This is a genomic window from Novosphingobium sp. FKTRR1 (assembly GCF_020404405.1).
Classification (GTDB): domain Bacteria; phylum Pseudomonadota; class Alphaproteobacteria; order Sphingomonadales; family Sphingomonadaceae; genus Novosphingobium.
Map to the genome: position 1 here is coordinate 12,501 of NZ_JAIZDA010000018.1, position 55,668 is coordinate 68,168.

General features: G+C 66.6%; 55 protein-coding genes (2 of these 55 running past the window's edge). 24 read left to right on the top strand and 31 right to left on the bottom strand.

Annotated features, from left to right (window positions below; all coding sequences use genetic code 11):
• From LDN95_RS16000 to LDN95_RS16020, 5 genes are all read left to right on the top strand, one after another.
• Positions 1–764: the 3' portion of a glycosyltransferase gene (locus tag LDN95_RS16000; RefSeq protein ID WP_226018589.1), read on the top strand. It extends 247 nt beyond the left edge of the window; 764 of the gene's 1,011 nt are visible here — the last part of the coding sequence; the start codon falls outside the window, past its left edge; it ends in the stop codon at positions 762–764.
• An 11-nt stretch (positions 765–775) separates the two neighbouring features.
• On the top strand, positions 776–2,293 hold the full coding sequence (locus tag LDN95_RS16005) for an oligosaccharide flippase family protein (RefSeq protein WP_226018590.1): 1,518 nt from the start codon (positions 776–778) through the stop codon (positions 2,291–2,293).
• Positions 2,290–3,468, top strand: coding sequence for a glycosyltransferase family 92 protein (locus LDN95_RS16010; protein ID WP_226018591.1), 1,179 nt, complete (start codon positions 2,290–2,292; stop codon positions 3,466–3,468). Before LDN95_RS16005 ends, LDN95_RS16010 begins: the two co-directional genes overlap by 4 nt.
• Positions 3,469–3,536: 68 nt before the next feature.
• Positions 3,537–4,454: a retroviral-like aspartic protease family protein gene (locus LDN95_RS16015; RefSeq protein ID WP_226018592.1), complete on the top strand. Its 918-nt coding sequence runs from the start codon at positions 3,537–3,539 to the stop codon at positions 4,452–4,454.
• A gap of 72 nt (positions 4,455–4,526) precedes the next feature.
• Positions 4,527–6,347, top strand: coding sequence for an ABC transporter ATP-binding protein/permease (locus LDN95_RS16020; protein ID WP_226018593.1), 1,821 nt, complete (start codon positions 4,527–4,529; stop codon positions 6,345–6,347).
• A 4-nt stretch (positions 6,348–6,351) separates the two neighbouring features.
• Here LDN95_RS16020 and LDN95_RS16025 read toward each other — a convergent pair whose 3' ends face one another.
• From LDN95_RS16025 to LDN95_RS16045, 5 genes are all read right to left on the bottom strand, one after another.
• On the bottom strand, positions 6,352–6,555 hold the full coding sequence (locus LDN95_RS16025) for a DUF1737 domain-containing protein (RefSeq protein ID WP_226018594.1): 204 nt from the start codon (positions 6,553–6,555) through the stop codon (positions 6,352–6,354).
• Between the two features lie 84 nt (positions 6,556–6,639).
• On the bottom strand, positions 6,640–7,392 hold the full coding sequence (locus LDN95_RS16030) for a hypothetical protein (RefSeq protein WP_226018595.1): 753 nt from the start codon (positions 7,390–7,392) through the stop codon (positions 6,640–6,642).
• 627 nt (positions 7,393–8,019) lie between these two features.
• On the bottom strand, positions 8,020–9,324 hold the full coding sequence (hslU, locus tag LDN95_RS16035) for an ATP-dependent protease ATPase subunit HslU (RefSeq protein ID WP_226018596.1): 1,305 nt from the start codon (positions 9,322–9,324) through the stop codon (positions 8,020–8,022).
• Positions 9,325–9,328: 4 nt separating this feature from the next.
• A complete protein-coding gene (hslV, locus tag LDN95_RS16040; protein ID WP_305082587.1) occupies positions 9,329–9,898 on the bottom strand; it encodes an ATP-dependent protease subunit HslV in 570 nt (189 codons plus the stop codon).
• Between the two features lie 52 nt (positions 9,899–9,950).
• Positions 9,951–10,457, bottom strand: coding sequence for an outer membrane protein assembly factor BamE (locus LDN95_RS16045; protein ID WP_226018597.1), 507 nt, complete (start codon positions 10,455–10,457; stop codon positions 9,951–9,953).
• Between the two features lie 215 nt (positions 10,458–10,672).
• Here LDN95_RS16045 and LDN95_RS16050 point away from each other — a divergent pair, with 215 nt between their 5' ends.
• Genes LDN95_RS16050 through LDN95_RS16060 form a run of 3 tightly spaced genes read left to right on the top strand, consistent with a single transcriptional unit; the run spans position 10,673 to position 13,283 of the window.
• Entirely contained in the window at positions 10,673–11,188 is a 516-nt protein-coding gene (locus tag LDN95_RS16050) for a ubiquinol-cytochrome C chaperone family protein (RefSeq protein ID WP_226018598.1), read from the top strand.
• Positions 11,185–11,817: a DUF177 domain-containing protein gene (locus LDN95_RS16055; protein WP_226018599.1), complete on the top strand. Its 633-nt coding sequence runs from the start codon at positions 11,185–11,187 to the stop codon at positions 11,815–11,817. Before LDN95_RS16050 ends, LDN95_RS16055 begins: the two co-directional genes overlap by 4 nt.
• A gap of 8 nt (positions 11,818–11,825) precedes the next feature.
• Complete coding sequence (locus tag LDN95_RS16060) at positions 11,826–13,283, top strand: MATE family efflux transporter (RefSeq protein ID WP_226018600.1); 1,458 nt, start codon at positions 11,826–11,828, stop codon at positions 13,281–13,283.
• On the opposite strand, the gene LDN95_RS16065 is transcribed toward LDN95_RS16060, so the two are convergent.
• The 4 genes from LDN95_RS16065 to LDN95_RS16080 all read right to left on the bottom strand — a co-directional run bounded on the left by LDN95_RS16065 (position 13,280) and on the right by LDN95_RS16080 (position 17,685).
• Complete coding sequence (locus LDN95_RS16065; RefSeq protein ID WP_226018601.1) at positions 13,280–15,019, bottom strand: ATP-binding protein; 1,740 nt, start codon at positions 15,017–15,019, stop codon at positions 13,280–13,282. The two genes, LDN95_RS16060 and LDN95_RS16065, sit on opposite strands and share 4 nt — an antisense overlap.
• Before the next feature lie 115 nt (positions 15,020–15,134).
• A complete protein-coding gene (locus tag LDN95_RS16070) occupies positions 15,135–15,854 on the bottom strand; it encodes a TIGR02186 family protein (protein ID WP_226018672.1) in 720 nt (239 codons plus the stop codon).
• A gap of 122 nt (positions 15,855–15,976) precedes the next feature.
• Positions 15,977–16,891, bottom strand: coding sequence for a sulfite exporter TauE/SafE family protein (locus tag LDN95_RS16075; RefSeq protein WP_226018602.1), 915 nt, complete (start codon positions 16,889–16,891; stop codon positions 15,977–15,979).
• Positions 16,892–16,959: 68 nt separating this feature from the next.
• Positions 16,960–17,685 carry a hypothetical protein gene (locus LDN95_RS16080; protein WP_226018603.1) on the bottom strand — a complete coding sequence of 242 codons (726 nt, stop codon included), beginning with the start codon at positions 17,683–17,685 and terminating at the stop codon, positions 16,960–16,962.
• Positions 17,686–18,087: 402 nt separating this feature from the next.
• On the opposite strand from LDN95_RS16080, the gene LDN95_RS16085 reads away from it, so the two are divergent.
• On the top strand, positions 18,088–18,282 hold the full coding sequence (locus LDN95_RS16085) for a hypothetical protein (RefSeq protein ID WP_226018604.1): 195 nt from the start codon (positions 18,088–18,090) through the stop codon (positions 18,280–18,282).
• On the opposite strand, the gene LDN95_RS16090 is transcribed toward LDN95_RS16085, so the two are convergent.
• The gene (locus LDN95_RS16090; protein ID WP_226018673.1) at positions 18,246–19,631 is read right to left on the bottom strand and encodes a glycosyl transferase family protein; all 1,386 of its coding nucleotides are present in this window, start codon (positions 19,629–19,631) and stop codon (positions 18,246–18,248) included. The two genes, LDN95_RS16085 and LDN95_RS16090, sit on opposite strands and share 37 nt — an antisense overlap.
• 105 nt (positions 19,632–19,736) lie before the next feature.
• On the opposite strand from LDN95_RS16090, the gene nhaA reads away from it, so the two are divergent.
• Together nhaA and LDN95_RS16100 are read left to right on the top strand one after the other, a co-directional pair.
• Positions 19,737–20,927, top strand: coding sequence for a Na+/H+ antiporter NhaA (gene nhaA, locus LDN95_RS16095; RefSeq protein ID WP_226018605.1), 1,191 nt, complete (start codon positions 19,737–19,739; stop codon positions 20,925–20,927).
• Between the two features lie 109 nt (positions 20,928–21,036).
• The gene (locus LDN95_RS16100) at positions 21,037–21,492 is read left to right on the top strand and encodes a Dps family protein (RefSeq protein ID WP_226018606.1); all 456 of its coding nucleotides are present in this window, start codon (positions 21,037–21,039) and stop codon (positions 21,490–21,492) included.
• A 9-nt stretch (positions 21,493–21,501) separates the two neighbouring features.
• Here LDN95_RS16100 and gspM read toward each other — a convergent pair whose 3' ends face one another.
• The 8 genes from gspM to LDN95_RS16140 all read right to left on the bottom strand — a co-directional run bounded on the left by gspM (position 21,502) and on the right by LDN95_RS16140 (position 29,675).
• A complete protein-coding gene (gspM, locus tag LDN95_RS16105) occupies positions 21,502–22,014 on the bottom strand; it encodes a type II secretion system protein GspM (RefSeq protein ID WP_226018607.1) in 513 nt (170 codons plus the stop codon).
• Positions 22,011–23,135, bottom strand: a complete 1,125-nt coding sequence (gene gspL, locus LDN95_RS16110) for a type II secretion system protein GspL (RefSeq protein WP_226018608.1) — start codon at positions 23,133–23,135, stop codon at positions 22,011–22,013. Before gspL ends, gspM begins: the two co-directional genes overlap by 4 nt.
• On the bottom strand, positions 23,119–23,574 hold the full coding sequence (gene gspG, locus LDN95_RS16115) for a type II secretion system major pseudopilin GspG (RefSeq protein WP_226018609.1): 456 nt from the start codon (positions 23,572–23,574) through the stop codon (positions 23,119–23,121). Before gspG ends, gspL begins: the two co-directional genes overlap by 17 nt.
• Positions 23,575–23,579: 5 nt before the next feature.
• Entirely contained in the window at positions 23,580–24,824 is a 1,245-nt protein-coding gene (locus tag LDN95_RS16120; protein WP_226018610.1) for a type II secretion system F family protein, read from the bottom strand.
• Positions 24,824–26,287, bottom strand: a complete 1,464-nt coding sequence (locus tag LDN95_RS16125) for a GspE/PulE family protein (RefSeq protein ID WP_226018611.1) — start codon at positions 26,285–26,287, stop codon at positions 24,824–24,826. Before LDN95_RS16125 ends, LDN95_RS16120 begins: the two co-directional genes overlap by 1 nt.
• 4 nt (positions 26,288–26,291) lie before the next feature.
• Complete coding sequence (gene gspD, locus LDN95_RS16130; protein ID WP_226018612.1) at positions 26,292–28,529, bottom strand: type II secretion system secretin GspD; 2,238 nt, start codon at positions 28,527–28,529, stop codon at positions 26,292–26,294.
• Positions 28,526–29,122, bottom strand: a complete 597-nt coding sequence (locus tag LDN95_RS16135; protein WP_226018613.1) for a type II secretion system protein N — start codon at positions 29,120–29,122, stop codon at positions 28,526–28,528. Before LDN95_RS16135 ends, gspD begins: the two co-directional genes overlap by 4 nt.
• Before the next feature lie 79 nt (positions 29,123–29,201).
• On the bottom strand, positions 29,202–29,675 hold the full coding sequence (locus LDN95_RS16140; RefSeq protein WP_226018614.1) for a hypothetical protein: 474 nt from the start codon (positions 29,673–29,675) through the stop codon (positions 29,202–29,204).
• Positions 29,676–29,828: 153 nt separating this feature from the next.
• Here LDN95_RS16140 and LDN95_RS16145 point away from each other — a divergent pair, with 153 nt between their 5' ends.
• On the top strand, positions 29,829–30,332 hold the full coding sequence (locus tag LDN95_RS16145) for an NUDIX domain-containing protein (RefSeq protein WP_226018615.1): 504 nt from the start codon (positions 29,829–29,831) through the stop codon (positions 30,330–30,332).
• On the opposite strand, the gene dinB is transcribed toward LDN95_RS16145, so the two are convergent.
• Complete coding sequence (dinB, locus tag LDN95_RS16150; protein WP_226018616.1) at positions 30,318–31,457, bottom strand: DNA polymerase IV; 1,140 nt, start codon at positions 31,455–31,457, stop codon at positions 30,318–30,320. The two genes, LDN95_RS16145 and dinB, sit on opposite strands and share 15 nt — an antisense overlap.
• Positions 31,458–31,532: 75 nt before the next feature.
• Here dinB and LDN95_RS16155 point away from each other — a divergent pair, with 75 nt between their 5' ends.
• Entirely contained in the window at positions 31,533–32,795 is a 1,263-nt protein-coding gene (locus LDN95_RS16155) for a multidrug effflux MFS transporter (RefSeq protein WP_226018617.1), read from the top strand.
• Positions 32,796–32,858: 63 nt separating this feature from the next.
• On the opposite strand, the gene LDN95_RS16160 is transcribed toward LDN95_RS16155, so the two are convergent.
• From LDN95_RS16160 to apaG, 3 genes are all read right to left on the bottom strand, one after another.
• The gene (locus LDN95_RS16160) at positions 32,859–34,835 is read right to left on the bottom strand and encodes a bifunctional diguanylate cyclase/phosphodiesterase (RefSeq protein WP_226018618.1); all 1,977 of its coding nucleotides are present in this window, start codon (positions 34,833–34,835) and stop codon (positions 32,859–32,861) included.
• A gap of 68 nt (positions 34,836–34,903) precedes the next feature.
• A complete protein-coding gene (locus tag LDN95_RS16165) occupies positions 34,904–35,746 on the bottom strand; it encodes a LysR family transcriptional regulator (protein ID WP_226018619.1) in 843 nt (280 codons plus the stop codon).
• Positions 35,747–35,841: 95 nt separating this feature from the next.
• Positions 35,842–36,240 (bottom strand): Co2+/Mg2+ efflux protein ApaG, encoded by a 399-nt coding sequence (apaG, locus tag LDN95_RS16170; RefSeq protein ID WP_226018620.1) that lies wholly within the window; start codon positions 36,238–36,240, stop codon positions 35,842–35,844.
• A gap of 137 nt (positions 36,241–36,377) precedes the next feature.
• Here apaG and LDN95_RS16175 point away from each other — a divergent pair, with 137 nt between their 5' ends.
• From LDN95_RS16175 to LDN95_RS16185, 3 genes are read left to right on the top strand one after another with little or no spacing between them, the layout of a single operon-like run.
• Positions 36,378–36,986 (top strand): DNA repair protein RecO, encoded by a 609-nt coding sequence (locus tag LDN95_RS16175; protein WP_226018674.1) that lies wholly within the window; start codon positions 36,378–36,380, stop codon positions 36,984–36,986.
• Between the two features lie 28 nt (positions 36,987–37,014).
• On the top strand, positions 37,015–38,070 hold the full coding sequence (gene leuB, locus LDN95_RS16180) for a 3-isopropylmalate dehydrogenase (protein ID WP_226018621.1): 1,056 nt from the start codon (positions 37,015–37,017) through the stop codon (positions 38,068–38,070).
• 11 nt (positions 38,071–38,081) lie between these two features.
• Positions 38,082–39,206, top strand: coding sequence for a glycosyltransferase family 2 protein (locus tag LDN95_RS16185; protein ID WP_226018622.1), 1,125 nt, complete (start codon positions 38,082–38,084; stop codon positions 39,204–39,206).
• A 29-nt stretch (positions 39,207–39,235) separates the two neighbouring features.
• Here LDN95_RS16185 and LDN95_RS16190 read toward each other — a convergent pair whose 3' ends face one another.
• Complete coding sequence (locus LDN95_RS16190) at positions 39,236–40,660, bottom strand: glycosyltransferase family 39 protein (protein WP_226018623.1); 1,425 nt, start codon at positions 40,658–40,660, stop codon at positions 39,236–39,238.
• On the opposite strand from LDN95_RS16190, the gene LDN95_RS16195 reads away from it, so the two are divergent.
• The gene (locus LDN95_RS16195) at positions 40,659–41,867 is read left to right on the top strand and encodes a PLP-dependent aspartate aminotransferase family protein (RefSeq protein WP_226018624.1); all 1,209 of its coding nucleotides are present in this window, start codon (positions 40,659–40,661) and stop codon (positions 41,865–41,867) included. The genes LDN95_RS16190 and LDN95_RS16195 overlap by 2 nt on opposite strands.
• Positions 41,868–41,874: 7 nt before the next feature.
• Here the strand turns inward: LDN95_RS16195 and LDN95_RS16200 are convergent, their stop codons facing one another.
• From LDN95_RS16200 to LDN95_RS16215, 4 genes are all read right to left on the bottom strand, one after another.
• Positions 41,875–42,114 carry a hypothetical protein gene (locus tag LDN95_RS16200; protein WP_226018625.1) on the bottom strand — a complete coding sequence of 80 codons (240 nt, stop codon included), beginning with the start codon at positions 42,112–42,114 and terminating at the stop codon, positions 41,875–41,877.
• A gap of 84 nt (positions 42,115–42,198) precedes the next feature.
• Complete coding sequence (locus LDN95_RS16205) at positions 42,199–42,483, bottom strand: accessory factor UbiK family protein (RefSeq protein WP_226018626.1); 285 nt, start codon at positions 42,481–42,483, stop codon at positions 42,199–42,201.
• Between the two features lie 103 nt (positions 42,484–42,586).
• Positions 42,587–43,141, bottom strand: a complete 555-nt coding sequence (locus tag LDN95_RS16210; protein WP_226018627.1) for a TspO/MBR family protein — start codon at positions 43,139–43,141, stop codon at positions 42,587–42,589.
• A 120-nt stretch (positions 43,142–43,261) separates the two neighbouring features.
• Positions 43,262–44,029, bottom strand: coding sequence for a TlyA family RNA methyltransferase (locus LDN95_RS16215; protein WP_226018628.1), 768 nt, complete (start codon positions 44,027–44,029; stop codon positions 43,262–43,264).
• A 25-nt stretch (positions 44,030–44,054) separates the two neighbouring features.
• Here LDN95_RS16215 and LDN95_RS16220 point away from each other — a divergent pair, with 25 nt between their 5' ends.
• Positions 44,055–44,735: a hypothetical protein gene (locus tag LDN95_RS16220; protein ID WP_226018629.1), complete on the top strand. Its 681-nt coding sequence runs from the start codon at positions 44,055–44,057 to the stop codon at positions 44,733–44,735.
• 661 nt (positions 44,736–45,396) lie between these two features.
• A complete protein-coding gene (locus LDN95_RS16225; RefSeq protein WP_226018630.1) occupies positions 45,397–46,494 on the top strand; it encodes a branched-chain amino acid aminotransferase in 1,098 nt (365 codons plus the stop codon).
• A 56-nt stretch (positions 46,495–46,550) separates the two neighbouring features.
• On the opposite strand, the gene LDN95_RS16230 is transcribed toward LDN95_RS16225, so the two are convergent.
• The 3 genes from LDN95_RS16230 to LDN95_RS16240 form a co-directional block, all read right to left on the bottom strand.
• Positions 46,551–48,827 carry a glycosyltransferase family 4 protein gene (locus tag LDN95_RS16230; protein WP_226018631.1) on the bottom strand — a complete coding sequence of 759 codons (2,277 nt, stop codon included), beginning with the start codon at positions 48,825–48,827 and terminating at the stop codon, positions 46,551–46,553.
• A gap of 9 nt (positions 48,828–48,836) precedes the next feature.
• On the bottom strand, positions 48,837–48,974 hold the full coding sequence (locus tag LDN95_RS16235; protein ID WP_226018632.1) for a hypothetical protein: 138 nt from the start codon (positions 48,972–48,974) through the stop codon (positions 48,837–48,839).
• A 275-nt stretch (positions 48,975–49,249) separates the two neighbouring features.
• A complete protein-coding gene (locus LDN95_RS16240) occupies positions 49,250–50,062 on the bottom strand; it encodes a transglutaminase family protein (protein ID WP_226018633.1) in 813 nt (270 codons plus the stop codon).
• Positions 50,063–50,321: 259 nt separating this feature from the next.
• Here LDN95_RS16240 and LDN95_RS16245 point away from each other — a divergent pair, with 259 nt between their 5' ends.
• From LDN95_RS16245 to LDN95_RS16265, 5 genes are read left to right on the top strand one after another with little or no spacing between them, the layout of a single operon-like run.
• On the top strand, positions 50,322–50,699 hold the full coding sequence (locus LDN95_RS16245; protein ID WP_226018634.1) for a helix-turn-helix transcriptional regulator: 378 nt from the start codon (positions 50,322–50,324) through the stop codon (positions 50,697–50,699).
• Entirely contained in the window at positions 50,696–51,181 is a 486-nt protein-coding gene (locus LDN95_RS16250) for an ArsI/CadI family heavy metal resistance metalloenzyme (protein WP_226018635.1), read from the top strand. The genes LDN95_RS16245 and LDN95_RS16250 overlap by 4 nt, the downstream gene beginning before the upstream one ends.
• A 15-nt stretch (positions 51,182–51,196) precedes the next feature.
• Complete coding sequence (gene arsC, locus LDN95_RS16255; RefSeq protein WP_226018636.1) at positions 51,197–51,631, top strand: arsenate reductase (glutaredoxin); 435 nt, start codon at positions 51,197–51,199, stop codon at positions 51,629–51,631.
• A gap of 13 nt (positions 51,632–51,644) precedes the next feature.
• Entirely contained in the window at positions 51,645–52,178 is a 534-nt protein-coding gene (locus LDN95_RS16260) for an arsenate reductase ArsC (RefSeq protein WP_226018637.1), read from the top strand.
• A complete protein-coding gene (locus LDN95_RS16265; RefSeq protein ID WP_226018638.1) occupies positions 52,175–52,852 on the top strand; it encodes an MIP/aquaporin family protein in 678 nt (225 codons plus the stop codon). Before LDN95_RS16260 ends, LDN95_RS16265 begins: the two co-directional genes overlap by 4 nt.
• Before the next feature lie 33 nt (positions 52,853–52,885).
• On the opposite strand, the gene LDN95_RS16270 is transcribed toward LDN95_RS16265, so the two are convergent.
• Positions 52,886–55,668 carry the 3' end of an MBG domain-containing protein gene (locus tag LDN95_RS16270; protein ID WP_226018639.1) on the bottom strand. 4,729 nt of this gene lie beyond the right edge of the window, so only the last 2,783 of its 7,512 coding nucleotides appear in the window; the start codon falls outside the window, past its right edge; it ends in the stop codon at positions 52,886–52,888.

The window sequence follows — 55,668 nt, forward strand, 5'->3', positions numbered from 1 at the left end:
ACGCGCGGGCGCCGCTGGTGGCGCGGATGGATGCCGACGACATCTGCCTGCCCGAACGATTCGCGCGCCAGCATGCGCTGCTGCTGGCGCATGAGGACATCGGCGTGGTGGGCACATGGACCGACGACATCGACGAAAACGGCGGCCCCTACCGTGTCACCGCCCCCGACCATCCGGTTTCCCACGAGCAGTTCCTGCAGGCGATCGAGGATGCCCTGCCGCTGCTTTGTCATCCGGCCGTGATGTTCCGGCGCGACCTTGTGCTGGGCGTTGGCGGTTATCGTGCGGCTTTCCGCCATTGCGAGGATCTGGACCTCTGGCTTCGTCTGGCGACGGTAACCCGAATCGCCAATATCCCCGATCGTCTCCTGCGCTATCGCCATTATGGCGAGCAGGTATCGAGCCGCCACGCCACGCTGCAGCAAGTGGGCGCAGCGGTTGCCCGGCTTGCCTATGCCGAACGCCGCGCCGGACGGCCCGATCCGACCGCCGCGCTCGAGGCACTGCCGCCGATCGACCAGCTCGATGCCCTGTTCGGCCGTGAAGGCATGGCCCGCGCCGTGCGGGCGCGTGTGGCGCCGGGCCTGCTTTATTCGAAAGCGGCGCTGCGTGACGACGGGTTCGATATCCTGTGCGCCTATATCCGCGATGGCGGCCCCCGCGATGGGCTGTGGCGAACCGTGGGCCGGCTGTTCCTGTTCGGAGAGCCGACGCGGGCCCTGAGACTTGCCGCCACACTTGCCGCAACACGCATCGCGAACTGAACGGACGCATCATGGCGGCACCGCTGCATCCCGACACCGAACCATCCGAAGCCCGCGAGCCTGCCGCGATGAGTGTGCGCGGTGCCGCGGTGTGGGCGATGGCCGGGCAATACCTTTCGTTCGCGATCCAGTTTGCCGCGTCGGTCGTCATCAGTCGCTTTTACCTCGGCCCCAGCGAAGTGGGGTTGTTCTCGATCGCGCTGGCCGCGGCGCTGATCGTGGCCGTGCTGCAGGACTTTGGCCTGTCGCGCTATCTGTCAGGGCTGCCAAGGCTCGATGCCGACGAGATCGCGCGCGCAGGATCGGTCGGGCTGCTGTTTTCGCTGGTGATCGCGGTCATCGTCGCGGCGAGCAGCGTGCCGATGGCCCTGACCTATCACGAGCCGCGGCTGATCCCGATCCTGCTGGTCATTGCCGGCAGCTATCTGTTTGTGCCGCTGTCGGTTGTGCCGATGGCGCTGATGGCGCGCGCCATGCGCTTTCATGGCCACTTTGCGGTCAACGTGGGAGGCGCGCTGGCGCAGGCCGGGGTCGCGGTCGGCCTTGCCGCAGCGGGCTCGTCCTCGCTCGCGCTGGCGTGGGCCACCGTTGCCGCGGCCGCGACGCGCGGAATCATTGCACAAGTGCTCCGCCCCAGCCTGCCCCGGCGGCTGCGGCTCGACGGCTTGCGCACCTTGCTGGGCTTTGGCGCGCGCACCAGCGTGCTTTACCTGACCGGCGCGCTGGGCACCCGCACCCCCGACCTTGTCGTCGGCAAGGCGCTCGGCACGGGCGCGGTCGGGCTCTACAGTCGTGCGGTCAGCCTGTCGGACCAGTTTCGCATGCTCATCTCGGGCGCGATCGGCAGCGTGTTCTTTCCGGCCTTTGCCCGCATCCGCGACCGGGGCGAGCCGATGGGCCCGGCCTATCTGCGGGTCTGCGCAGGGTATTCGGGAGTGGTGTGGCCGGGCATGGCCGGGCTTGCGCTGGCGGCCGAACCACTGGTGCGGTTGCTTTATGGCCCTGCCTGGGCGCAAACGGCGCCGCTGCTGTCGATGATCGCGACGATGGAGGTGATGCTGGTCGCCTTGCCGCTGGTCAGCGACCTTCCGATCATCGCGGGCAAGCTGAACCAGTTGCTGGTGCGCAATGTCATCGACACGGTGCTGTCGATCGTGCTGCTGGCCATCGGCTGCCACTGGGGCGTCGAAGGAGCTGCCGCCTCACGCCTGATCTATGGCGTGGCCTGGTACTTGCTCTATTTCCGCTTCATGCAAAGGATCGTCGGCTTTGACGTTGCCAGCCTGATGGCGATCTATCTGCGCAGCGCGCTGGCCGCGGGCGCGGCGCTGGCACCATTGGCGCTGACGTACGCGTTCTGGGCCGGTCCGGCCACGATCGGGCTGCCCGCTTTGGGAGCATGCGTCGTGGCGGGCGGAGTGGCTTGGCTCGGGACGCTGGCAGTGGTGCGCCATCCGGTGCTGGATGAGCTTCTGGCGCTCGCACGGGCGCTGCCGTTTGCGCGGTTCCTGCCACTGGGCGCCGCATGAGCGTTCGCGCGATGGCCTTGCCCGAACCTGTCCTGTCCAGCGTATCGCTTGACCCCGCTGGCGTTTGGCGGCGCGAATCGCCGCGCCCCGCAGCACTGCGCAACGCCACCTATGACGCCCGATTCGACTGGCTGACCTTGTTCTACGACGTCTATCGCGTCGACCGGCACGTGGTGATGCAGGGGCCGCCGCTGCTCAACTTGTTCGAACCCTTGCGCGCCAGCACACTCTTGCGCGGCTCTTTCCGACCGGTGTTTCCCCGCGCGCGCCATGTCAGTCGCAACAAGCGCGGCGAGATCTGGCTGCGCAGCAATGCCGAGCAACTGCCCATCGACGGCCCGCTCGGCACTTTCACGCTGACCGTGCAGCCCAACCTGTCGGACGCATTTGCCGGGCGCCGGGTGCTGCTGACGCTGTCGCGCAACAATGCCCCGCGCTGGATCGAGGACTGGATCCGCTTCTATGCCGCAGAGCACGGCGCCGATGCGGTGCTGCTCTATGACAATGCCTCCGACGTCTATAGCGCCCAGGATCTGCAGGCGCAGCTACGGGCGGCCTTTCCGGCCATGCCCATCATCGTGGTGCCATGGCCGTTCCCCTATGGCCCGCAAGGCGGCGCGGCGGGAGCGGTCGATGGAGTGGAAGCGCCGTGGGATTCGGACTTCTGCCAGACCGGGACGCTGCAGCACGCACGCTTTCGGTTCCTGCTGAAGGCGCGCAGCGTGCTCAACGTCGATGTCGACGAACTGGTATTGTCCGATCAGGGGCGCTCGATCTTTGCCGCGACCGAGACGAGCCGCGCCGGGTTCATCAAGTTCCCCGGCCGATGGATCAGCGCGGCGACGACGGCTCCGCGCGATGCCGCCACCTGCCGCCATGCCGACTTCGTCCTGAGCGACCGGACGGTGAGCGCGGCCTGCCCGCCCAAGTGGTGCATCGTGCCATCGCTGCGCCACGCCCGGCGCCATAGCTGGTCGGTCCACAACGTGTTCAACGCGCCGCACAACCGCACCGTCAGCAGCGAATTCACCTTCCGCCACATGAAACCGATTTCCGATAGCTGGAAGGAAGACCGCGCACCGCATCCGGTCCAGGAAGCCGCCCGCTTCGTGCGCGACGAAGCGCTGGCCGCCGCCTTTGCCCGCACGGGGCTGGCCCGTTCGGGCGGCGACTGAAGCCGCTGCACAATCCGTTGGCTGCCCCGTCGATTCAGGCGTAGACTGTTCGGCAGGGAGAGAATGCCATGGTGCTGACCGCACTTGCAACCGCCGCGCTGCTTGCCAGCAGCATGCCCGTCGTCGCGACCCCACATGCCGCAACGGCTGAAACAGCGCCTGCCAGCAATGTCGATGTCGTGGGTATCGACCGCGACATGCACAACCGGATGACCGTGCCGGTGCGGATCGGCAAGCTGGGCCCGTTCGACTTCCTGATCGACACCGGAGCCGAGCGCACCGTGCTGGCGCGCAGCGTGGCGGTGAAGCTTGGCCTGTCGCCGACATCGCGCGGGACGCTGATCGGTGTGGCGGGCACGCAGGCAGTCGATCTGGTCGAGGTCGACGAGATCAATCTGGGCAAGCGCAGCTTCTACAGCCTGACCGCGCCGCTGCTGGAAGAAGAATGGCTTGGTGCCGACGGGATCATCGGTCTCGACAGCTTGCAGGGGCAGCGGGTCTTGCTCGATTTCAAGGCCGGGCGCATGGCCATCGGCAATGTGGCGGAGCTTGGCGGCACCCGCGGCTTTGAAATCGTGGTGCAGGCGCGGCGCCGGTCTGGCCAGTTGATCATGACCGACGCGCTGATCGACGGCGTACACACCGACATCATCATCGATACCGGGTCCGACACCTCGATCGGCAATCGCGCGCTGCAAAGGGCGTTGAGCCGCAGGCACAAGGTCGAAACCACGCAACTGCTGTCGGTCACCGGACAGACGATCACCGCCGATATCGGCATGGCGCGCGAATTGAAGCTGGGTCAGCTGACGGTCAACAACACCGCGCTGGCCTTTGCCGACGCTCCTCCGTTCGAACGGCTCGGGCTGGTCAAACGGCCGGCTTTGCTGCTTGGGATGACGCAGTTGCGGTTGTTCCAGCGCGTGGCCATCGACTTTGCCGCGCGGCGTGTCCTGTTCGACCTTCCCGCCGATGTGGTGCTCTAGGCCACCCAAACCCGCAAAATGGCCTGATTAGGGGGCTGGTATGGGCCCGTAAAACGCCTATCTCCACAGCCTATGCCGCCCGACACCGCCACCGACACGCGCGGCGCCCGCCATGATGGCTGGCGCACGCTGCAACGCTTCCTCCCGTATCTTTGGCCGCGCGACAATCCCGCGCTGCGCTGGCGCATCGTTGTCGCCAGCCTGCTGATCCTGTTGTCGACCGGCGTGCAGCTTGCCCTGCCCTACCCGCTGAAGTGGGCGGTCGACGCGATGAACGTCAGCGGCCCGCGCGCGCTGCAGTTCGTGCTGCTGACGGTGCTGGCCTATACGCTCGGCCGGTTTGGCGGGGTGATGTTCGACAACTTGCGCAACATCGTGTTCGAGCGCGTCGGGCAGGACGCGACCCGCGCGCTGGCGGAAAACGTGTTCGCCCGGCTGCACCGCCTGAGCATGCGCTTCCACCTTGCCCGCCGTACGGGCGAAGTGACCAAGGTGATCGAGCGCGGAACCAAGAGCATCGACACGATGCTCTACTTCATGCTGTTCAACATCGCGCCCACGCTGCTGCAACTGGTGGTGGTGGCGATCATCTTCCAGATCACGTTCGGCTGGGGACTTGTTGCGGCCACCGGGCTGGCCGTCGTCGCCTATATCTGGGTGACGCGCACGATCACCGAATGGCGCACCGCCTTGCGCGAAAAGATGAACCGGCTCGATGGGCAGGCGCTGTCGCGCGCGGTGGACTCGCTGCTCAACTACGAAACGGTCAAGTACTTCGGCGCCGAAGCGCGCGAGGAAGCGCGCTATGCACAGGCCACCCGCGCCTATGCCGATGCCGCGGTCAAGAGCGAGAACAGCCTCGGCCTGCTCAACATCGCGCAGGCGCTGGTGGTCAATCTGCTGATGGCCGGTGCCCTCGCCTATACCGTCTGGGGCTGGTGGAAGGGGCAATACACCGCCGGGCAACTGGTGTTCGTGCAGACCTATCTGACCCAGTTGTTCCGTCCGCTCGACATGCTGGGCATGGTCTATCGCACCATCCGGCAGGGCCTGATCGACATGGCCGAGATGTTCCGCCTGATCGACACCCCGGTCGAAGTGGCCGACGTGCCGGGCGCACCCGCGCTTGTCGTCCGCAATCCCTCGGTGACGTTCGACAACGTGGTGTTCGGTTACGACCCCGACCGCACGATCCTGCACGGACTGTCGTTCGAAGTGCCCGCCGGTAGCCGCGTCGCCATCGTCGGACCCAGCGGCGCGGGCAAAAGCACCATCGCGCGGCTGTTGTTCCGCTTCTATGATCCCACGGCGGGCCGCATCCTGATCGATGGACAGGACATCGCCAAAGTGACGCAGGCCAGCCTGCGCGCGGCCTTGGGCATCGTGCCGCAGGATTCGGTGCTGTTCAACGACACCATCGGCTACAACATCGCCTATGGCCGCGAAGGCGCAACGGCGCAGGACGTCGCCGCTGCCGCCAAGGGCGCCGCCATCGCCGAGTTCCTTGAACGCCTGCCCCACGGGCTCGACACCGAAGTGGGCGAGCGCGGGCTCAAGCTGTCGGGCGGCGAAAAGCAGCGCGTGGCGATCGCCCGCACGCTGGTCAAGAACCCGCCGATCGTGCTGTTCGACGAAGCCACCAGCGCGCTGGACACCCGCACCGAACAGGATATCCTGAACACGATGCGCGCCGTCGCCAGCCAGCGCACCACGCTGTCGATCGCGCACCGCCTGTCGACCATCGCGGATTCGGACATGATCCTGGTGATCGATCAGGGCCGTCTGGTCGAACAGGGCACCCACACCGACCTGCTGCGCCGCGACGGCCTCTACGCCGAAATGTGGGCGCGTCAGGCGGCGGAAGGGGAGGAATTGAGCGAGGCGGCGGAGTAGCGTTCTACTTCACCACATCCGCCGCGTGCCACACCACGGCCTGCGCCACCTTGATGCAGTCCATGCCGCCGTCATACGTGATCGAAGGCGAACCGTAGAGCCGCCAGCCTTGCGCCAGCGCCTCTGACACGCGGTCGCAAAAGGCGCGGTCGTCCTTGCCGGTGAGCAGGCGATAGATCGGGCGGTCATCGGGGGTCTGGTGGGTCATGGGGCCTGTCTATCGGCAAGGCGCGCCGCGATCCAGCGCCGTCAGCGCAATGTCAGGTCGGCCAAGCGCCAGACGAACGCGGGATCAGCCGGCCAGCAGGTGCCGCGCAAGCACGGCCCAGCCGGGCGTGAAATAGAGCGCGGCCGAACCGATCTGCGTGGCCACGATCAGCCCGGCGGCGGGGGCGAAGGCGGGGTGAAGGCGGCGGCGGGTGCCGATGTCATAGGCCGCCATGGCCACCAGCATCGCCCAGCATCCCGGATAGCGCAGCAGCATCTGGCCGGCCCAGCCCGGCCCCACCAGCTTGACCGTGTCCGGCCCCAGCCAGCGCGACCAACCGGTGTCGAGAACCGCGAACACCGCCAGCAACAGCAACCGCTTGTGCAAGGATGGCCGATCCGTGCGCACCAGCGCGATCGCGGTAAGGACCGTGAACGGGATCAGGTGACCAAGCTGAAACGCCATGAACGCCGGATTGAAAGTGGGCCGGGCGAGTCGCGCATGGTCGGCGGTCCACACCGTGGCGAACGCGCTGGCGATCACCAGCACCGCCAGCACGGCCCCGATCCGGCGCCCGTCGCGCCGGTGCTCGGCCAATTGGCCGCCGCGCACTTTCAAGGCCTGCCAACTGAGCAAGGTCATCCAGCCCACGGCCGAAGCCGCGTGGACATGTGCGGCCGGGACATAGCTGTGCCCTTCCACCCAGTTGCCCAACATGTCGGGGATGAAGCCCGCAAGCAGCATGAACCAGCACAACGCGATGGCAACGGCAACGGCGTCGCGATCGGCGGCATGGTGCTCACGGAAGGCGGAATCGTGCGGTATCCATTGGGTCATCGACGCATATTTAGGCATCGATTGCGCGCGAAATCCAGCGTGGATTGCACCGGCGGCGGCGCTCTGGCACCGCGCAAAAGCGAAGTTTGGCGTCCCCCTTGACAAAACGAACCATATCGGTTAAATAGCCGCCGTGACGGGCAGTCGGGGCGTAAGCGCTTCGCCCTTGCCTCCCGGCGCGCGGTCGGCGTTCCTCCCCGGACGGAGGCGTCCACCATTCGCGGCATGGACGACAGAACCGTTTACTTCTGTCGTGGGATCGGGCCCTCTGGCCCGAAGGCAACCGGCAAGAGTGCGAGCCCGCCCCGGTACCTCCATGCCCGTCAGGGTCGAGCAGCGATGGTTCCTCGATTGCGCCATCGTCGCCATTCGCAAACACCCGCGTCGAGAACCACACCCCCTGCGCCGACCGCACCCGTCCGCGCTTTTTCTCCACACCCGGCGTTACCCGGTTTCGCCAGCCGGTGCTGGCCCGTGCGCGGTTTTCGCGTGCGGGTTTTTTTGCGTCCGGAGGGGGCGGTTACCCCCACCCAACCCTCCCCCGAACGGGGAAGGGCTTTTTTGCTATGCTCCCCTCCCCGGTGGGGAGGGGTTTGGGGGTGGGGGTTCGGCGCTGCCTTGCGCGGATTACAGGATATACTTCGACAGATCCGCGTTCGCGGCAAGGCCCGAGAGCTTGTCCGAGACATAGGCGGCATCGACCGTCACCGTGCTGCCGACACGGTCTTCGGCTTCGAAGCTGATTTCCTCGAGCAGCTTTTCCATGACCGTCTGCAAGCGGCGCGCGCCGATGTTCTCGACCGTCTCGTTCACTTGCGCGGCGGTGCGGGCGATGGCGCGCACGGCCTCGGGCGTGAAGTCGAGCGTGACGCCTTCGGTGCCGAGCAGGGCGCGGTACTGTTCGACCAGATTGGCGCGCGTTTCCGAAAGGATGCGCACGAAGTCCTCTTCGGTCAGCGCCTGCAGTTCCACCCGGATCGGCAGGCGGCCCTGCAATTCGGGCAGCATGTCGCTGGGCTTGGCCACGTGGAAGGCGCCGCTGGCGATGAACAGCACATGGTCGGTCTTCATCGGCCCGTACTTGGTGGCGACGGTCGTCCCCTCGATCAGGGGCAGCAGGTCGCGCTGCACGCCTTCGCGGCTGACCGATCCACCGCGCACGTCGCTGACCGCGATCTTGTCGATCTCGTCGATGAACACGATGCCGTTGGATTCGGCGTTCTGCAGCGCCACGCGCGCGACATCGTCCTGATCCATCCGCTTTTCGGACTCTTCGTCGACCAGCTTGTCCCAGGCGTCGGCCACGCGCAGCTTGCGCCGCTTCAACGGGCGCTGGCCAAAGGCCTTGCCCATCATGTCCGACAGGTTGATCATGCCGATCCCCCCGCCCATGCCGGGGATCTCCATCGACGGCGATGCGGGCGCATCCTCCACCTCGATCTCGACCTCGACTTCGTTCATCGCGCCTTCGGTCAGACGCTGGCGGAAGCTTTCGCGGGTGGCCTCGCTCGCCCCGTCACCGACCAGCGCCTTGAGCAGGCGGTCCATCGCCGCCTTGCTGGCGGCTTCGCGCACGGCCTCGCGGCGGCGGTCCTTTTCCAGCCGGATCGCCTCTTCGGCCAGATCGCGGGCGATCTGTTCGACATCGCGGCCGACATAGCCGACCTCGGTGAACTTGGTCGCTTCCACCTTGACGAAGGGAGCGTCGGCCAGCTTGGCCAGACGGCGGCTGATCTCGGTCTTGCCGCAACCCGTCGGCCCGATCATCAGGATATTCTTCGGCGAAACCTCGTCGCGCAGGGCGGGGCTGAGCTTCTGGCGGCGCCAGCGGTTGCGCAAGGCCACGGCTACCGCGCGCTTGGCGTCGCCCTGTCCGATGATGTGCGCGTCCAGCGCGGCGACGATTGCCTTGGGGGTCAGGGAATCTTTCATGGTTTCAGAGACTTTCGACCGTCACGCGGTCATTGGTGTAAACGCAGATATCGGCGGCGACGGCCATGGCCTTGCGGGCGATGACTTCGGCATCGGCTTCGTAGTCGGAAATGGCGCGGGCAGCGGCGAGCGCATAGTTCCCGCCCGAGCCGATCGCGGTGATCACCGCTTCGCCGGCAGCTTCGGGTTCGAGCACATCGCCATTGCCGGTCAGCACCAGCAAAGCTTCGGCGTCGGCCACGATCATCAGCGCTTCGAGGTTGCGCAGATACTTGTCGGTGCGCCAGTCCTTGGCCAGTTCCACTGCCGCGCGCAGCAGTTGCCCGCGATGCTGTTCAAGCTTGCGCTCAAGCCGTTCGAACAGGGTGAAGGCGTCGGCGGTGGCGCCTGCGAACCCGGCGATGACCTTGCCATCCCCAAGGCGGCGGACCTTGCGCGCATTGGGCTTCATCACGGTGTTGCCCATGGAGACCTGACCGTCACCGGCGATGACGGTACGGCCGTTCTTGCGCACCCCGACGATGGTGGTGCCGTGCCACTGGATCAGGCCGTGGCTCGCCTTGCTGTCGTTCATGCCCCGGATATGGGAACCCCGGGACCGGGTTCAAGCGGTGGCGAAAGTCGCCTTAGCTGCCGTTGGGGCCACGACCGCCGGTCGGCGCCTGACCAGTCGCACCGGGGACTGCGCCAACCGTGCCGATGTTGCCGAACAGGTCTTCGAAGAAGCCGCGATGACGGCCAAGCGTGGGCGTGGCGTGGCCATCGGGACGCAGTTGCACGACGTTTTCAGCGCCGAACCGCTGCACGGTCGAAACATTGCCCGCAGCGTTGAAATTCACCCGCAGTACGGTTTGTGCGCTGGTGCGCGGGGTCGTGAATGGCCGCTGCTTGGTGTCGATCGACACGTAATAGGCGGTCGGGCTGCCGAACTGGCTCTTGATCGTCGGCTGGCCGAGCGCGCGCTCAACCGAGACGCGGTTGTCGACGCCCGGCTGCACCGAATCGGTCAGTGCCGGATCAATGAGATAGCCGCGATGATCGCGAATGCTGGCGCAACCGCCCGCCAACAACGCAAGGCCAAGCGCAGCGGTACCACGGACGACCATTCCAACCGGCAACCGACCCTTGCGCATTCACGACTCCGAATTCCTGTGCCGGCCGGATGGCGGCGTACATCAATGCCCGCGCGGACGTTTGCCTTCCGGGCGGGGCACCCTATATCGCCCCAGCCTTAGGGTTGAAAGCTCAAGTCCGCAATGGCGGGGTGTGCGTTCGATGCCGACCGGCGGTTTAATCGGTGGTGAACGGCTGCACTGGCTGTTCGGATCACACATGAAAGGTTCACGCGATGTCGCTGCTGTCCCGCCTGTTCGGACAAAAGCCCGATGACCGCGCCGCCGCGCGCCCGCTGTGGCATCGCGTGGTCGAGATCGCGCGCGAAAAGGAATGGTATCGCGATTGCGGCGTGGCCGATACGCTGGCCGGGCGCTTCGACGCGATCACGCTGATTCTGGCCATCGTGCTGCTGCGCATGGAGCGCGAGGAGACGCTGATCGCGCCGTCGGTGCGGCTGACCGAACTGTTCGTCGAGGACATGGAGGGCCAGTTGCGCGAAAGCGGTGTGGGCGACGTGGTGGTGAGCAAGCACATGGGCAAATTGATGAGCACTCTTGGCGGGCGACTGGGCGCCTATCGCACCGCGCTCGAATCGGGCGAGGCGGCGATGGCCGAGGCGGTAACGCGCAACGTGACCTTGCGCGAGGGCGCCGACCCGCTGCTGGTGGCGCGCCGCGCCCGGGCCTTTGCCGCCGGGCTGGCGCTGGTGCCGGGCTTCCGCGTGCTCGATGCGGACATCGGCAAATGAGCGCCGATCTGCCTGCCGGGGGCCATCCCGCCGGGTCTGCCCCAGCCGGGCCTTCCTCCGCCGGGTCTTCCCCCGCCGGTTCTGCCCCAGCCGGCTCTGCCCCAGCCGGCTCTGCCAGCGAGTTTTCGCGGATCATCGACGTGCGCTACATCAACGCCGCGCCGCTGGTGCTTGAGCCTGACGAGACCGAGCGACGCCGACTTGCCGGGCGCTTCGGCATCTCGGGCATCGATGCGATGCGCGCCGAACTGCGGCTTGAGCGCGAGCCCGAAGCGGTGACCGTGACCGGTCGGCTGACCGCGGCGATCGTGCAGGCCTGCGCGATCTCGGGCGAGGACTTTGCCGTGGCGATCGACGAGCCGGTGGCGCTGCGCTTCGTCCCCGATACGGGTGAGGCACCGGTTGCCCCCGACGAAGAGATCGAACTGACCGCCACCGCGTGCGACGAAATCCCCTATTCCGGCCCCGGCTTCGATCTGGGCGAAGCGATCGCGCAGACGCTGGCGCTGGCGATCGACCCGTTTGCCGAAGGGCCCGAAGCCGACCGCGCGCGCCGCGAATACGGGCTGGACGGAAGCGGTGGCGGCGGTGCCTTTGCCGCGCTTGCCGCGCTCAAGACGAAAGATTGACCCGCATTATGGCAACCGTGCCCGACCAGCCCGCCCGGCCAGCGCCGCCGCACGACCGTTCACGCGGGCGCGATCTGACCAAGGGTCCGATCTTGCGCACATTGCTGTTCTTTTCGGCGCCGACGCTGGCATCGAACATTCTCCAGTCGCTCAACGGCTCGGTCAATGCGGTGTGGGTCGGGCGCTTGCTCGGGCCCAGCGCGCTGGCCGCCACCGCCAACGCCAACGTGGTGATGTTTCTGGTGTTTGCGGCCGTGTTCGGCTTCGGCATGGCCGCCACCGTCAAAGTGGGACAGGCCTTCGGTGCGGGCAATGTCGATGCCGCGCGGCGCACGTTCGGCACCGCCGTGGGCTTCTGCATCGGCCTTTCGGCGCTGGTCGCAGGCGCTGGCTGGGTGTCCGCGCCACGCCTGCTGCACGCGATGTCGACGCCGGGCGAAGTGTTCGATCTGGCGCTGGCCTATCTGCGGGTGATCTTCATCGCCATGCCCGCCTCGATGCTGACGGTGATGATCGGCATGGGCCTGCGCGGCGCGGGCGATGCGCAGACCTCGCTGCGCTTCATGATCGTCTCGGTGCTGCTCGACGTTGCGCTCAACCCGCTGTTCATCGCCGGGATCGGGCCGTTTCCGCGAATGGGCATCGCCGGATCGGCGCTGGCCAGCGCGATCGCCTCGTACCTGTCGATGGCCGGGCTGCTGGTCTATGTCTACGCGCGCAACCTGCCGCTGCGGCTGCGCGGTGCGGAAGTGTCGTACCTGATCCCGGCGCGGTCCGAACTGCGTTACATCTTCACCAAGGGCCTGCCCATGGGAGCGCAGATGCTGATCATCTCGATGGCCGGGATCATCATGGTCGGCCTTGCCAACCGGCAGGGCGCCACTGCCAGCGCCGCCTATGGCGCCAGCCTGCAAGTGTGGAGCTATCTGCAGATGCCCGCGATGGCGATCTCCGCCGCGCTCAGCGCCATGGCCGCGCAAGCGATCGGCGCGCGCCTGCCCGAACGGCTGGGACGGATCACCCGCGCCGGGCTGATCCTGAACCTTTCGATCACCGGGCTGATGACGGTGCTGCTGCTGCTGTTCGACCGGCCGGTGCTGCAACTCTTCCTTGGCCCGCAAAGCCCGGCGGTCGATCTGGCGCGGCACATCCAGTTCCTGGCAAGCTGGAGCTTCGTGCTGTTCGGCATCACCATCGTGCTGTTCGGCACGATGCGCGCAGGCGGCGTGGTGCTGGCGCCGCTGGTGGTGCTGGCGATCGCGCTCTACCCGGTAAGGCTTGGGTTCTACGCGCTGCTGTTCCCGCACATCGGGGCGGACGCGCTGTGGCTGTCGTTCCCGGTCGGCTCGGTGGCGGCGGTGACGCTGGCGACCTTTGCCTACAGCCGCAAGGGCTGGCGGGAAAAGGCGCTGGCGGTTTCGCTGGTCCCGCGCGAAGCCGCGCTTGCCCCCGCCACGGCAGCCTAACTGCCCAGTCGGCTCTGCATCCGCCAGCGCTGCACCGTGCGCTGCACCGATTGCTCTTCGCCGCCACGCTGCGTCCACAGTTCGGAAAACAGCGGGTCGGCCGAAGCCGGACGCAGCCGCAGTTCAAGGTCATCGAACGTCACCCGGATCGGGATCGCCACGCCTTCGCCGCAGATGATCCCTTCGCGGTTTCGCAGCGCCGGGATCGAATCGATGAACCCGCGCGCGCCTTCGGGCATCGCCGCCTTGACGAACGCCTGATCGCGCTCGTTGTTCAGCCGCATCGCGATGATCGTGCCGACCTGACTGAGCACGCCTTCGGCAAGGTCGGACGGACGCTGCGTGATCAGGCCGAGCGAGACGCCGTATTTGCGCCCTTCCTTGGCGATGCGGCCCAGAATGCGCCCGACCGACGAGCCATCGGCATTGCGCTCGTTGGGCACATAGCGGTGGGCTTCCTCGCACACGAGCAGGATCGGCCGGGTCTGCTCATCGCGCGACCAGATGGCGTAATCGAACACCAGCCGCGACAGCACCGCGACCACGGTCGAGGTGATCTCGGACGGCACGCCCGACACGTCGATGATCGAGATCGGCTTGCCGTGCGCGGGCAGCCGGAAGATGCGGCCGATGAATTCGGCCATCGTGTCGCCAACCAGCAGCCCCGAGAACATGAACTGATAGCGCGGGTCGCTCTTGACCTCATCGATCTTGGTACGGATGCGCTGATAGGGGATCGAATTGGTGCCCTTGTCGAGTTTGCCCATCTCGTTCTGCAGGATCGTGACGAGGTCCGACAGCATGTAGGGCACGGGCGAATCGATGGTGATCTTGCCCAGCGATTCGGCCAGACGGCTTTTCTGCCGCGCCATCAGCAGGCAACGCGCCAGAATTGACGCGTCGATCGTGCGTTCGGGGCCCTGCACCGTCAGGAACACCTCGCAGTGCTCCTCGAAGTTCATCAGCCAGTACGGCATCTGCAAGTTGGTGACATCGATCAGGTTGCCGATGTCGCGGAACGCCGACAGATATTCGCCGTGCGGATCGACCATGACCACATGGCTTTCGGGCGCCGCATTGCAGATGCGGTGGAGGATCAGCGCGGCTGCGGTCGACTTGCCGGTGCCGGTCGAGCCGAGCAGCGCGAAATGCTTGCCCAGAAAGGGATCGACATAAAGCCCCGCCGCGATGTCGCGCGTGGGGTGGACCGTGCCGATGCGGACATTGGGGCGCCCGTCGCTGGCATAGATCTGCCGCAAATCAAGGCTGGTGGCAGGATAGATCGGCGATCCGGGGATCGGGTAACGGGTGACGCCGCGCCGAAATCCGGTGATGTTTCCGGTCAGGCGCTCCTCATCGCCTTCGCCAAGGAAATCGACTTGCGCGATGACGCCGCCCTGCCCGTCGGCCTGCTGGGCATGACGCTGCGTCCGCACGCTGGCGAGCAACCACGACCTGCCGACCCGGATCTTGATCTGGCTGCCGACCTGCCCGGAAATCGCCACCGATGGATCGGTGTCGGCCATGCATTCCTCAAGCCTGCGCAAGTCGAGCGCGATCGAACTGCCGCCACCGGCCACATCCATCACCCGGCCCAGCGGACGCAGGGCGTTGTCGGCGGCTGGGCGCGGGGGAGCCGCCCGCTGCAAGGCCGGAGCATCATCGGGCGAGGCGAACCCGTCCTCGCCGCCAAGTGGGCTCAGTGGCCTTGAGAAATCCTGGCTGCTCATGTCCATCGTGTACCCGCCTGCGCGACCCGCACCCGGCGGCCCCGGCAATCAGGGCTATCAAGCGATGGTTAAAAGCCTGATAATGGCCATGGAACGATGGTTCGAGAATGGCGGTGCGGGCTCAGATCAGGGCGAACAGCCGCCCGGCCAGCCAGCCCATGCCGACCGACACCAGCACCACGAAAATGCCGTAAAGCAGTCCGTTGTGCTGGGCATTCCACGCCACGAACCGCTCGAAGCCGGCCTTGTGCACGACCACCCGCGTCACTTTCGATGCCACCACCCGGCCGTCGCGGATGGCAAATGTTTCGGCGGTATAATCGCCGACCGGGACACTGGAGGGTAGCGCGATGCGCGCCTGATACAGCACCTGACCACTGATCTGCACGCCGCCGTCATCCTGCTGGTACAGGCCCTGGCGGCGCATGTGCGCCACCAGTCCCGCGGCAAAGCGCTGCTGGCGCGTCGGATCGATCGTCCCGGTGGGCGAAAGCTGCAGGGCATCGAGGCCAAGCTCGTAGATCGCCGCTGTCCGATCGTCGACGATGGTGCGCACAGGACGGCTGGCCGCTACCGCATAGAACCCCGGCGCCGAGCCGAAAGCGGCGCTGGCGGCGTTGATCCACATGCCCGCCACCTTGCGCTTTTCGCGGACCACGACCGAGCGGACCGGCCCTTCCAGCACGACCACGATGTCGTAATCGTGCGCCGCGCGGGTGCCTTCGGGTGTCAACAAAGCGCCGAACAGCAACAAGTCGGCGCCATTGAAGCCCTGCCGGACCTGCACGTCGTGCTGCGAGATTTCGGGGACAAGGATCGGATCGCGGGCGCCGCACAGCATCGCCAAGGCCAACAGCGCCAGCAGCAGCGCTGCGACCGGGCGAAGCCAGCCGGCCCAGCAGCTCACAGCAATGCGGCTCACGGCAACGCGGCTCACAGCAACACGGCTCACAGCAATGCGGCTCACAGGCCGACCACCGTGAACACCTCGTCCGGCTGATAGCCCAGCCCCAGCGCCATTCGCAGCGCAACCGCCAGCACGATCACCGCAAGGATCAACCGCAGCACCTCGGGCCGCGCCTTCTGGGCGAACTGCGCGCCCACTTGCGCGCCCGAAACCGAACCGATCAGCAACAGCCCGGCCAGTACCACATCGACGGCATGCGTGGTCAGCGCGTGCATCATCGTGGTCGCCATCGTCACGAACAGGATCTGGAACAGCGAAGTGCCCACCACCACGCTTGCCCCCATGCCCAGAATGTAGAGCATCGCGGGCACCAGAATGAACCCGCCGCCGATCCCCATCAGCATCGTCATGATACCGGTGATCATGCCGAGCAGCAGCGGGGCCAATGGCGAAATGTACAGGCCCGAGCGATAGAACCGCCAGCGCAGCGGCAGGCTGGCGACCAGCGGATGGTGCCGCCGCCGCCGCGCCGGTCGCGCCGCTCCACCGCGCGCGATCCGCAGCGACACGATCGCCTCCCACGCCATCAGCGAGCCGATGCCACCCAGCATCAGCACATAGAGCACGCTGATCACCGTATCCATCTGGCCCAGCGCCTGCAGCAGCCGGAACAGCAAGGCGCCGATGCCGGTGCCGAGTACGCCGCCGACAACCAGCACCGCGCCCATCTGGTAATCGATGCCGCCGCGCCGGGCATGGGCGAATGCGCCCGAAACGCTGGCGCCGGTCACCTGACTGGCCGCAGAAGCCGCAGCAACCGTCGGCGGCACGCCATAGAAGATCAGCAGCGGTGTCGTCAGAAATCCCCCGCCGACGCCGAACATGCCCGACAACAAGCCGGTCAGCCCGCCCAGCGCGATGATGACCCAGGCGTTGACCGCAAGGTTGGCGATGGGAAGGTAGACGTTCATCCTGATAGCGACTGGTAGCCCATGCGCCCCCGCTTGCAAACGCCGTGCTCCACCATAGCGGCGACGCCCTAGAAACCGCCTGCAAGGGTAAGCACCGGACCGGAACCCGGCAAGGCGCTGCCCGCCACCCGGAAACGCCAGTCGAGCATCGCGCGCATCCGCAGGCCGCCCGGCGCGATCCGCCATTGCACGCGCGGCCCCACATCGAGCCGGACCGCGCCTTGTTGCCCGCCGCTCCACGCCCCGGCCCCCAGCGACAGGTCGCTGCGCTCGTTCAGCCGCACCAGCCGGTGCAGCACGGTGCCCTGCAGGTCGAAAAAGGCCGTCGCGTCCCTGCCGCCCACCCAGCCCGCCTGGCCGAACCCCTCCAGTTCAAGCCCGAGCCCCGGTGCGCCCACGGGACGCGGCCCCAACCCGCCCACCAGCGCCAGCGCGGGGCGAACCTGCGTCGCTGCGCTGCCTTGCTGGACCCGCACCTCTGCCAGCAGCGCGACCGGCTGGCGCCGCATCGGTCGAACCGAAAGGCCAAGCGCCAACTGACGGTCGGTGAGTCCGCCCACGGCGCTGGTCAACCGGGCATAGGCGGCGGGCTTGAGGCGACTGCCCGGCGCAAGCGCAAAGCGCAGGACCGCACCGGCCTGGCTGCCGCCATAGGCCCCGCTGCCCGCTGCCAGACTGGCCCTGTCCGCCTGGCCACGCAGCAAGACCCAACCATCGCCCGACCAGCGCGAAGGGCGCGATCCATCGCCCGACCAGCGCGAAGGGCGCGATCCATCGCCGTGAGATACCGCCATCCCGGCTGGCGACGCCGCTTCGGCCGGTGTGTTTGCGGGCAAGTATGCGTTGTCTGCTGGAAGTCCGGGCGCGGTTGGCGGCAATGGTCCTGCACGCGACGGCGGCCGCCCGGTTCGCATAAGCGCATCTGCGCCAAACCAGAGGCGCCCGCCGCGCGCAGGCGCCGACCCCGGCTCTCGCCCATCCGCATCGCCCTTCGGTCCTGCCCTGCCATACTGTGTCGCGGGGAAAGGCTGGGGAGGGTCGCGGCGCCTGTGCTCGACCCGCAGGCTCAACAGGGCAGGGACACGCCAGCGGCCATCGGGCCAGTGATCGGGCCGGTGATCGTGCCAGCCAGCCAGCGCGCGGGGTTGCGCTATGGCGGATAGGGCCAACCTGTCCGGCACGTTGGTCACAGGATCATGATCGAACCACAGCAGCGCGATCCGCAGCCCGACCCATGCAACCAGCACGCCCACCAGCGCCACCAAGGGCTGCCCACGACGCCGCGCGATTCCCGACGCGACCCGCTCACCAAGCGCCCGATCGTGCTCGGGCGGATCAAGATCGTTCCCCGTTATCAGGTCGCCACGGCCAGTTGCGGCAACCGCGCGTGAACAGTGTGGTCCCAGATGACCTGTCCGGACCGCAGCGAAGCCAGATAGGCCGTCAATGCGCGGCGCGCAGCCATAATGGCGATGACATTGCCCACCGGCATCCGCAACACCGCCCAGACCCCTTCGCGCAAGCCGTATTCGCGCGCGGTGAAGGCACATCGCGCCACGATCCGCCACAACAGCGCCACGAAATTCAGCGCCAGCAGCCAATGCAACGCCTGCTCGTTGTCGGCGGCAAGTCCGGGCTTGGGCACTCCCACCCAACCCGCTGCCGCCAACATCGGCGCAAGCAGTATCAGCGAGTAGGCCACAGCCAGCACCACAGCGGTCAACGGGCCGCGCCGATCGCGCAACCGCATCCACAATTCCGGCAACGAAGCCGACCAGCCCAGCCGTTCCCAGCCCTGAAAGGCGATACCGTGCAGCCAGCGCGTCTTTTGCCGGACCGCCGCAACCAGTTCTGCCGGAAAGAATTCGCGCGTGGCGACAAGTTGCCCGTTTTCATCGCGGACCCGCAGAAAGCGGCCGCGCCCGCCCGCCTCGCTCACCAGCAGGCCGAATTCATAGTCCTCGGTCAGGCATTCGGCGGCAAACGGGTCGGGACTGCCGCGCCGCGCCGCGATGGCCTCGATCGCCGCGCGCGAAAACGCGCAGCCCACTCCCGCAGCAGGCAGGCTGACCCCCAGCCAGTCACGCACCACCATCGCCTTGGCGTGGCTTTCGGCAAATTCATCGCAATAGTGCCCACCGACCCAGCGGCTTGCGGCCTGCGGCTCAGGCCGGACCGGCAGTTGCACGAAGTCGGCGCTGTCGAGCCCGCGATCGAGCAGCACGAGGCCAGCGGGATGCACCATGTCCTCGGCATCGTGCAGGATGATGCCGCGCGCGTGAAAACCGCGTCGCGTTTCATCCTGACAGAGCGCGGCGTAAAGGCGGTTCAGGCAATCGGCCTTGGTCGTCGGCCCCACCCGGTCAAGCACCACGATCCGCAGCCGCGCATCCTCCGAAACGCCGATCAAGGCCGCCAGCGTTGCCGCATCGTTGCTGTAGCAGCCGACATAGATGCGCAAGTCGCGCTGCGGCCAGACCCGCAAGGCGTGGTCGAGCATGGCGCCGATCACCGCCGATTCGTTCCACGCAGGCACCAGCACGGCAAGCGCGCCGCGCAAGGGGGAGTCCGCAGGCTCGCTGACCCGGCTGGTCTTGACGCGACCGGTCACCCGCAAGACCAGCCACAGCAAGTCGATGCCGGTTTCATCGATGACCCCGATCGCGAACCAGAAGGACGCAAACAGAAGCAGCTCGTGTTCTAGCCCCCAAAGCCACGCGAAATGCGCAGCCAATGGCATCGTTTCCATTGTTACCCCGCCGATTGACGGCCATCACCCCATCAACGAGACTATGCGCGGGTCCGGCTACTGACAACGCCGGGCCGGATGGGGAATGATTCGAAAATGGCGGTATTCCGACGTATTTCTGCAGCTCTCGGGCAGTTGCTGCATGACGAGGCGGCACCGGGCATCGTGCTGATCGTCGCCGCCATAGTAGCGCTTGCACTTGCGAACTCGCCAACAGCACATGGCTGGCATGCATTGCTGCACGATCCATTGCCGTGGACGCCGGTGACCCGGCTGGCATCGCTGCACGAATGGATCAACGACGCGCTGATGGCGCTGTTCTTCTTTGTCATCGGGCTTGAAATAAAGCGTGAAATCCTTTCCGGGGAACTGGCCGACGCAAGCCGGCGGCGCCTGCCTGTGATCGCTGCCGTCGTGGCGATGGCGGTGCCTGCAGCGGTGTTCCTGGGCGTTGTCCACAATGATGCCGCACTGCACCAAGGCTGGGCCATTCCGGCCGCCACCGACATTGCCTTTGCACTTGGCGTACTGGCCTTGTTCGGGCGCGGATTGCCTCCCTCGATCCGACTGTTCCTGCTGACCGTCGCGATCGTCGATGACCTTGGCGCGATCGCGATCATCGCCTTTTTCTACACGCACGACATCGATCTTGGCTGGCTGGGCGCCGCTGCGGCGATCCTGGCGGTGCTGGTGGCGATAAACCGATTCGGTGTGCGAGAATGGTGGGTCTGGCCGATCCCATCGGCATTGCTGTGGTATGCCACGCTGCAATCGGGCGTTCACGCCACCGTGGCGGGCGTGCTTGCGGCCTTGACCGTGCCGCTGGCGCTCGACCGGCGCGGCGATAGCGCGCTGCTGCGGATGGAACACGCCATGGTTCCGTTCAACGGGTTCCTCATCGTCCCGCTGTTCGGATTGGCCAACGCCGGGGTCGAACTGGGCGACATCGGGCACGACGCCATGTTCGCTCCCTTGCCGATCGGCGTCGCGCTGGGGCTGTTGCTGGGCAAGCCGGTGGGCATCCTGCTGGCCGTGTTCGGCTGCGAATGGTCCGGCATCGCCCAACGGCCCGCAGGCGCAAGGACGCTGCACCTGATCGGCATGGCCCTGCTGTGCGGGATCGGCTTCACCATGAGCCTGTTTCTGGCAGGCCTTGCCTTTCCAACCGCGCCATTGCTGGTCGAGGAAGCCAAGCTGGGCATCCTGGGCGGGTCGATCGTGGCGGCCTTGTTGGGCGGGGCGCTGCTGCGTCTGGCGGCCCGGCAGCAACCCGCCGAAACGCAGTGACACAGCGGTGACATAGCGGTTCGATCACTGGCGCCAGAAATTTGCATGAAACCTTTGGCGCCCAGACGCGTAAAAGGACGCAACCAAGCTCCATTCAAGGGGAACCAGCATGCCCGGTGACAACGCCAACAAAGCCCTGATCGACAGCCTGAACGGGCTGCTGGCCGATTACTTCGCGCTTTATGTCAAGACCAAGAACTATCACTGGCACGTCGCCGGGCTGAACTTCCACGATCTCCACCTGCTGTTCGACGAACAGTCGGCCGAGCTTTTCGCGCTGACCGACGTGGTCGCCGAACGCGTGCGCAAGAATGGCGGCCGCACGCTCACCTCGATCAAGTCGGTCGGCGCGCATAGCGTCATCAAGGACGATGATCGCGAGAAGGTGGACGCACTCGACATGGTCAAGACGCTGCGCGACGACAACGCCAAGCTGGTCGCGCGTATCCGCGAAGCAAAGGCCGCAGCCGGTGCCGCGGGCGACAACGCGACCGAAGGCCTGTCGGACGACTGGACCGATCAGGCTGAAAAGCGGGTGTGGTTCCTGAGCCAGATCCTCGGCTGAACATGAAACTCACTCCCCGGCCCGACGGATCGTGGCGCGAACCGCCACCGATCCGTCGGGCTGCGGGGTCATGGTGAGCGTTTCGACGACCAGCCCCTTGTCAGCGAGCGAATCGAGCCAGGACAGCGCGCTTGTGGCGCTGGCGTCGCGAATGATGATCAATGTCGTTCGCCCACCGCCGCCGGGCTGGTGCGTCTGCAACACAAGTCCCGCCGTCTGCGCCAGACTGGCCACCTCCTGATCTATCGGCGCCTGATCTATCGGCACCTGATCGACCGGCGTGACGCGCGGAGCGTTGCGGGAGGGACGATCAGGGCCAAGTGTCCGGATTGCCGCCAGCACTTGTGCGCTGCGTCTGGCGCTGTCGGCTTGCCGCGCACGAGCGGCGTCGAATGCCCGCCCGACCGGCCATATCAGGCCATCGACAAGCACGACCGCCAAACCGAGCCCGAGCGCGGTGAGCACCAGGAACCGCTCGCGCGCCGTCAACGCCTGCAGCCAGTCCTTCAGCCGCCCGATCATGGCGCCCGCACCGTGATCGCCGCCACGATTGCGCCGGTTGCGTCGGGCACCGGGGCGGGTGGCACGGTGACGGCCCAACCGTCGCGTTGCAAGGCGATCAGCAAGCCGTTGACATCCTCCACCCGTGGCGCGGCGATGGTGAGGTGCAGCGTTCCGTCCCCGGTCCAGGCCAGGTCGCGCAGGGTCGACGAGGGGGTCGCCCGAATCGCGAGCAACACCGCCGCCAGAGGTGCTGCGAAACCAGCCGCACCAGTCCCGCGCCGGGTCTGCGCCTCACGCACCAGTTCTTCCGCCGAGGCAAGATCGGTCGCGCGGATGCCGTGACGCTGCGCTTCGGCCACAACCGCCGCTTCGGCGTCGCCCGCCGCGCGGTTCCAGCGGCCGATGCTCGCCAGCATCACCGCCAAGCCAAGCAAAAGGCACAAGCCGGTCATCCGCGCCAGCGGCGGCCAATCCAGTCCGGACAAGAGCGCAGCGCGGCGCGGCGCAAACGATCCCTGCCGCAAATCGAGCGGCGGCGTCAGGAATGTCGCCAGCAGCGCGTGTTCCAGTTCGCGGTCGACGATGGGTGTCGGCGGCAACATCTGTCCCAACGTCTCGACCAGCGCCGGTTCGCCGACAAACGCCGCATCGAGCGAACGTGCAATGCATTGATCGCCAAGCCGTGCCACGACCAGCCCCGCATCCGGTCTTGGCAGCACCAGTGCAGCCGGAACCAGCGCAGCAGGATCGATGCCCAGCCCGGCGCAAGCCGCCAGCCAGTGCTCCATGTCGTTCATGCCCGGATGCGCGACGAGCAGGCGGTCGCCGTCGGTTGCCGCGACCGCGCCGTGGAGCGGTCCATCGCCGATCACCGGCGCTTCCAGCCGCGCGCTGGCCAAGGCCTGGGCGCATGACAAGCCCGGAGGCAGCGGCAGCTCACGCACCGGAGCCAGCGCCGCCGGGACCAGCACGACGACCGGCGCCCCGGCGACTTCCAACGGCAGCCTTGCCACGGCATTGGGCCCGATCACGGCACCGCGGGCGCTGTCGATCCGCCACCAATGCAGGTCGGCATCGGCCCGTTCGGGCAACAGCAGCAGGTAGCCCGAGCCCCGCATCCGTTCAGCCGCCATCGTCATGAATGTCGGCCTTGAGGTCAGCGCCGCCCGGCCTGCCATCGGCGCCGAGCGAAAACAGGTCGTACGCATGGCCATCGGGTCCGGGCACCTGATACTGGTAGGCGTGGCCCCAAGGGTCGGTCGGCAACGCCTTGACATAGCCGCCGGGGCGATAGCCTTGCGGCATCGGCAGATTGGCCGGTGCAACCTTGAGCGCGCCCAACCCTTGCGCCTGATCGGGATAGCTGCCCTGATCCAGCCGGTACATCTCGAGCGCCTGCGCCAGTGTGGCGAGATCGCTGCGCGCCTTTACCACCATCGCTTTGTCCTGACTGGGCAGCACATTGATCAGCACCACCGTGGCCAGCAGGCCGATGATGAAGATCACCACCATCAGTTCGATCAGGCTGAAGCCTGCGTCGGACGACCGTGTGCGGGCGGATGACGGGTGTGCGGGCATGGGCGCTAAAGTCCGGTCAGGGTCTGCAATTGCAGGATGGGCAGGAGGATCGACAGGATGATGAGCGCGACCAGCGCCCCCATGACGATGATGATCGCCGGTTCGAGCAGCGCCAGCGCGGTGCTGGAGAACGCTTCGAATTCACGGTCGAGGTAGTCGGCCGCGCGTTCGAGCATGGGGCCGAGCTGGCCCACCGCCTCACCACTTGCGGCAAGATAGACCAGCAACGGCGGGAAACCCGACACTTCTCGCATGGCCGTCGACAGCGCAGCGCCCGCGCGGACGTGCCGGGTGATCGCCTCAAGCCGCGCCGCCTGCACCCGGTTGTTGACAGTGCGGGCCGCCAGGCGAAGGCCATCGACCAGCGGCAATCGTGCTTCGATCATCGCCGCCAGCGTGCGCGCAAGCCCGGCAGCATGGACATCGCGGATCAACCGACCGGCCAACGGCAGGCGCAGCACAACCGCATCGACGCGCTGTCGAAAGGCCGGCTTGCGCAGGCCGCGAGCAAACGCCGCGCCTGCCAACACGGCGCCCAGCGCCAGCAGCCAACCCCATGCCCCAACGAAGCGCGACAACCCGATCACGGCGCGCGTCAGCCAGGGCAACTGGCGACCCGATTCGTCGAACTGTTCGACGACGCGCGGCACCACCCAGATCATCAGCGCCACGACCACCGCCAGCGCGACCAGCGCCAACGCCACCGGATAGGCCAGCGCGGCCAACACCCGCCCGCGTATTTGTGCTTGCCGTTCGAGCAGTTCGGCCATGCGTTCGGCGATGGCCGGAAGGCTGCCCGAATGCTCGCCCGCCGCGATCATCGCGCAATAGATCGGCGGGAAACTCGCCCGGTACAGCCGCATTGCTTCGGCCAATGGCATGCCTTCGACAACGCCGGCGTGTACCGCCAGCAGAATGGAGCGCGCGGCCGGTCGCTCGGTCTGGCGGGCAATCGTGCGCAGCGCCTCTTCAATCGGGCACACGGTGATCAACGATGCCAATTGCCGCGTGAACAGCGCCAGTTGCCGGGCCGACAGCGTGCGCGCGGTAAGGCGCTGCCTGACGCGATCGGCAAGACTGATCGGAAAGGTCGCCGCGTCCGCAGCGATCGTGAGATCGCGGTGCAGCCGGAGGACATGCCACCGTCGCTCAGCCAGACGGCGCGCGGCCTCTGCCTCGCCCGGCGCCTCGATCGCGCCGCGCCGTTCGCGCCCCTTCGGATCGACCGCCTGATAGGCATAGCGCGCCATCAGCCGTCCTCCTGCCGCAGGATCCGCGCCGCTTCTTCGGCGCTCGTCAGCCCCTCGCGCACCAGCCGCCGTGCCGCCTTTGCCAGACGCGGAGCCTCGGCAAAACCGATCGCCGCGATGGCCGTCTCGGCCGCTCCATCGTGGATCAATCGGCGCAGCGCATCGTCAACCCGCAACGCCTCGAACACACCGACACGGCCGCTGTAGCCGGTATTGCGGCAATGCGCACAACCGGCGGCCGTCCAGACGGGTCGACCGGTCTTCATGCCCAGCACGCCTGCCAATCCCGGCTCCAGCGGCGCTTGCGCCCGGCAATGGGTGCACAGCCGCCGTACCAGTCGTTGCGCCACCACCGCGCGCAATGTGGACGCCAGCAGGAACGGCTCCACCCCCATGTCGCGCAACCGGGTGATCGCGCCGACCGCGTCATTGGTGTGGACGGTCGAGAGCACCAGATGGCCGGTCAGCGCAGCCTGCACCGCAATTTCAGCGGTTTCACGGTCGCGGATTTCGCCAACCATGACCACATCGGGATCCTGTCGCAGGATCGCCCGCAGCCCTGCGGCAAACGTCAGACCGATGCGCGGGTTCACCTGCGTCTGCCCGACCCCGTCGACCGCGTACTCGACGGGGTCTTCGACCGTCAGGATATTGCGTTTTCCATCGTTGAGCGCGCGAAGGGCGGCATAGAGCGTGGTCGTCTTGCCCGACCCGGTCGGCCCGGTGACCAGCACCACACCGTTGGGCTCGGCCAAGCCACGGCCAAGCACCGCTGCGGCGTGCTCCGACAACCCCAGCGCCGCAAAGTCGAGCCCGGCGTTGTCCTTGTCGAGCAGGCGCAAGACGACGCGTTCGCCCGCACGGCTTGGCAGGGTCGAGACGCGCACATCGACCAGCTTGCCGCCAAGGCTCAGCGCGATGCGACCGTCTTGCGGCACCCGGCGTTCGGCGATGTCGAGCCGGGCCATGACCTTGATCCGGCTGACCAGCACCGGCGCGACATGGGGCGGCATGCGCAGCTTTTCCGACAGCACCCCATCGCTGCGCATCCGCACGACCAGCGCCTGTTCGTAGGGTTCGAGATGGATGTCCGAAACGCCCTGCCGTAGTCCCTCGGCGATCAACCCGTTGATCAGACGGATGGCGGGGGCATCGTCGGCCCCATCGAGCACGTCCTCGGCGCTCGGCAGGCCCAAACCATCCTCGCCATCGAGACCTTCGGCAAAGTCGCCGGCCATCGCCGCAGCCGCGCCATCGACGGCATAGGTTTCAGCCAGCAGCCGTTCGAAGGAAGCCGCAGGAACGTCCCGCACCGCCAGCGGAGCCCGGACCAGCCGCCGCAAGTCAAGCAGCACCAACGGATCGCCGCCTTCGCGCCTTGCCACGGCCACCACGCCATCCGCGCTGACACCTTCGACCAGCATCCCGGCATCGCGCGCCAGTGGATAGGGCAGGGCAACCATCACGTCAGCCTTGGGGCCGTGCCGGAGCGATCACCGCATCGCCCGGCATCGCCGCAGCAGGGGGCGTGCCCGACGGCGGGGACGTGTCCGGTTGCAGGGGCGGGGCGACCGGCAAGGCAGCGCCCAGATAGTCGGCAATCAGGTCATCGATGCCCGGCTCGCGCGTCGGATCAAACCCGGTCTCTGCCTGCCGGACCGCACCATAGCGCCGTCCGGTCAGCGCCGCCCGGTCGGCACCATTGCGCAAGATCGTGGGGCGGATGAACACCATCAGGTTGGTCTTGACCCTGCTTTTCCCGCGCGATTTGAACAGTTCCCCCAGCACGGGCACGCTCGACAGCAAGGGCACTTTCTCGATGGTGCGACGCTCATTGTCGTCAAGCAGCCCACCCAGCACGACGATTTCCTGATCCCCCACGGTCACCGTCGTCCTGATCTCGCGCTTGTTGACGATCAGTTCGCTGTTGCTGCTCGACACCGGTCCGGCAATCGAACTGACCTGTTGACGCAGATCCAGCCGCACTTGCGACCCGGCGTTGATCTGCGGCGTGACGTCCAGTTCGATCCCCACGTTCTGTCGCTGGATGGTGCGGAAGGTGTTGCCGAAATTGGCCTGACTGACCGCCTCGCCCGTAGCGACGGGGATTTCCTGACCGAACAGGATCGAGGCGGGAACGTTGTTGTTGGTGGTGATATGCGGGGTGGAAAGGATGTTCGAATTGGTGTCGGACCGGATCGCGTTGATCAGTGCCCCGAAGAACCGACCATGGCCAAGGTCCGTGGCATATCCGCCGAAGCCGCCGCTTGCCCCCAGCACGGCTTGCGCCGCCTGATTGCGCAAGTAATCGCCCGTCGGTGAATTGTAGGTGGTGGTCACCGTGCTGCCGTTGACCACGGTCGTCGATTGATCGAGCCGGTCGGCATAAAGCCCCCCGGCAACGCTCAGGATGTTCGGCGCCGCATTGCTGAAGTTGCTGACCGCAAAGGGAATATCCTTGCCCCCCAGCAGCATCTGCACACCCAGCTTTTGCGCCACCGTGTCCGACACTTCGACGATGATCGCCTCGACCAGCACTTGCGCCTGCGGCACGTCAAGCTGGCGGACGAGGTCGGCGAGCCGCTTCTGATCGTCGAGCGCGCCGCCGATGATGACCGCATTGGCACCGGGATAGCGGGTGACGGTAATCGCCGCGCGGCCGCCATCCTGCCTGATCGGCCCGGAACCGAGGCCGCCGCTGGTCGCGCCGGTGGGGTTTGCAGTGCCTTGATTGCTGCCGACCGCGTTCGCGTTGTTCAAGGAGCCCTGCCCTTGCCCGGCCATTCCCGCAGCACTGCCACCAACCCCGCCCAGCGAGACCGGAGCCTGCGATCCCGACGTGACCTCGGCCCCGCCTTGCGCACCGGCAAGACGTTCCAGCACCGGCACCAACACGGCCGCATCGGCATAATCGAGCCAGACCACGCGGATCTGACCGCCGCGCGCGGCTTCGGCATCGATCCGTCGGGCAAGGTCGGTCAACCGGGCAACGGTCGACGCATCGCCGCGAACCAGCACGGTATTGGCGCTGTCGACCGCGACCACGCTGGCGTTGCTTCGCGCGCCATCGGGGCCGCTGGCCGACAATTGCGTCAGCGCGCCTGCCACTTCGCGCGCCCCGGCATGTTCCAGCACCAGTGCCGCGCTATCCGACTGATCGCGGTCGATACGGCTGACAAGATCGCGAATCCGGCGCAGATTGTCGGCATAATCGACAATGACCAGCGAACCGGCGGCCTGATTGGCGGTGATCGAGCCTTCCTTGCTGACCAGCGGGCGCAGGGTTTCAACCGCTTGCGCTGCGCCGATCGTACGCAACCTCATGACTTCGGTGATCATCTGGTTGCGCGCCGCACCCTTGCTGCCGATCTGGCCAGGCTGGCTGGCGGCGCCATCGGCGGGCTGGATGCGAAAGGCGCCGTTGCCGGTGGGCACCGCGACCAGCCCGTTGGCGCGCAATGTCGACAGGAACACCTCGAAGTATTCCGAACGGTTGAGTGCCCGGTCGCTGACCACGCTGACTTTGCCCTGCACCCGCGCATCGACGATGAAAGTCCGGCCGGTGACTTCGGCCACGTCGGCCACGAAGGCGCGGACATCGGCATCGCGGACGTTGAGCTTGTACTGCGCAAGCGCGACGCCGGGCAGCATCAGTGCCAGTGCCAGCGTCAGTGCCGCGATCAGGACTGCCAACCGGCGGATCATGGCGCCTGTGTGCCATCAGCTTGCGGGGAAACGGCCCCATCTGCCGACTGATCAAGGTACAGCAATTCACGCAAGCCGCTCCGCGCCAGTTCGACATGGTCGAACGCCACGGCGGCAAGCTGGACCCCCGGTGCCACTTCTTCCCCCGGACGATAGAGCTGTTGCACCCCGTCAGCCGCAGCGATGATCGCGCTGCCCTTGCCGTCGACCTTGCCGTCAACTGTGCCCTCGACTGTGCCGTCGACCGTCGTGCGGGTGGCGAACAACCTGAGCGCCAGCGCCGTGACCATGGCGGTGCCGGCTTGTTCCGGTTGAGCAAGACCGGGGCGAAACGGATCGGCCGTGGCGAACAGACGCGCCCGCTCACCCGGTGGCAGCAGCCGCACCTGAGCCAAAGGCGCGGGGTCGGGTTGCCGGATGGGCGCGGCCAGCACCCATAAAGTGGCTGCCCCAAGCAGCATCGCGATTCCGGCAAGAAGCCACCACAGCGAGGCCTGCACGATCAGTCGCGCAGCCGAGCCGACCGGATCGGCGCCGCTGGCCCGCCTGCCATTATCCCGCCATCGTCTGAAATACCCTGCTGCCCGCGCCAAGCCCCGATGCCCTCCATCCGCGCCGAACCAACGGGTCCGCGCCGACCGGCATCGCTGCTATCACGCCAGCGACGCCGGTTCAGACCGGGGACGCACCCGAAATGGATGCGGCTGGCGGGCTATCTCCCGGTGGTGCCCCTGCAACATCGCAACCCAACAGGCGCGAATCGAGCAAGACTTGCGCAGAATCGGCGTCCTTCGCACCGTTGACGCTCTGCCCCAGCCGCAATGCCTCGCGATCGAATTCGGCCAGCGTTGCATCCTGTCCGGACGGGCTTGCCGCCACCGCACGGGCCAGCCAGTCCTTGGCCCTCGCCCGGAACACGGCGGCATCGGCCAAATCGACCTGCGTCGGCGTGCCCCCTTCGAGGATGCCCGCCAAAACCGCATCGGTAGACGCGCACACCAATGCGCGGGCATAGGCGTTGCGATCGATGGAGGCCGTTCGGCTGCCGTGGCGCGCGTCGCCTGCTTGCGCCGCCACAGGGGCGAAACCCGGTCCGGTGACGATGGCTGCGATGGCAGCGATGGCAGCGACGGCAGGAAGCGGCATTCCGGACCCTTTCGGCACCCGCCCGGCGGCGGTCGATGGAACCATGATCGCCAGCAAAGGGCGCTTGTCGAGCGGGTCGGACAGACCGTTTGCGCATCGTGCCGGGGCGGGACAGGCTTGCTGCCGAAGATGAATCGGGCGACAAGCGATCGGATGGCGATGCGTCTTGTCTCGCGGGCTATTCCTGCCCCACTGCACCGCGCGCTGCTGCGGCTGGCGCAGCGTGTGCGCCTGCGCTGGTGGGGACTGCGGCGGCTGGAGCAATGCGGCACGAATGCACTGGTGTTCGACCCGGCAGGGCGCCTGCTGCTGGTGCGCCATTCCTACCACCACCCCGACCGCTGGCTGCTGCCCGGCGGCGGCATGGCGCGCGCCGAGGCCCCTGCCATTGCCGCCGCGCGCGAAGTGCTTGAAGAAACCGCGTGCCGCGTGGCGGACCCGCTCTGGTTCGCCACCTTGCGCCGACCGATGCCCCATGGCTGGACCAACCGACTGGAACTGGTCTGGGGCACCACCGCCGATGCCCCCCGCGCCGACGGCCGCGAGCTGCTGGAAGCCGCCTTCTTCGCGCTCGATGCTCTGCCCGATGCGACGGCGGCGACCACCCATGACGTCATCGCCTTGTGGCAACAGCGGATGGCTTCAGAACGGCAGTGACGACTGCGCGGGCGCGCGGGTCGGCTCGTCCTTGTCCTCTGCCTCGCCGGTCAGCGCCGACAAGGTCAGCCCCATCAGGCGCACCGGCTGCGGCAATGGCAGCAAGGCATCGAGCAACCCTCGCGCCATACCGGCAAACTCGTCGGCATCGCTGACCGGCCGGGCAAGCGAGCGCGCGCGGGTGATCGTGGTGAAATCAGCCGATTTCAGCTTGAGCGTAACGGTCCGGCCCGCAGCGCCGCTGCGTTCGATCCGCTCCCACACGATCGCGATGATCCGCTCCAGCGCCTCGCGCAGCGCCGTGCCCGACGATATGTCGGTGTCGAACGTCCGCTCGCCGCCCACCGACTTGCGAGGCCGGTCGGCACGTACCCGCCGCAAGTCGATCCCCCGCGCGGCGCGGAACAGGTAATCGGCCTGCGCCCCGAAATGCGCGCGCAAAAAGGCGATGTCGTGCAAGCGCAAGTCGGCGCCGGTGCGGATGCCCAGCGCCGCCATCCGCTCTGCACCGCGCGGGCCGACCCCGTGGAACCGGCTGACCGGCAAACCCGCCACGAACGCAGCGCCTTCGCCGGGGCGGATCACGCACAGTCCATCGGGCTTGTTCTGGTCGCTGGCCAGCTTGGCCAGGAACTTGTTGTAGGAAACCCCGGCGCTGGCGGTCAAGTCGGTTTCGGCACGGATGCGCTGGCGGATACGCTCGGCAATGCGCGTGGCCGAGCCGATACCATGGCGATCGGCGGTAACATCGAGATAGGCCTCGTCGAGCGAAAGCGGTTCGACGTGGGGCGTGTAGTCGAGGAAGATCGCGCGGATCTGCTGGCTGACTTGCTTGTAGACCTCGAAACGGGGGCGGCGAAAGACCAGATCGGGGCACAGCCGCAAGGCGCGGACCGAAGGCATCGCCGAGCGCACGCCGAACCGCCGCGCCTCATAGCTTGCCGCCGCGACCACGCCCCGTTCCGCCGACCCGCCGACCGCTACCGGCAAACCGCGCAGCGAAGGCTCGTCGCGCTGTTCGACACTGGCAAAGAAGGCATCCATGTCGACATGGATGATCTTGCGCAGCGCCGGGCCGCCGCCATCGTCGTCGGCCTCCGCCATGCCGTGCACGTCCTCGTCCATCTGCCCGTCTTAGCCCAGCGCGCGGCAACAGACAAAGCACTGGGCAGGCATGGTGGTTCTGGCTAAGGGCCGGTCATGCTTGCAACAACCGCAGCCAAGCGCCAGCCCGATCCGGGCCGGGCCGAATTCATCGCGCTGATGGCCATGCTGATGGCGCTGCAGGCTCTGGCAATCGATTCGATGCTGCCCGCATTGGGCCAGATCGCGCAGGATCTGCATGTGGCCGATCCCAATCGGCGCCAGCTTGTCGTGGGCATCTTTCTGGTCGCAGCAGGCTTCGGGGCGCTGGTGCCAGGGGCCCTTGCCGACCGCTATGGCCGCAAACCGGTGCTGCTGGGCAGCTTTGCCGTATTCATCGCCCTGTCGCTCGGCTGCGCGCTGACCCCCAGCTTCGACATGCTGCTGGGCTTGCGCGCGGCGCAGGCGGTGGGCAGCGCCGGGCTGTCGGTGTTGCCCGGCGCCATCATCCGCGACCGCCATGGCGGCGACAGCATGGCCCGTCAGCTTTCGACGATCTCGATGGTGTTCATGCTGGTGCCGATGATCGCGCCGACGCTGGGGCAAAGCGTGCTGCTGGTGGCGGGCTGGCGCTGGATTTTCGTGATGCTGGCCGTGCTCTCGACCTTGGTCGCGGTCTGGGTCTATGTGCGCCTGCCCGAAACGCTGCATCCCGAATACCGCCAGCCGATCAGGCCGGGGGTGATTTTCGGCAACATGGCGATGGCGGCAGTGAACCGCGAATCGGTCGGCTACGTGCTGGGCGGAGCGCTGACGTTCGGCGCGCTGCTGGGTTACGTGAACTCGTCGCAGCAACTGGTGAGCGAGCATTTCGGGGCAGGACACTGGTTCCCGTTGCTGTTCGGCGCCACCGCGCTGGCGATGGCCTGTGCCAGCTTCGGCAATTCGCGGATCGTCGAGCGGTTCGGCGCACGACGGGTCAGCCATGCCGCCCTGTTCACCTATATCGTGCTCAGCACGCTGCAAGTCGTGCTGGCGATGCGCGCGGGCGAAACGCTGTGGCAATTCATGCCGGTGATGGCGCTCAACATGTGCATGGTCGGCTTCATCGGCGCCAACTTCGGCTCGATCGCGCTGCAGCCCTTTGCCGAGATCGCCGGGGCGGCCAGTTCGGTGCAGGCGTTTCTGCGGATGCTGATCGGGGCGACGCTTGGGATCATGATCGGCCAAGGGTTCGATGGCACCGCCCTGCCGCTGGCGCACGCTTATCTGGCCTGCGGCCTGACCGCGCTGGTGCTGGTGCTGTTCAGCGAGCGCGGGCGGTTGTTCGCGCCACCCCAACCGGGCGAGCCGCTGAGCGCGCTGGCCGAGGGGCACTGACTTCGGGGGCGTCAAGGCAGGGAGGGCGTTACGGCAGGGAGCAGGGAGTCAGGGCGCAGGGAGTCAGGCCACCGCCCGCAACACTTTCGGCAGGATGACCGCAGCGGGTTCGGGACGGCCGAACAGAAAACCCTGCATGGTGGAGACGCCCAGTGACCGGGCGACATCGCGTTGCGCGGTCGTCTCGATCCCGGCAACCGTGCAGTCGATCCCCAGTTGCCAGGCCAGCGTGACAATCATCGCCGCCATCGCCCGCGCACCGGCTTCGTCGACCAGTGCCGCCGACAGCTTGCGGTCGATGGTGAACTGGTCGATCGCCAAAGCGCGCAACGCGGCAAGGTTCGACCAGCCCGCACCGAACTCATCGAGCGCGATGCGGAAGCCCGCCTGGGCAAAGGCGCGCAACTGTTCGGCTGCCCGTCGCTGGTCGATCTGCAGCGCGCGCTCGGTCACTTCAAGCGTCACCATCGCAGGAACGGTGCCCGCGCGCGCCACGATGGCGGTCAACGCCTCAACCGCGCCTTGGCGGATCACGTCGCGCGGGGCCAGCTTGATCGCGATGCCGATGCCGGTCTGCGCCGGATTGCACTCTTCCAGCGCCCGTGTGAGGATCATCCGGGTCAGTTCGCCGGTCCGCCCGGTGGCATCGGCGATGGCCATGAAGCGCGACGGCGTGAACCAGTTCTGCCCATCGGGCGACCAGCGCGCATACGTGCCGAGCCGGATGATCTTGCCATCGCGATCATCGACGATCGGTTGATACAACAGCCCGATGCTGTCCTCGAGCACACAGTCGTTGAACTGCCGCGTGACCGCCAGACGTTCCTGCAACGCGGCCTCGTCCTCGGGACCGAACAGCACGACCGCGCCGTCGCGCTGCTCTTTGGCCTTGTACAGCGCCCGGTCCGCCCGCTCGAGGCAGGTCCGCACATCCTCACCGCTGGCGCGGTGCAGTCCGATCGAGGCGCAAAGCCGCAACGTTGAAGGCCCCGACGTGATCGGCTCGCTGATCGCGGCGATCAGGTCGCGACACGCGGCCTGAACCCCCTGCGCACCCAACAGCCCGTCGAGCAGGATCGCGAACTCATCACCGCCCAAACGGCCATGTGCCAGCACCCCGGGCCCTGTTGCGATCCGGTTGCTGACCGTGCGCAACACATCATCGCCCGCGGCATGGCCGTACGTGTCATTGATCAGCTTGAAGCCGTCGAGGTCGAGCAAGGCAAGCCATGGTGCCGTTTCGGCGTGGTCATCCAGATGCCGATCGAGCCGGGAAAGGATCGAGCGCCGGTTGAGCGCTCCGGTCAGGGCGTCGATGGTGGCGTGTCGGTAATGCTTCTGCGCCAGCCGTGCCGCCTGCCGCTCGCGCCGGGCCAGTTGCAGCCGCGATTTCTCTGCCCGCGCGAACGAGTCGTGCTGGCCATAGGTGACGACGACAAGAATCGCCGAGACCACCATCTGGATCAGCGCAATCCACACCGCGTTCGGATCGCCCTCGACAAAGAAGAACAGCGGGCCGGGCACCATGCACGTCGCCGCGATCCACAGCGCCGTGCGCGGTGCATGGATCAGCCCGAGAATGCCGCTGATCATGGTGACCGTCAGTGTCAGCAGCAGAACCGTATGCTGTTCGGCCGTGCCATAGGGATAAAGCGCAAGGCACCATATCTCGAACGCCAGCGAGAGGGCCCCGCCCAACGCGGGAACGCGGGCGACGTCGCGGCGCACGGTCTCTGCCGGGCGCCGGGCAATCTGGCTGGGGCGCCAGTACAAAGCGCGGTTCAAAGCTACCACGATGCCAAGCGGATGGACCACGAGCAGCCACCACGGTGCGACATGGCGAAAGTTCAGCGCCAGCAGGGTGGCATTGAACATGACGACGCAATAAAGCAGCGGAAGGCGCTGCGACAAGCCTGCGGCATAGGCCTCGGTCAACCCGGATCGGTCGGAGGCATGCCAGTCGGACCGCGTGTCACCACCGTTGTCGGCCTCGAGTCCGGCCGCATTCGCAGGGTTGGGCGTCGATCCCGGGGCCATCATCAGAGTTTACGTTCCGGCAGGTTAACGAGCTGTTTACAGATGCTCGAAAGGGGCTGGAACCACCGAGATCAAAGGTTGCCCGAGACTTGCGGGAACCCGTCCGGTTCGGCAGCGGTCAGCGCGGCGACCAAGGCCTTGACCTTTTTCTGTCGCCATTGCGGCATCGGTGCGACCAGCCAGTAACCACGGCGGCAATTCTCGACCGGGCCCAATGCGCGGACCCGGCCGGCCGCCACGGCGGCCTCGCCCAGCAACAACGGCACCCGCGCCTTGCCCAGACCGGCGGCGGCGGCGCTGATCGCGGTGCCTGCATCGCCGACCGAAAACTGCGCCTCACGCGAATCGCCATCGGGCGCATGATCGCCCGGCCAGCCGATCCATGGCGCTTCGGAGCTGGCGTTGGGTGCAGCCACCACCAGCGTACCGGTCTCGCCCAGCGCCACGCCTTCCAGATCGCCCGGACCTTCGGCCCAGCGCACCGCCAGATCGAGGTTGGCTTCGGTGAAGTCGGTTTCGCCATCGCTGCCGATCAGGGCAAACCGCAATTGCGGGCTGGTCAGGCGGAAGGCGGCGAGCCGGGGGCTGAGCCAGGCGGCAAAGAAATCGCGCGGGCAGGCGATCGTGTAGACATGGCTCGATTGTCCGGCCTGCATCGCCTGCACGCCTTCTTCGAAGCGCAGGAACCCTTCGCGGATGGCATCGAGCCCGGACACCGCCTCATCGGTCAGTTCCAGACCCTTGGAGGTCCGGCGGAACAGCACGACGCCGAGCAAATCCTCAAGCGCGCGAATCTGTTGCCCCACCGCGGCGGGCGTGACCGCAAGTTCGTCGGCCGCGCGGGTGAACGACAGGTGCCGCGCTGCCGCATCGAGCACGCGCAGACCATTGAGGGGCAGATGCGTCCGCTTCATGGGTTCCCTTCACGACGCCTGTGGCCATTTGTCAATCACCCGCCCGCACGCGCGGACCGCCCGGCCAATGCCACGCCGCCCACCGGACGTGATGCTCAGTCGGCCGGAGCAGGGGCCGCCAGCGGAAAATAGGGGATCGCCACCTCGAACAGCGAGCCATCGCCGCGGCGCATCGTGTAGTGCCCTTCCATGCTGCCCTGTGCGGTGCCAAGCGGACAGCCCGAAACATAGTCGTGCGACTGGCCGGGGCGCAACAAGGGCTGTTCGCCGACCACGCCTTCGCCGTCGACGAAATTGACCAGCCCGCGCCCGTCGGTGATCCGCCAGTGGCGGGTCAGCAATTGCACCGGCTGATTTGCCTCGTTCTCGATCCGGATGTGATAGACCCAGAACCACTTACCGGCATCCACGCGCGACTGTTCGGGCAGGAAATTGACGGCTACACGCACCGTCACTCCGTCCGTGGTCGTGGCATGCTGAAAAAGGGCTTTCATGGGAAAAGAGACTAGCCCGATTCGTCCGCGCTTCCAACGACGATCTTGCTCGGCTCGCCGCGCAAGTGGCGCAAGGTGCCAAGCGGCCATGGCTGGTGCCCGGACGATCGCGGCGTGGATGCGCTGATGCCGCGATGATGCAGGTCAACGCCCCCGCGATCCTGTGCGCCGTGATCCCGCATGGCGAACACGGCGCGGTCGTGCGCCTGCTTACCGCAGCGCACGGCCTTGTCGGCGCTTATGTGGCGGGCGCGCGCGGGCGCGATCTGCGGCCCTTGCTGATTCCCGGCAACACGCTGGCGGTGGAAGTGCGTGCGCGGGCTGCCACCCGTCTGCCTTCCGCCCGCGTCGAACTGCTGGTCAGCCGCGCCCCATGGATGACCGAACCGCTCGCCGGAGCGGGGATCGGCTGGGCCACCGCGCTGGCCGCCGCAAGTTTGCCTGAGGGGCATCCCTATCCCGCGCTGCACGCCGCGCTCGACGCGCTGCTCGACGCCATCTGCCATGCGCCCTCGGCTCGCGGCTGGGCGCGCGTGCTGGCCGGGTTCGAAGCCTTGCTGCTGCGCGAGGTCGGTTATGGCGGCGCCGTGGCTCCCCCACCCGACGAGCCATGGCCCGAACTGATCGTCCGGCTGGAACGCCTGGGGCAGGCCATCGGCAACCGACTGCTTGCCGATCGGCGCCGTGATGTTATGGGCGCGCGCACGATACTGCTCGACCGGTTGCGCCGGATCGGGGCGGATTGACCGGAACGACACAAACAGGATGAGCGCCATGAAGATTGCAGTTCTGCCCGGCGACGGCATCGGCCCCGAAGTGACCCGCGAGGCCATACGCGTGATCGAGGCGCTCGATCTCGGCATCGCGCTGGCAGAGGCGCCGGTCGGTGGCGCCGCCTACAAGGCGCAAGGCCATCCGCTCCCGCCCGCCGCGCTGGCTGTGGCCGAGGAATCGGACGCCATCCTGTTCGGCGCGGTGGGCGATCCCGACTGCGACCGGCTTGATCGCCATCTGCGCCCCGAACAGGCGATCCTCGGCTTGCGCAAGGCGCTGACGCTGTTTGCCAACTTGCGCCCGGCGCGGGTGTTCAAGGGGCTTGAGGACCATTCGGCACTGCGTCCCGAAGTGGCCTCGGCCATCGACCTGCTGATCGTGCGCGAGCTGAACGGCGACGTCTACTTCGGCGAAAAGGGCTTCCGCACCGCCGTCGATGGCAGCCGCGAAGGCTATGACGTGATGTCCTACAACGAGGGCGAGGTGCGCCGCATCGCGCATGTCGGCTTCCGCGCCGCGCAAGGCCGCCGGGGCAAGCTGTGCAGCGTGGACAAGGCCAACGTGCTCGAAACCAGCCAGTTGTGGCGCGACGTGGTGATCGACGTGGCCCGCGACTATCCCGATGTCGCGCTCGAACACATGTATGTCGACAACGCGGCGATGCAACTGGTGCGCAACCCCGGCCAGTTCGACGTGGTCGTCACCGGCAACCTGTTCGGCGACATCCTGTCCGATCAGGCCAGCATGTGCGTCGGCTCGATCGGCATGCTCGCCAGCGCCTCGCTGGGCGAGCGCCAGACCGCTTACGGAACCTATGGTCTGTATGAGCCGATCCACGGCTCGGCCCCCGACATCGCGGGCAAGGGCCTGGCCAATCCCATGGCGACGATCCTGTCGGCCGCCATGCTGCTGCGCCACTCGCTTGGCCTGGCCGACGCCGCCGACCGCATCGAGGCCGCCGTGGCCGCAACGCTTGAAGCAGGTGTCCTTGGACGGGATCTTGGCGGCAGCGCGGGCACCACGGAAATTGGTGACGCCGTGCTCGCAAGGCTGTAAGCGCCCGCATCATGCTGCAACTTGCCGTCATCCTGCCCACGTTCAACGAACGCAAGAACATCGCGCTGATGGTCGAGCGCCTTGATGCCGCGCTTGCCGGCTTGCGCTGGGAAGCCATTTTCGTCGACGACAACAGCCCCGACGGCACCGCCGACGAGGCGCGCCGCATCGCTCGCGACGATCCGCGCATCCGGGTGATCGAGCGGATCGGTCGGCGCGGGCTTGCCTCTGCCGCGATCGAGGGCATGTGCGCCAGCGCCGCCCCGGTCGTCGCGGTCATGGATGCCGACGGCCAGCATGACGAAACCCTGCTGCCCCAGATGTATGCGGCGGTCACCAGCGGCGAATACGATGTGGCCTACGCCTCGCGCTTTGCCGAGGGCGCCAGCACCGAGGCATGGGGCCGCCCCGACCGGGTCAAGGCTTCGGGCTTTGCCAACGCCATCGCGCGCCGGGTGACCGGCGTCGATCTGACCGATCCGATGAGCGGCTTCTTCATGCTGCGCGCCGAGACCCTGCGCGCCGATGCGCACCGTCTGTCGGGCGTCGGCTTCAAGATTTTGCTCGATATTCTGGCAACCGTTGACCGGCCGCTGCGGGTCAAGGAATTTCCTCTCAATTTTGCGGCGCGTATGGAAGGCGAATCGAAACTGGACCGGACCGTCGTTTTCGAATTTCTGGTGGGCCTCTATGACAAGTGGCTCGGCCGGATAATTCCCACCCGCTTTGCACTGTTCGGCACCGTCGGTGCGCTGGGTGCGATCGTCCATCTGACCGTGCTGTCAGCGGTGCTGCACTTGTTCGGCGCGCAGTTTCAGGTGAGCCACTATCCCAAGGAAGCGGCGTTCATCGTTGGCCAGACGCTGGCCTCGCTCACCGCGATGACCTTCAACTTCGTGCTCAACAACGAGCTGACCTATTCGGACAAGCGGTTGCGCGGGTTCGGCCCCTATTTGCGCGGCTGGCTGAAGTTTGCCGCGACTTGCGCTTTCGGCATGCTCGCCAACATCGGCGTTTCGACCGCGCTCATCCGCATCGGCGTGCACACTTATCCTGCCGCGATCGCAGGTATCATCCTTGCTTCGGTGTGGAACTTCGCGCTGTCGAGCAAGTTCGTGTGGGGCAAATACGGCTGAGCGGAATGCGCCTGGCGTGGCGTGCCCCGCTATTGCCAGCTGTGCAGCCACATCCACGTGCGGTAGGCCGCCTTCATCGTCGGTAAGGGCGCGGCCGAGATGATCGGGTAGAACCCGACAAAGATCGCCAGCGTCAGCGCCAGCGAAGCGCGCAGCGGCCAGCGCAAGCCCTGTTCCCACCATTCGCCCAGAACCAGCGCCAGCGCCGCCATCACGAATACGGCGGCCAGCGCATAGTGGTAATAGAACTGCACCGGCTTGCCGTTGATCGCCCAGAACACCAGCGACAACACATAGAGCAGCGCCACGCCTTGCTTGAGCCGTGGCCGCGCTCCATCCCCGCGCCAACCCTCCCACGCGCACAGCAGCAGCGCGGGCAAACCGGCAAGCATGGTGAACGGGTGGCCGACCATCAGGATGCCACGCTGCGCGCCGTCGACCGGGGCATAGAGGAACCAGATCGGCCGCAAGTTGAACATCCACTGCCACCACCGGCTCATGTAGCGGTGCGGCTTCACCACGCTGTCCTGCAGGTGCAGCATGTAAGTCTGCCATGGGATCAGCCCGCGCAGCGTCATCGGCTGCACCTGATAGAAGAAGGCGGGCGCAAACGTGGCGAAATAAGTCAGCACCGGCACCAGACCGAGCCATACCACCGCTTCGATCAGCGAGACGCCCCGAACCGGCGCATAGCGCGTGCCGAACAGCCATTCGGCCAGCGTGGCACCGGTGACCTTGCGCCCCGGCGTGTGGTGGACCAGCCCGACCGCGCGCGCGCGATCCCAGGCAAACAGCAGGCCGGGCGTGACCATCAGCGGAATGACGTTCCACTTGCCCCCCAGCGACAGCCCCATGAACACCCCGGCCAGCAGCAGGTGCCAGCGGCGGCACCTGGCCCAGGCCAGCGACCATTGCCAGAACGCCAGCGCCATCATCGAGAGCATCGCCATGTCGAGCATCGCGATCCGGCTGAGGATGAACCACTGGAAGTTGGTGGCAAGGAACACCCCGAACAGCAGCGTCGTCACCCGCGAACGGCTGGCCCACCACACCGCGCGGGTTGCGCCGAACAGGCCCAGCGTTCCGGCCACCAGATTGGGCAGCCGCCAGCCGAACGGTGTATCACCGACCAGCTTCATGCCGAGCGCAATGAACTCCTTGCCCAGCAACGGATGCTCGGGGTTCAACCGCCGGGTCAGATCGATCAGCCGCCGCGCCGCAGGCAGGTAGTGGATCTCGTCGAACATCGGCCGCGAAGGGATGCCCAGCCGGATCAGGCCGAGCAGAAAGAAGGCAAGCACGATCAACCAGATCGCCAGCAGCGGATCGGGCCGACCGAGGGCGGCAGCAAGGCGGTGGCGCAGCATGAGGCGCGGCTGATACGCCAATACGACGCGCGCGCGCAATGGTCCGGCTTGCACGCGCCCGCGCTCGCTCTTAAGGCGCTGCGTCATGAAGCGCACAACCGGTCAGGACCGTTCGATCACGCGCCAGTGGCGCCCCGCAACCCAGGCCGTCCGCGGCGGCACCTGGCGTTCCGAAATGGGTGAGACGAGCGAGGCCCTGTTCCTCACCTCGGGCTACACGTATGACGATGCCGCCACCGTCGCCGCGCGCTTTGCCGGTGAGCAGGATGGCATGACGTATTCGCGTCTGCAGAACCCCACCGTGCAGATGCTTGAAGAACGCATCGCCTTGCTCGAAGGGGCTGAGGCTTGCCGCGCGCAGGCGAGCGGGATGGCGGCGATGACCACCGCGCTGTTGTGCCAGCTTTCGGCGGGCGATCACGTGGTCGCGGCCAAGGCGGCGTTCGGCTCATGCCGCTGGCTGGTCGACAATCTGCTGCCCCGCTTCGGTATCAGCGGCACCACGATCGATGCAGGCGACAACGCCGCGTGGGAAGCCGCGATCAGGCCGAACACCAAAGTGTTCTTCTTCGAAAGCCCGGCCAACCCGACGATGGATCTGGTCGATCTGGAGTTCGTCTGCACGCTGGCGCGCAAACACGGCATCGTCACGGTGGTGGACAATGCCTTTGCCACGAGCGCCTTGCAGCGTCCGCTCGATTTCGGCGCCGACGTCGTTGCCTATTCGGCCACCAAGATGATGGATGGACAGGGCCGGGTGCTGGCGGGCGCGGTCTGCGGTTCGAACGATTTCATCAACAACGTGCTGTTGCCGTTCCAGCGCAACACCGGCCCCAACTGCGCGCCCTTCAATGCGTGGGTCGTGCTCAAGGGGCTGGAAACGCTCGACTTGCGCATCCAGCGCCAAAGCGAGAGCGCGCTCAAGGTCGCGCAGTTCCTTGAACCGCGCGTGCCGCGCACGCTCTATCCGTTCCTGCCCGGCCATCCGCAGCACGCGCTGGCGCTCAAGCAGATGAAGGCGGGCGGATCGATCCTGTCGATCGTGCTCGATGGCGGGCGCGAACAGGCGCACGGGCTGCTCGACGCGCTCGAACTGATCGACATCTCCAACAACATTGGCGATTCGCGCTCGCTGATGTGCCATCCGGCCTCGTCCACCCACCACGGCGTGGGTGCCGAAACCCGTGCCGACATGGGCGTGGGCGAAGGGATGCTGCGGCTGAACGTCGGGCTGGAAGACCCCGACGACGTGATCGAGGATCTGGATCAGGCGTTGCGCCGCGTAGGACTTTGATCCCGGTTCAGGCGACCCGATCGACCTGTTCGTAGGTGCGGGGGAGCGGCGCGGCCGTCTCCTCCGCCGCCTCGCTCAGCAACAGCCGCACGTGCGGACTGGGCACGCTGACGATTTCGCCCGTGGCCTCGATCGCGGCAACCCAGATCAGATCCTGGCCCTGGCCACGCTCGATCACCCCGATCGCATGGGCACTGCCCTTGTCCACGACATGCAGGCGGACAACGGGATCGAGTTGGGTGAACATGGCCGGCTCCAAGGCATGAACATCATGCGCGATGAGCCGGCAAACGCCTGAAACTCAACAAGGTTTCAGGCGGGAATAAAAAAATCAGTCCGAAAGCGCCCCTTCGGCCCCACCGCCTGCGCGCGCCGCCGCATCCGCTTCGAGCGCGGCGATCCGCAGCTTGAGCGCCTCAACCTCCTCGCGCGCGGTGGCGGCGAGATCCTTGACCGCGTCGAATTCGTCACGGGTCACGAAGTCCAGCCCGCCGAACAGTTCCTTGGCTTTTTCCCGCGCGGTTTCGCCCGCTTCACGGCCCACGCCGGCCAGCGTTCCGGCGGCGCTGTTGAGCAGCTTGACGAAGTCGGCGAGGAGCGGGTTTTCGCTTTGCATGGCACGCATGATCCCAGGAAGTGACGGTGGCGGCTACATGGTGCCGCAGCGCCCGCATCGCAAGGGACAATTCAGCACAGCGACGCACGACGCACGCAAGCCGTCACAGTTCGACCCGCACGGTTGCCCCCGAACCGCTGGCGCCGTCGGCTTGCGGATTGAGTTGCAGGATCTGCAGGTTGAGCGAGGAAGCAAAGCAGACCCACGCCAGATAGGGCAGCAGCAGCATCCCGGCCACGCGCCGCACCCGCCAGAACAGCACCGTGGTGACGAGCAGCGCAACCGCCAGCGCCACGATCAGCCCAAGCGCCAGCGAAATCTGGTGCATCATGAAGAATGCCGGGCTCCACGCCAGATTGACCAGCAGTTGCACGACGAAGGCGGTGACCGCCAGCCCCTGTCCCCGCGCACCGCGCGCCGAACAGACCAGCGCCAGCGCCAGCCCCATCATCACGTAAAGGATGGACCAGACGATCGGGAATGCCAATGGGGGCGGGTACAGCGCGGGCTTGACCAGCGCGGCGAACCACGGATTGTCGGGCACGCTTCCGGCCGCCCGGCCCGAGAGGAAACCAAGCCCCAGACACGAAGGTACGGTGAACAATGACCAGCGAATGATGCTGGCCCTCAATTGGGCAGGAGAAGCAATCTGTTGCATGGTACCCGCAAAAAACTGTTGCCGACCCGCTTGACCGGCCCGGCAGGGACCGGCGAGCATGCCGATTCGCGAGTGATATTGGACGGCAGATCGCCAAACGGCAATCTTGGTTAAGCTCCGTTACCGTGCAGCTACGATCAGGAACTCGACATTGCCTTCGGGGCCGGTGATCGGACTTTCGACAATGCCTTGCACATCAAAGCCTTCGGCCACCAGCCAGGCCTGCACTTCGGCGCAGACGCGGGCATGGAGCGCGGGGTCGCGGACCACGCCACCCTTGCCCACTTCGCCCCGCCCAACCTCGAACTGCGGCTTGATCAGCGCGACCAACCGCGTCGGCCGGGAAGCCAGCGCCAGCGGCACTTCGAGCACCTTGCGCAAGGCGATGAAGCTGGCGTCGCACACCACCCAGGTAGCCGCCTTGTCGATCTGCGCCGGGGTGAGCACGCGCGCACTGGTCTGTTCGAGCACGGTAACGCGCGGATCCTGCCGCAATTTCCACGCCAACTGGTTCGTGCCCGAATCAACCGCGAACACATGAGCTGCTCCGTTCTGGAGCAGAACGTCGGTAAAGCCGCCGGTCGAACTGCCGATATCCATCGCCACGACGCCCGTGGGGTCGAGCCCGAAGTGCGCAATGGCATGCGCCAGCTTGATCCCGCCGCGGCTGACCCACGGGTGATCGCGGCCGCGCACGTCCAGCGGCGCATCGCCGGGAACCGTCTGCCCCGCCTTGGCCACCTTCATCTCGCCGACAAACACCAGCCCCGCCAGGATCAGCGCCTGCGCGCGCGCGCGGCTTTCGACCAGACCGCGCTCGACCAGCAACTGATCGACACGCTGTTTCTTTGCAGCGGCTTGCGGACGGGGGGTCTGGCTTGTGGTCACGGGCAGTCTCTTCCATAGACAGGGCATGATGATCAACCGCCTGGTCGGCTCCTCGCGCGCTTTTGCTGTCCGCCTGCTCATGCTCGGCGGAGGCTGCGTGGCGCTATCCCAGCTTGCCAGTTGCGTTGCGCCGGCGCCAGAGCCGCCCCGTCCGGCCCCGCGCCCGCTCCCGCGTCCGGCACCTGCCCCGCAACAGCGTCCTGCTCCGCTGCCTGCACCGCCACCTGTTCAGCAGATCCGCCCTGCAGCGCCCTTGCCATCGGGCAACGCCGCGCCGGTCGACTGGCATGACGCCCCGCTGGCCGATGGCATCTGGCGCTATCGTGCCGAGCCGGGCGGCAGTCTTGCTGCCTTTGTCACGCCTGCCGGGCAGACCGTGCTGAGCTTGCGCTGCAATCGGGCCGAACGCACCGTTGCGATCAGCCGGTCGGGTATCGCGGCACCGGCCCAGCAAGACCCTGCCCAATCGTCCACTGGCGCCGTGGCAACGGCCGTTCCGGCGTCGATCAGTGCGTCGACGCAACAGCGGCGGCTGACCGCCAGCTATCGCGCACCCGCATTGGTCATCACGCTGCCTGCGCAGGATTCGCTACTGGATGCGCTGGCCTTCAGCCGCGGCCGCTTTGCGGTCGACATCTATGGCACGACGATGCTGGTGGTGCCTGCCTGGTCGGAAGTGGCGCGGGTGGTCGAGGATTGCCGCTGAGGCAATGCCACTTCACCGCGACGAATGGCTTGCGGGAAAGTTTTCCACCGCCTTGTCGGGCGAAGCAAGCATTCTGACGGCAAAATAATTTCGATCAAGACTTGTTGTTCTGCCCGCAATGAATCATCTTCCTGTCAAGGCCGGTGCAGGGCCTTGCACTCCCGGTCCAGCCGTTCGCAAGGGCGGCGAACTTGGCTCAACAGCGCGAAAGGAGGTGATCCGATGTCTCATGGTTCAGCACAGAGGTCGGCATTCCGCAACGCGAGGCATTATCGCTGATTTCCAGATAAGCGATAAAGGCATCGTGGGCGGCACTTCCGGCCGCTGACCATGCGAAGGGCTGCTTTCCTGCGGGAAGGCGGCCCTTCACATTTTTGGGCATTCCCGGATTTCTCGACATACCGGGGCTTCATCAGCCCACGCCGCCCGGATCGACCCGAGGCGATCGGCCCTCAATCGCGATCGGCCCTGCATTGCGTTCGGCCCTGCATTGCGTTCGGCATTGTGCCGGGCGGCAGGTTCCACTACCTCACGCCAAAGACCGCTCGGGATGAGATCAGTCTCTTTTGGACTTTAATTTCATATTCCTTGCCATTTTCGTAATTATAGTTCAACAGCGCGGAACCTCGTTCCACAAGTCCGTTCCAAGGAGTCGATGACCATGGCGACGCTCGCCGAACCGCACGCTTTCACCCGCGCCCCCCACCCCGGCCTCGTGCCTGCGGACGTGCGCGCGCAGGTGCTGGCGAACCCCGGCTTCGGCACGCGCTTCACCGACCACATGGTGTCCATCGACTATGACGCCGACCTGGGCTGGCACGATGCACAGATTCTGCCTTACGGCCCGATCGCGCTCGATCCGGCGGCGGCGGTGCTGCACTATGCGCAGGAAATCTTCGAAGGGCTGAAGGCCTATCGCCATGGCGACGAAGGCATCGCGCTGTTCCGGCCCGATGCCAACGCCGCACGCTTCAACGCCTCGGCCCGGCGGCTGGCGATGCCCGAACTGCCCGAAGACCTGTTCATCGCGGCGGTGCGCGAACTGGTGCTGGCCGATCGCGACTGGTTTCCCACGGTCGAGGGCGGCTCGCTTTACCTGCGCCCGTTCATGTTCGCGTCCGAGGCGTTCCTTGGCGTGCGCCCTTCGCGCAAGTATCGCTTTCTGGTGATCGCCAGCCCGGCGGGCAACTACTTCAAGTCGGGGGCGCCTGCCGTCTCGATCTGGGTCAGCGACTACACCCGTGCAGCGCCCGGTGGCACCGGCGCGGCCAAGTGCGGCGGCAACTACGCCGCCAGTCTGGTGCCCACCGCCGAGGCCTTTGCGCGCGGCCATGATCAGGTGCTGTTCCTTGACGCGGCCGAACACCGCTGGATCGAGGAACTGGGCGGGATGAACCTGTTCTTCGTGTTTGCCGATGGCACGCTGCTGACACCGCCGCTGGGGGGGACCATCCTGCCGGGCATCACCCGCGAAAGCCTGATCACGCTGGCGCGCGAAGAAGGCCTGACCCTGCGCGAGGAACGCTACAGCCTTGACCAGTGGCGCGCCGACGCGGCTTCGGGCAAACTTGTCGAAACCTTCGCCTGCGGCACCGCTGCCGTGGTGACGCCGGTTGGCAAGGTTGCCGATGCCGACGGCGAATTCCTGATCGGCAGCGGCGGCCCCGGCCAGTTGACGCAAAAGCTGCGCAACCGGCTGGTCTCGATCCAGCGCGGCGATGCCGCCGACACCCACGGCTGGGTGAACAAGATCGCCTGACGTTTGGCAGGCAGGGTGGAGGGCAGATGCCGCACCCTGCCCTGTCCCCAAACGGCCTAGGCGGTAACGCGGGGCTGCTTCGGCATGGTCACAGCGGGACTTTCACCGCCCACCCGCTGACGTGGCACCGTGGCGAAGTGGTGCATGTCCGCCAGCGCCAGCAACCACGCGAGCAGCGATTCCGCGCCACGATTCTCGTTGGCGCGGTCGGGGTGGAGCCCGTCGCGGCAACTGCCCGTCGCCACATCCACAACCGCAAGGCGCAGATCGTTTCGCCCGAGAAACCAGGCAAAGGCCTGTTGCGCGTCGCGTTCCCATTCCCCGGTCGGGTCCACCCTTTGGGCGGCGAGACAGGCCGCAACCGTGGCGCAAGCCTCCACCGGCTGCTGGTCGAAGGCGTGGGGGCTATCACGCGAAACCAGCAGGAACCCTTCCGAGCCGACCGGCCGGAAATGCCCGTCGGGCGCGGTCTGGATCGCCATCAGCCAGCGCAGGCTGCGCAGGCCCGCCGCGATCAGGGCAGGGGTGTTGGTGGCACTGCCGGTCTTGATCAGTGCCTCGCACAGCCGCGCGTTGTCATAGCTCAGCCGGTCTTCGAACCACACCCAGTCGGGGCTTTCGCATTGGGTCAACCGTGCGAGCAGTCGGTCCGCCAGCAAGGCCTGCAGATGCCGGGCCGCGTGATCGTAGGGATAGGCGGGGCAATAGGCCGCCAGTCCGAGCAGGGTGAAGGCCCACGCGCGCGGCGAGGTGAAATGGCCGACGTCGATCAGCGCCAGCGCGAACAGACGTCCTGCCCAGCGTGCCAGCTGCGGATCGGAAATCGTCGCGGCGCAAACCCCGAGCGCCCATAGCGTACGGCCGTGGCTGTCTTCCGATCCGGTCGGCTCAAGCCAGCGGCGGTCATAGCCCATGAAGTTGCGGAAGCGGCGGGTATCGGGGTTCCATGCGTGTTGGATGAAGGCGGCAAAGCGCGGAGCCATGGCCTTGGCAAAGACGGCATCCACCCCCTCGCCCGTGCCGCAACAGGCTAGCAGGGCGCGCGCATTGTCGTCGATGCAATAGCCATGGTGGCGGTCTGGCACGCCAAGAACGGCGTGCTGGAACAGCCCGGTATCGTCACACATTGCCGCAAAGTGGCTGACCGACGCCGGCGGCAGCGCGGTACTGTTCGCCCGTGCGCGCGCCCTGTTCAGGCTGGCGCGGAATGCATCGCGATAGCGCAGCGCGGTATTGGCCCAGGTCATCGCCCGGCTGGCATTGTAGGCCTTTTTCCCCATCGCCAGCCGCGCGGCTTCATCGATCAGCAAGTCGGCCACCGCGGCGCCAAGGCTGACCGGATCGTTGAACGGCACCAGCACGCCCGAACCATCGACCAGCAGTTCCGCCGCATGCCAGAACGGGGTGGACACCACCGGTCGCCCAAGCCCGTGCGAATAGGCGAGCGTTCCCGATGTCATCTGCGTTTCAAGCAGATAGGGCGTCACATAGACATCGCACATCGCGATATGTTCAAGCAGTTCGGGCCGGTCGAAAAAGCGGTTGAGGAACACCACGTGATCATCGAGGCCGAGCGCATGGACCCGCGCAATCAGGCTTTCGCGATAGCTTTCGCCGGCATCGCGCAACAGCGAGGGATGCGTTGCGCCCATCACCACATAGACCGCATCGGGTGCCTGTTCGAGTACGACGGGCATCGCCTCGATCATCGTTTCGATGCCCTTGTTCGGACTGATCAGCCCGAACGTCAGGATCACCCGGCGGCCGGCAAAGCCGAGTGCGGCCTTGGCCTCCCCGGGCGCTTCCAGCGGTACATCGGGGATGCCGTGGGGGATCACGAGTACCCGCGCGGGATCGGCCCCATAGGTATCGATCAGGACATCGCGCCCCTTCTGCGCCATGACCACCACCCGGGCCGAAGCCTTGAGAATGGCGTCGATGACGGTGCGCTGCGCCGCATCGGGCCGGTCGAGCACGGTGTGCAAGGTCGTGACGAGCGGCACTTTCAGCGCCGCGATCAGGCCAAGGACATAGTCGCCCGCAGCGCCGCCGAAGATGCCGAATTCATGCTGCAGGCAGGCAATGTCGAAGCCCTGCCCGTTGATGAAGTCGGCAGCGGCAAGGTAGCCCCCCGCATCCTCCTGCGCGATCGACCAGCGGACATGCGGCGGAAAATCGTATTGGCCGCCCGGATCGCACATCGCGATGATCGCGGTCTGGGCCACGTCGTCAAGGTGGCTGACCGCCAGTTCAAGGTCGGTGGTGAAGGTCGCGATACCGCAGCGTCGCGGCAGGGCATTGCCGATGAAGGCGACCTTGAGGCCCTTGTTCATCGCATCGCCTCAGAGCTTGCCTTTGGGCTTGCGCATGGCGGCCATCACCGGCGAACTTTCGGCCGGGCTGATCGCGACCGATGCCTTGGGCTTTTCGGTCTTGGGCTTGCGCACTTCACGGTTGCTGCGCTTTTGCGATTTGGCCATGTCAGATGTTTCCCGGTTGCTTGTGGTCGAAATGTCCGAGCCACGTGGAAGTTCCAATGCGCCGCGCCGGTTGCGGGCGAACGGACGTTGGGCAGGCGCGCTGGGGAGCGGTGCAGCGACAATCGCGGCAGGCAGACGAAAAGGCTCGTCCCGCCAACCGGCAGGGGCGAGATCAGTCCCACGTGCCCGGAAGGATCGCCAGCAAAGTCCTGCGCTGGCCGAGCCTACCACACATCGCAGGACTGCCTGCATCAATTCGCAAGGTTACGCGTGGCTCAGCCGAGCCGGTCCTCATCGGTGTAGATATCGAACCGGGTCAGTGTGACCGGACCAAAGGTGGTGGTAAGCGCCGCATCGGCCGCATCGCGCCCGCGCGCCATCAGGATGCGCCCCCGGCGCGGACGGTTGTGGCGCGCGTCGAACACGAACCAGCGCCCCTCCAGAAACACCTCGAACCACGCCGAAAAGTCCATGTCGCCGACGACCGCCGGCAGATCCATGTCGCCCATGTAGCCGGTGCAATAGCGCGCCGGAATGTTCATGCAGCGGCACAAGGTGACCGCCAGATGAGCGAAGTCGCGGCACACGCCGACTTGTTCGTGATAGACGTCCCACGCGGTCTTGGTCGGGCGCGCCGCCATGTAGTCGAAGCGGATATGCTGGTGGACCCAGCCGACGATCGCCTGCACCAGTCCCCACCCTTGCGGGATATGGCCGAACAGGTTCCACGCGATTTCGGTCAGCCGGTCGGTCTCGCAATAGCGGCTGGCCAGCAGATACAGCAGCACGTCGTCGGGCAGTTCGGCCAGCGGCACCTGCCGCGCCTCGGGCACCACTTCATCGGGCAGGAACGGATCGTCGATCACGAACCCGCAGGAAATGACGATGCCGCCCGGTGGCATCGTCAACCGGGTACAGATGTTGCCGAAGCTGTCGACATAGTCATACAACGGCACATCGGGGGTGGTGAAGATCCGCTGCGGGGTGCGCAGATCCTTGTTGCGCGAGGCATGGACACTGAGGTTGGCCAGCATCGGCACCGCCTGGTCGCTAGCGAAACCGATGTCATAACCTGCGCGGATCAGCATGGGCGGGAAGCTTTCGTTCGAGGAAATGCCCGCATTGCGGGTTCGAAATGAGGGTCTTTGGGCAAGAAACCGACGACTTTGGCATGGGTTCCCACCGGAAAATGTGCCCTTTGCTGCAAAATTTGGCGGATCGAACCTTTCGCGCAGAGCCTACACACCTGTGGCGCCCTGACAAACGATCTTGTCGCACTGCACAATGAAGGGTTGACTGCGAGGTGTATATCCATATTTTGATATTTATCGAAATATGGGGTTTGCGATGGATTCAGCGCTTGCCGTCCGTGCGCTTGGCGCGCTCGCCCATGATCATCGGCTGGCGGCGTTCCGCCTGCTGGTGCAGGCCGGGCCGGCAGGATTGCCCGCTGGCGTGATCGCCGAGCGGCTGGGTCTGGCCCCGTCATCGCTCAACTTCCATCTTGCCGCGCTGGTCCAGGCCGGCCTTGTCACGCAACAACGCCAAAGCCGCCTTGTCATCCACCGCGCCGACTATGCCGCGATGGGCGATCTGATGGGCTACCTCACCGAAAACTGCTGCGGCGGGGCATCATGCGGCGACCAAGTGGTCGGCGCCGATGCCTGCTGCCCCTCTGATTTGATCGTCGACCCCACACCCATTCACGAAGGGAAAGTTGCATGAAGCGTTTCCACGTCCACGTCGGTGTGACCAACATCGAAGCCTCTATCGCATTCTATTCCAGCCTGTTCGCAGCCGCGCCCACCGTCGTGCGCCCTGATTATGCGAAGTGGATGCTTGAAGACCCGCGGGTCAACTTCGCCATTTCGCAAAAGGATGGTGCGGTCAAAGGCATCGAGCATGTTGGCCTGCAAGTGGAAGACGCGGACGAGCTGGCGGAAGTCTATGCCCGGCTGGCAACGATCGCAGCCCCCACGTTGACCGAAGGGGCCACGACCTGCTGCTATGCGCAGTCGGAAAAGAGCTGGGTTGCCGACCCCGACGGCGTTGCATGGGAGACGTTCCTGACCACGGGCGAGAGCACGACGTACGGGACCAGCCCCGCGCTCGATCAACTGGCCTCGGCCAATGCCGGCGCGACCAGCTGCTGCACGCCCAAGGCTGCCACGATCAGCGCCGCGCCCCGCGCGCAAAGCTGCTGCTGAACCGGGGACCGCACGATGGCTGTCGACATCATCATCTACCACAACCCCGAATGCGGGACATCGCGCAACACGCTGGCGATGATCCGCAACGCCGGGATCGAGCCGCATGTCGTCGAATACCTCAAGACCCCGCCATCGCGCGCCATGCTGGAAAGCCTGATCGCGCGGGCTGGGATCACCCCGCGCGCGCTGCTGCGTGAAAAGGGGACGCCTTTTGCCGAGCTTGGTCTTGGCGACCCGGCGCTGCCCGATGCGGCGCTGATCGATGCGATGATCGCCCACCCCATCCTGATCAACCGTCCGCTGGTGGTGTCTGCGCTGGGCGTGCGGCTGTGTCGCCCGTCAGAGCTGGTGCTTGATCTGCTGCCAAGCGCGCAGCGGGGGGCCTTTGCCAAGGAAGACGGCGAGCAAGTGGTCGACGCCGCCGGGCACCGCATCGCGCAGAACTGAAGGACAAACGATCATGACCGCGACGGTGGACTCCCGCCCGTTTTCCATTCTGGTGCTGTGCACCGGCAACTCTGCACGCTCGATCCTGGGCGAGGCGATACTCGAACACCTGAGCAATGGCCGGATTCGGGCCTTCAGCGCCGGCAGCAAACCCAAAGGCGTGCCGCATCCCGGTGCCTTGCGATTGCTGGCGCGGCGCGGGATCGCGACCACAGGGTTCCGCTCGAAAAGCTGGCTTGAGTTTTCCGCGCCCGAGGCCCCGCCGATCGACCTGGCGATCACCGTGTGCGGCAATGCGGCGGGCGAGGCATGCCCGGTATTTCGCGGAACACCGGCACACCCCCACCCGTTGCGCGCCCACTGGGGTCTGCCCGATCCGGCCGATGTCACCGGCGACGAAGCGGCCGAGGATGCCGCATTCGAGGACACCTGGCGCTGGCTGACCTTGCGCGTCGACGCGCTGCTCGCCCTGCCGTTCGAGACGATGGACCGGCACGAACTGACCGAGGCATTGGCCGCAATCGGCCAGATGGAAGGCGCCGCGTGAACCGTCTGGCAAGCCCTCTGGCCGAAGCGCTGGGCAGCTTCCTGCTGTTTGCGACCGTGATCGGCTCGGGCGTGATGGCCGACAGGCTGAGCGGCGGCAACGTGGCGGTGGCCTTGCTGGGCAACACGATCGCCACCGGCGCCATGCTGTTCGTGCTGATCACGATGTTCGGCGCCATTTCGGGGGCGCACTTCAACCCGGCTGTGACTCTGGTGATGCGGTTGCGCGGTCAGATTTCGACCGCCGCCGCGTTGGGCCACGTCGTTGCCCAACTGGTGGGCGGCATTCTGGGTGTGTGGACGGCCCATGCGATGTTCGACCTGCCGGTGTGGCAGATATCGCAGCACGTCCGCACCGGTCCGGGCCAGTGGCTGGGCGAAGGCGTCGCCACTTTCGGGCTGTTGCTGACGATCCTTGGCACGGTGCGGATGCGCGCCGAGGCGGTGCCGACAAGCGTCGCGCTCTACATCACGGCCGCCTACTGGTTCACCTCGTCGACCAGCTTTGCCAACCCGGCGATCACCGTGGCCCGCGCGCTGAGCGATACCTTCGCTGGTATCGCACCAGCCAGCGCCCCCGGCTTCATCGCGGCGCAACTGGCAGGCGCACTGGCCGCGCATCTGGTCGCCGATCTGCTGTTTGCCGATCCGGCGACACCGCCCAAGCCCCTCTGACGCCACCGCGTCAAAGGGGCCTGGACAGCCGACTTATTGCACCTTCAGCCCGGTCGGGTTCGAGACGAAGGTGATCGCGTAGTTGGTGGCAAGGCCGGTTCCGAACACCGCGTTCGCACCATTGAGCGCATATGTGCCGACCGGCGAGGCCGCCGTGGCGGGCGAGCTGACCGCGATGCTGGTGACCGTATCGCCATTGACCAGACCGGTGGTGGCCGTCGCCGCCGTCGCGGTGGCGGTCCCGGTAACAGGGTTGGCCGCACCGAGCGCGCGGACCAACTGGTTCGGTGTCAGCGTCAACGGCCGGGCGATGACGCTGAGCGCCGTGGCGTTGGTGGCCGCCTGCGCATAGGTGACGGTGTAGTTGGCATTGCTGATGGTGCTCAGCCCTGCGCCGGTAATGCCGTATTTGGCCACGTTCGAGGTCACGGTGGCTGCGGTGGTGAAAGCCGCCGTGCCCGAGGTGACGGTCGCCAAAGTATCGCCATTGACCAAGCCAGTGGCCGCGACCGCGCCGGTCAGCGCCGGGTTGGCCGCACCATAGACGCGGCTGGCGGCGGTGGCGGTATAAGTCACCGTTACCGCAGCGGGGTTCACCGTCAGCGCCGTGGCATTGCCTGCCGCCTGCACGAAGCTGAAGGTGTAGTTGGTGCTGTTGCCCGCAAGCCCGCTACCGTTGATGGCATACTTGCCCACCACCGACGTCGCGGTGGCAGGGGTGCTCCATGCCGCCGTGCCGGTGGTCACGGTTGCCAGCGTAGCGCCGTTGACCAGACCCGCAGCGCTGACCGTCCCCGTCAATGCCGGGTTGGCTGCACCGTAAAGGCGAGTGGCGGCGGTGGCGGTATAGGTCACCGTGACCGGCGCCGCCGTGACCGAGAGCGCCGTCGTGTTGCCCGCTGCCTGAGCATACGTGACAGTGTAGTTGGCATTGCTGATCGTGGTCAGGCCCGCTCCGGTAATGGCGTATTTGCCCACGTTCGAGGTCGTGTCGGCGGTGGTGGTGAAGGCCGCCGTGCCGCTGGTGATCGTCGCCAGCGTCGCCCCGTTGACCAGACCCGCAGCGCTGACCGTCCCCGTCAATGCCGGGTTTGCCGCACCATAGTTCCGGCTGGCGGCGGTGGCCGCATACGTGACGGTGACCGCCGCAGGATTGATCGTCAGCGCCGTGGCGTTGCCCGCCGCCTGCACGAAGCTGAAGGCGTAGTTGCTGCTGTTACCGGCAAGCCCCGCGCCGCTCACCGCGTACTTGCCCACGTTCGAGGTGGTGTCGGCGGTGGTGGTGAAGGCGGCAGTGCCGGTGCTGACGCTGGCCAGCGTCTGGCCGTTGACCAGACCGGTTGCGGCAATCGTGCCGGACAGCGCCGGGTTCGCCGCGCCATAGGCCCGGCTGGCCGCCGTGGCGGAGTACGTCACCGTCAACGGGGCCGGAGTGACCGACAGCGCCGTGGCGTTGCTGACGCTTTGCGCAAAGCTGATGGTGTAGTTCGCGCTCGCCCCGGTCAGGCCGCTGCCGGTAACCGCATACTTGCCGACGTTGCTGGCGCCACTGGCGGCGCTGGCGAACACCGCGGTGCCCGTGGCGACAGCGCCAAGGCTATCGCCGTTGGCAAGACCAACCGCCGTGACCGAGCCGGTCAGCGTCGGGTTGGCCGAACCATACAGGCGCGTGGCCGCATCGGCGACATAGACGATCGCCAGCGGACGCGCCGTCACGCTAAGCGCCGTGGCGTTGCCCGCTGCCTGTGCGAAGGTGAAACTGTAGTTGGCGCTGTTGGCGCTCAACCCCGCACCGTTGATCGCGTACTGCCCCACGCCCGATGTGATGAGCGCGCTGGTGGTGAAGCTGGCCGTGCCGCTGGTGATCGTCGCCAGCGTATCGCTGTTCTGCAACCCGGTGGCGGTGACCGTGCCGGTATAGACCGGATCGGCCGAGCCATAGGTCCGGCTTGCGGTGTTGGCGGCATACGTCACCGTGACCGGCGCCGGCGTGATCGTCAGCGTGGCGGCGGTGGGCACGATCACCCGGTAACCGACGCCCAACGTCGAGATGGCGGCGGTGTTGCGACCGATGGCATAGCTGCCCACGCCCGAAGTGCCGACCGCCGTGGTGCTGAACAGGTTGGCCACCGGCAAGGTATCGCCCGGCGTGTCGAACACGAAAGGTGTTGGCCCGCCTGCCACGATGGTTCCGCCAAAGGCCGGGTTGGCCGCGCCATAGGTCCGCGTGGCGCTGGTCGGGTTGGCGACGACCACGGGGGTCAGCGCGTAAAGCTGCGGGTAGAACGCGGCGGTCTGTCCGGCCTGCCCGACTTGCGACGGCGGCGACCAGGTGCTGGTGAAGTTCCAGCCCGCATACGTGGTGGCATAACTGTTGAAGTCGGTCATCTGCGCGGTGGTCAGCCCGGCAGTGGCGACACAACTGGCAACCGCCACCCCGCACATCGCGCTCTGGCCCGAGGTGGTCTTGTTCCACACCGACCGGGTGATCGTTGTCCCCGCTTCGGCCGAGCCGATCAGCCCGCCGACCGCGAGGGTGCCCACGCCGCCGGTGACCAGCCCGACCGAATAAGTCTGGTTGAAGCGTGTGCCATAGCTGCGCCCGACCAGCCCGCCGATCCCGTTGGAGGCATCGCTCGCGCTGACGTTGCCCAGCGCATACGCCTGATAGACCGAATTGTAGTCGATTTCGCCCACCAGTCCGCCGACATACAACGCTTGCGCCCCGGCCTTCACCGTGCCCGCGGCATAGGCCGTGGTGATCGAATTGTTGGCATAGCCGGACAGGCCGCCGACATATTGGCTGCCCGATCCGG

Excerpts from the sequence above, each read along its gene's own strand:
- LDN95_RS16005 (WP_226018590.1), top strand. The coding sequence starts at position 776 with ATGGCGGCACCGCTGCATCCCGACACCGAACCATCCGAAGCCCGCGAG.
- LDN95_RS16010 (WP_226018591.1), top strand. The coding sequence starts at position 2,290 with ATGAGCGTTCGCGCGATGGCCTTGCCCGAACCTGTCCTGTCCAGCGTA.
- LDN95_RS16015 (WP_226018592.1), top strand. The coding sequence starts at position 3,537 with ATGGTGCTGACCGCACTTGCAACCGCCGCGCTGCTTGCCAGCAGCATG.
- LDN95_RS16020 (WP_226018593.1), top strand. The coding sequence starts at position 4,527 with ATGCCGCCCGACACCGCCACCGACACGCGCGGCGCCCGCCATGATGGC.
- LDN95_RS16025 (WP_226018594.1), bottom strand. The coding sequence starts at position 6,555 with ATGACCCACCAGACCCCCGATGACCGCCCGATCTATCGCCTGCTCACC.
- LDN95_RS16030 (WP_226018595.1), bottom strand. The coding sequence starts at position 7,392 with ATGACCCAATGGATACCGCACGATTCCGCCTTCCGTGAGCACCATGCC.
- hslU (WP_226018596.1), bottom strand. The coding sequence starts at position 9,324 with ATGAAAGATTCCCTGACCCCCAAGGCAATCGTCGCCGCGCTGGACGCG.
- hslV (WP_305082587.1), bottom strand. The coding sequence starts at position 9,898 with ATGAACGACAGCAAGGCGAGCCACGGCCTGATCCAGTGGCACGGCACC.
- LDN95_RS16045 (WP_226018597.1), bottom strand. The coding sequence starts at position 10,457 with ATGCGCAAGGGTCGGTTGCCGGTTGGAATGGTCGTCCGTGGTACCGCT.
- LDN95_RS16050 (WP_226018598.1), top strand. The coding sequence starts at position 10,673 with ATGTCGCTGCTGTCCCGCCTGTTCGGACAAAAGCCCGATGACCGCGCC.
- LDN95_RS16055 (WP_226018599.1), top strand. The coding sequence starts at position 11,185 with ATGAGCGCCGATCTGCCTGCCGGGGGCCATCCCGCCGGGTCTGCCCCA.
- LDN95_RS16060 (WP_226018600.1), top strand. The coding sequence starts at position 11,826 with ATGGCAACCGTGCCCGACCAGCCCGCCCGGCCAGCGCCGCCGCACGAC.
- LDN95_RS16065 (WP_226018601.1), bottom strand. The coding sequence starts at position 15,019 with ATGGACATGAGCAGCCAGGATTTCTCAAGGCCACTGAGCCCACTTGGC.
- LDN95_RS16070 (WP_226018672.1), bottom strand. The coding sequence starts at position 15,854 with ATGCTGTGCGGCGCCCGCGATCCGATCCTTGTCCCCGAAATCTCGCAG.
- LDN95_RS16075 (WP_226018602.1), bottom strand. The coding sequence starts at position 16,891 with ATGAACGTCTACCTTCCCATCGCCAACCTTGCGGTCAACGCCTGGGTC.
- LDN95_RS16080 (WP_226018603.1), bottom strand. The coding sequence starts at position 17,685 with ATGGCGGTATCTCACGGCGATGGATCGCGCCCTTCGCGCTGGTCGGGC.
- LDN95_RS16085 (WP_226018604.1), top strand. The coding sequence starts at position 18,088 with ATGATCGAACCACAGCAGCGCGATCCGCAGCCCGACCCATGCAACCAG.
- LDN95_RS16090 (WP_226018673.1), bottom strand. The coding sequence starts at position 19,631 with ATGCCATTGGCTGCGCATTTCGCGTGGCTTTGGGGGCTAGAACACGAG.
- nhaA (WP_226018605.1), top strand. The coding sequence starts at position 19,737 with ATGGCGGTATTCCGACGTATTTCTGCAGCTCTCGGGCAGTTGCTGCAT.
- LDN95_RS16100 (WP_226018606.1), top strand. The coding sequence starts at position 21,037 with ATGCCCGGTGACAACGCCAACAAAGCCCTGATCGACAGCCTGAACGGG.
- gspM (WP_226018607.1), bottom strand. The coding sequence starts at position 22,014 with ATGATCGGGCGGCTGAAGGACTGGCTGCAGGCGTTGACGGCGCGCGAG.
- gspL (WP_226018608.1), bottom strand. The coding sequence starts at position 23,135 with ATGACGATGGCGGCTGAACGGATGCGGGGCTCGGGCTACCTGCTGCTG.
- gspG (WP_226018609.1), bottom strand. The coding sequence starts at position 23,574 with ATGCCCGCACACCCGTCATCCGCCCGCACACGGTCGTCCGACGCAGGC.
- LDN95_RS16120 (WP_226018610.1), bottom strand. The coding sequence starts at position 24,824 with ATGGCGCGCTATGCCTATCAGGCGGTCGATCCGAAGGGGCGCGAACGG.
- LDN95_RS16125 (WP_226018611.1), bottom strand. The coding sequence starts at position 26,287 with ATGGTTGCCCTGCCCTATCCACTGGCGCGCGATGCCGGGATGCTGGTC.
- gspD (WP_226018612.1), bottom strand. The coding sequence starts at position 28,529 with ATGATCCGCCGGTTGGCAGTCCTGATCGCGGCACTGACGCTGGCACTG.
- LDN95_RS16140 (WP_226018614.1), bottom strand. The coding sequence starts at position 29,675 with ATGCCGCTTCCTGCCGTCGCTGCCATCGCTGCCATCGCAGCCATCGTC.
- LDN95_RS16145 (WP_226018615.1), top strand. The coding sequence starts at position 29,829 with ATGGCGATGCGTCTTGTCTCGCGGGCTATTCCTGCCCCACTGCACCGC.
- dinB (WP_226018616.1), bottom strand. The coding sequence starts at position 31,457 with ATGGACGAGGACGTGCACGGCATGGCGGAGGCCGACGACGATGGCGGC.
- LDN95_RS16155 (WP_226018617.1), top strand. The coding sequence starts at position 31,533 with ATGCTTGCAACAACCGCAGCCAAGCGCCAGCCCGATCCGGGCCGGGCC.
- LDN95_RS16160 (WP_226018618.1), bottom strand. The coding sequence starts at position 34,835 with ATGATGGCCCCGGGATCGACGCCCAACCCTGCGAATGCGGCCGGACTC.
- LDN95_RS16165 (WP_226018619.1), bottom strand. The coding sequence starts at position 35,746 with ATGAAGCGGACGCATCTGCCCCTCAATGGTCTGCGCGTGCTCGATGCG.
- apaG (WP_226018620.1), bottom strand. The coding sequence starts at position 36,240 with ATGAAAGCCCTTTTTCAGCATGCCACGACCACGGACGGAGTGACGGTG.
- LDN95_RS16175 (WP_226018674.1), top strand. The coding sequence starts at position 36,378 with ATGCAGGTCAACGCCCCCGCGATCCTGTGCGCCGTGATCCCGCATGGC.
- leuB (WP_226018621.1), top strand. The coding sequence starts at position 37,015 with ATGAAGATTGCAGTTCTGCCCGGCGACGGCATCGGCCCCGAAGTGACC.
- LDN95_RS16185 (WP_226018622.1), top strand. The coding sequence starts at position 38,082 with ATGCTGCAACTTGCCGTCATCCTGCCCACGTTCAACGAACGCAAGAAC.
- LDN95_RS16195 (WP_226018624.1), top strand. The coding sequence starts at position 40,659 with ATGAAGCGCACAACCGGTCAGGACCGTTCGATCACGCGCCAGTGGCGC.
- LDN95_RS16190 (WP_226018623.1), bottom strand. The coding sequence starts at position 40,660 with ATGACGCAGCGCCTTAAGAGCGAGCGCGGGCGCGTGCAAGCCGGACCA.
- LDN95_RS16200 (WP_226018625.1), bottom strand. The coding sequence starts at position 42,114 with ATGTTCACCCAACTCGATCCCGTTGTCCGCCTGCATGTCGTGGACAAG.
- LDN95_RS16205 (WP_226018626.1), bottom strand. The coding sequence starts at position 42,483 with ATGCAAAGCGAAAACCCGCTCCTCGCCGACTTCGTCAAGCTGCTCAAC.
- LDN95_RS16210 (WP_226018627.1), bottom strand. The coding sequence starts at position 43,141 with ATGCAACAGATTGCTTCTCCTGCCCAATTGAGGGCCAGCATCATTCGC.
- LDN95_RS16220 (WP_226018629.1), top strand. The coding sequence starts at position 44,055 with ATGATGATCAACCGCCTGGTCGGCTCCTCGCGCGCTTTTGCTGTCCGC.
- LDN95_RS16225 (WP_226018630.1), top strand. The coding sequence starts at position 45,397 with ATGGCGACGCTCGCCGAACCGCACGCTTTCACCCGCGCCCCCCACCCC.
- LDN95_RS16230 (WP_226018631.1), bottom strand. The coding sequence starts at position 48,827 with ATGAACAAGGGCCTCAAGGTCGCCTTCATCGGCAATGCCCTGCCGCGA.
- LDN95_RS16235 (WP_226018632.1), bottom strand. The coding sequence starts at position 48,974 with ATGGCCAAATCGCAAAAGCGCAGCAACCGTGAAGTGCGCAAGCCCAAG.
- LDN95_RS16240 (WP_226018633.1), bottom strand. The coding sequence starts at position 50,062 with ATGCTGATCCGCGCAGGTTATGACATCGGTTTCGCTAGCGACCAGGCG.
- LDN95_RS16245 (WP_226018634.1), top strand. The coding sequence starts at position 50,322 with ATGGATTCAGCGCTTGCCGTCCGTGCGCTTGGCGCGCTCGCCCATGAT.
- LDN95_RS16250 (WP_226018635.1), top strand. The coding sequence starts at position 50,696 with ATGAAGCGTTTCCACGTCCACGTCGGTGTGACCAACATCGAAGCCTCT.
- arsC (WP_226018636.1), top strand. The coding sequence starts at position 51,197 with ATGGCTGTCGACATCATCATCTACCACAACCCCGAATGCGGGACATCG.
- LDN95_RS16260 (WP_226018637.1), top strand. The coding sequence starts at position 51,645 with ATGACCGCGACGGTGGACTCCCGCCCGTTTTCCATTCTGGTGCTGTGC.